This is a genomic window from Vibrio sp. 10N.286.51.E5, from assembly GCF_041469125.1.
In the GTDB taxonomy this organism is placed as follows: domain Bacteria; phylum Pseudomonadota; class Gammaproteobacteria; order Enterobacterales; family Vibrionaceae; genus Vibrio; species Vibrio crassostreae_C.
Map to the genome: position 1 here is coordinate 1 of NZ_JBFRJZ010000015.1, position 57,671 is coordinate 57,671.

The following is a 57,671-nucleotide window of genomic DNA, read 5'->3' on the forward strand; positions in this document are numbered from 1 at the left end:
CAAAGATCAACACGCCCTAAAACCTTAGTTTGCAAAAATTGTTATAAGAGTTAGAAGCAGGATCGAATGTTCCAATAAATTTGGTTGCGTTGGCGATTTTTTGCCTGATTCCTTGATATTTACGTTGTCAATGAAAGCGAATTCAAGAAATGCCTAAGCTATGCGTATTTATTTCTTGTAGGACAGTCTCGAATTGGTTAAAACAATTATCACCTAGATTTACGCATAGGCTCATTCGTTGAGTCCAATAATTGCAATTTTGAGATAACAAGGAAGTACAATGATTAAAGAAAACACATACTTTGAAGGTGGCGTTAAGTCGTTAGCGTTTAACCAAGCAGGCGCTGATGTGAGTGTTGGTGTGATGGCAGCTGGCGAATACACATTCGGTACTGCGGCTCCAGAAAAGATGACCGTTGTTAAAGGTGCTTTAATTGTAAAGCGTGTTGGCGATGATGACTGGACGACATACCAATCTGGTGAGTCTTTTGACGTTGCGGGTGATTCTTCATTCGACCTACAGGTAAAAGAAGCGACAGCTTACCTGTGTGAATATCTGTAACTCGCTCTAAATTCGTTTAATTAGGGCACCGTTGGTCTCTGATTTAATAGAAAAAAACCACGCTCTAGGAGCGTGGTTAAATAAGTGATAGTAACCGGCAGTGGATAGTGTCACTTGTTTTTGCAGTCATCAAATGGATGACCAAATCGTTGTTCGTTGCAAAATCTTTTCAATCTTCAATCTTCAATCTTCAATCTTCAATCTTCAATCTTCAATTCAAAGCTCAAAGACAGACATTGGTAAATCAGTAAGTCTCAAATACGCCGTTGTTGTAATCCTGAATCGTCTGTTCAATCTCTTCCATTGAATTCATGACGAACGGACCATAGTGCACAACAGGTTCATTAATCGGTTCACCAGAAAAAACCAGTACACCTGAATCTTCTAAGCTGTCTAAAGAAATCCATTCAGCTTTGGTGAGCAGGGCAAGCTGACCTTGCTTGATCACTTTGTCGCCAATCTTAATGCTGCCTCGGTACACATAAGTCATGGCATTGTGATTAACATTAGTCCCTAACGTCACTTTTTGCCCAGAATGAGAGCGCCAATCCGCAACGCTTAATGGCACACCTGTTTTCTGTAATGGACCCTGCGCTCGTAAAGCCTCTGAATCCTTGTCAGTTTGGTTGTGCAGTTCAAACCCTCCGGCAATCACTCTTAACAAACCACTTTGTTCACTTTGATGCTCCGCGATGCTTTCACTTTGGAAATCGTGATACTGAGCTGGCTGCATTTTGTGTGTCGCAGGTTGGTTTATCCAAATCTGAAAACCATGCAGCGCACCTTCTTCCATCATTGGCATTTCGCTGTGAATGACACCACGGCCTGCGGCCATCCATTGAGCGCCACCGCTGCGTAGCTCTCCAACATTCCCCATATGGTCTTTGTGTTGGAAGTGACCTTGGAGCATGTAAGTGAGCGTTTCTATCCCACGGTGAGGATGTGGAGGAAAGCCGCCAACATAGTCTTTGCTTTCATCCGACTTCAGTTCATCAATCATTAAAAATGGAGAGAAACGTGCGTTATTAAAACCTGCGAGTCGTTGGATTTTGACGCCATCACCATCTGAGGTGGCATGTGCTGTAATCACATGATCTACTGCTCTTACATTCGTCATTTTGAAACCCTCATAAACTTGAATAGCTGTAGTTTATGTAATTTGATTTAAAAAGAAGATGGCACAGCGTTGAGTGACTTATTCGAAAATCTTGAACAGGTAACAATATGAAATTATGTCTATACTCAATAGAGAGTATATCGCCAAGGAGGCCGCTATGGCAGTTCAGCAAAAACATGGCGAAAGGCATGGTCGGATAGGTTTTGATAACGACTTTACAACGGAGCAAAGCCAGCGCTTTACAGAGGTTGCAAACAGCGCGGTTAAACGCCGCGTGAAAAAACGTGAGATAGAAGCGCCGTTTATTCAGTCAGCTAAGCAAGCCGCTTTTAAAACCGTGGTGAGGCGACCTAAAGGGAATAACCCAAACCGAACACGTCAAGTCATATGGATTATTATGATCGGGTTAGTGAGTCTTTGGCTTATGTACCTTGCAGGTTAGCAGCGCCGCTCCGTTATAGGAATGGCTAGCGTTGGCGCGTTTTTAATAGCGTAACATTGTTCCCTTCGATCTTCGCTTCAAAGCAATCTTCAAGTTCAGATGAATCCGGTGCTGAGCTAACAAGGCTCGTTGGTAGTTCTTCTATCAGGGTCGATACTGGGTTGTCGTGATAATAAGCATATCGGTTTTTTCCTGAATGCTTGGCAACATACATCGCTTTATCAGCACATCTCGTCAGCTCATGTAATTCTTGGGCATCTTGCGGATACAAAGCAACCCCAACACTTAACGTCAATTCCTTGATTCTCTCGTTTGTTTGGCAGCCGCTTTCGAACAGCCCGCAGATCCTATCTAGAATGCCGTCTAGATCTTTACGAGTTGGCACATCGTAGAGCATCAGAACAAACTCGTCTCCAGCAAAGCGCGCGATGGAATAATCGTATTCATGGCTTTTTCTGTCTCTGGTTCGAATGTTGTTGCTCAAGCGATTGGCAAAATGCTGTAAGACACTGTCTCCCACATCGTGCCCGTAGCTGTCGTTAATGCCTTTAAAGTCATCTATATCCAAAAAGACCAATGCCGTAAGTGATCGCTCACTATCCACGGTGGCTAGTTTTTCTGTCGCCCAGCGTTCAAAGCTCCAACGGTTTGCCAAGCCGGTTAACTGATCTCTGTAAGCGAGATCTTCAATGCCTTCTTTATACAGGCGTTGAATATAACTGACGGCTTTTGTGTAGTAATAGGCGGATGTGTGGCACACCAAGCTCATGGTAAATAAGCTAAGGAAAAATCTGTGTGTGCTGTTAAATGGTAAAGAAAAATTGTTGGGCATTGCTGTAATCAAGGTGCTGATGAACAGGCAAAACGAGGTGCTGAAGATTATGCCAATTCTGAAATCATTAATGAAAATGACCGCGGCCAGAATTGGGTAGAGCCAGAGGATGCGATCTGGGATGGCGTGACTGTACAAGAATAGGATGACGCCCTGAACTAGAAGAACACCACTCAGAATCAATTCGGAATACTCAGGATTGATGACTTTTCTTACATATAAAGCGTTAGAAATGGCAATGATGGCGAAGCACAATTCGAATATTGACAGCGTGTAATGTTGGCCTTCGAAGTAAGCCCAAGTATAGAAAATGAATAACGCAGCGGCAGTCAGTGAAAAGGAGTGGACAATTTTTTGCTTGCGGGTGGATCGTATGTCCGCCATTTCTTCTAGGTGCCTGCCGACGAGCCTTTTCATGTGATCTGTGCCAAAGTTTTTGATAATGGTGTTAATAGTAGATTAAATAACAAGCTATGCAGAGGCTTAGATGTCTATTTAGTGTGACTACTATCAATGTTTCATATGAAAGGCTGTTCAATCAATTCCAAATAGTGATGTATATCACCGATGGTGCTGGTCATCTCTAGAAGATTAGATTTAAGCATCAAACTTGTAACCGTTGTTTGATGTTTATCTACTTGCTTTCCAGAGAGTTACTCCACATAGTTTGTAAACGACCAAAATTAAGAAAGGCTCATTATGTTAATTACCTTTAGTTGTAAAGCTCATGCTAGTGTCACGATGTTTGGTGAAGTCGGCCTCCAGTTCATCAAGGTGCTTGGGCATAGCGGCTCCATCCCAGGTGCTATGGATGCTTCAGAGGTTCCTCAAGCTCTGGATAATCTACGTGCTGCTATTGCAGCAGAGCAGAGCAAGTCCGTAGAGCATGAAAATACTGATGACGACAATGAAGAAGAGGTGGTTGAAGCGCCTGTTAATATCGGTAGTCGAGCGTTCCCACTGGTTGAATTATTAAAAGCTGCCATCAAAGATGAATGTGAAGTAATGTGGGAAGACGGTAGCGGCAAGCGACTGTAGTACGATTCACGCGAAACGTAACAAGCCTATTGAATCTATTTTAATCAGAATGAATGCTGAACCAGTATCGGACACACCATGACCATGGAGTTTTATGGTGATGAACCGATACTGGTGTTTTTTTAGTGAAGTAATCCACTCGTTTCTGTTTATTTACAAGGTTCGTCAGCCCTGAAATGAGTGACTTTTGTTATCGTAATATCAATCCATAACAGACCGTAAACAAAGTGATGCTGTTCACGCTTTCTTGACTCCCAATTCTGAACTAAGAATTTTTCCTAGTTATTCTAAGACCCTCTCTCATGCGGTCGATTTTTAGACTCCTTATTATTTCACGGTCAACTAACAAACAATGTATGGCCGCAATTATGCCGTGCAGACCTCACAAAAAATAAGAGAGTTCACAATGTTAAAGTTCCTAGATCAGGTTCGAAAACCGACGCTGGATCTTCCGGTCGAAACTAGAAGAAAAATGTGGTTTAAACCATTCCTACAATCTTACCTCGTCGTGTTCATTGGCTATCTAACCATGTATTTGATCCGTAAGAACTTCAATGTCGCGCAAAACGACATGATTTCTACTTATGGATTATCGATGACGGATCTAGGTCTTATCGGTCTGGGTTTCTCTATCACTTACGGTATCGGTAAAACCGTCGTTTCCTATTATGCCGATGGTAAAAACACCAAGCAGTTCCTGCCATTCATGCTTGTCCTTTCTGGTATCGCTATGTTGGGCTTCAGCTTCAGTATGGGCGGTGGCAGTGCTAGCTTATTCTTGATGGTTGCCTTCTATGCGTTGAGTGGTTTCTTCCAAAGTACCGGCGGTCCTTCAAGCTACTCGACCATCACTAAATGGACGCCTCGTAACAAGCGTGGTTCTTATTTAGGCCTTTGGAATATGTCGCACAACGTGGGTGGCGCAGGTGCCGCTGGTGTTGCTCTGTTCGGTGCTAACTACCTTTTTGATGGCAACGTGATCGGTATGTTTGTGTTCCCATCAATCATTGCGATTGTGGTTGGCTTTATTGGTATGCGCTTTGGTAATGACTCTCCAGAAGCCTATGGTCTAGGTACGGTTGAAGAGTTGTTTGATGAAGAAGTCAGCGAAGAAGATACGGCTGCTGAAGAAAATCAAATGACTAAGAAAGAGATCTTTGTTGAATACATCCTGAAAAACAAAGTGATCTGGTTGCTCTGCTTCGCGAATATCTTCTTATACATTGTTCGTATCGGTATCGATCAATGGTCTACCGTTTATGCGTATCAAGAGCTAGGTCTATCAAAAGAAACCGCGATTTCAGGCTTCACTCTGTTTGAGGTTGGTGCACTGGTCGGTACGTTAATGTGGGGTTATCTGTCAGACCTTGCGAACGGACGCCGTGCTTTGGTTGCTTGTGTATCGCTTGGCCTGATTATCGTTTCGCTAGAGTTCTACCAGCATGCAACCAGTGAGTTCATGTACCTAGCATCACTGTTTGTGCTTGGTTTCCTAGTATTTGGTCCTCAGTTGCTGATTGGTGTTGCTGCAGTAGGTTTCGTGCCTAAGAAAGCAATCAGCGTTGCGGATGGCGTGAAAGGTACATTTGCTTACTTAATTGGTGACAGCTTTGCCAAACTTGGCCTAGGTATGATTGCAGACGGCACACCTATTTTTGGCTTAACGGGTTGGAAAGGCACGTTCGCAGCGCTTGATACGTCAGCTGCCATTTGTATCGTGTTACTGCTATTCGTTGCGGTTGCGGAAGAGAAGAAGATTCGCCACGCTAAGAAAATACACTTAGCGTCTCAAAACGCGTAGCGAGTCTCACGTGCTTTATTGGTTTAAAGCACGTGAGATCATACCAATCGTTAGTTCGATTCAGTATCATCTCTATTAATAAACTTAATTTTAGATAGCTCCTGTTGGGGCTATTTTTCTTTCTTACTCTTAATTTTGGTTAATATCATGATTAATGTTGCGCTTGTTGATGACCACGTCATTGTTCGATCTGGCTTTGCTCAATTACTCAGTCTTGAAGCTGATATTACGGTCTTGGGTGAATTCAACTCTGCGGCGGAAGCGCGCCTAGGATTGCCAAGCTGTCACCCTGATGTCGTGATCTTGGATATCTCAATGCAGGACGAAAGTGGCCTGAGCTTATTGGAAGAGATTCCATCTGGCATTGCCAGCATCATGTTGAGCGTTCATGACTCTCCGGCGATGGTTGAGAAGTCATTAGAGTTAGGAGCCAAAGGTTATCTCAGCAAGCGCTGTAGCCCTGATGAGTTAATCCAAGCCGTACACACGAGCGCAAATGGTGGCTGTTATCTCACGCCTGATATCGCCATAAAGCTTGCGACACCCATGAAGAATAAAGCCTCTTTAAATCAGCTCACCCGCAGAGAAAGCGAAGTGTGCCAGTTATTGGCAACAGGGCTCGATGTAAAATCTATCGCCGTAGAGCTAGGGGTTAGCCATAAAACGGTGCATGTACACCGTGCCAATGCGATGGACAAACTCAATGTTAAGAATAACGTCGAGTTAGCGAAACTGTTTACACAAGACCAGTACTAATGCGTTCTTACCTAGCCACCTCCCTGTGTGGGTTTTTTATGGCTGGTTGTGCATGGTTCTGTTTATGGGTTATTGCCTTCTATTTCATTAATGACCCTGAGTTAGCGATTCTGCTTTTCCCGTTTTCACTTCGACTGGGAATGACGCTGCACACTCGCACCCACTATTGGCCTGCCATCTATATTGCAGAGTGGGGGCTCGCGATTGCTTTAGCTCTACTGCTTGATGAACCTCAATGGCTGACGATACTCATCGCCAGTGGATTGAGTATTCCTGCTACGCTAATTGCCAAGCGTTATTATTCTGGTGACCAGAATCGTCACTTGTTAGTGATGGCGAGCTTAATCATGGTCACAGCATTCATTAACGTTGCCGTGGTGAGTTCTCATGTTCCGGCTGTTTACATGGTGTGGTTGGTAAGTATCACTGGCGGATTGATGCTGGTACCGATGTGTTATCTAGTCTGGAACTACCTATTCCAAAACAAGTGGGCGCCACTGAGCTCTTACTTAATCAATAATGTCGTTGAGTTCAAAATCCGTCACATCGCTTTATATAGTGTCTTGTTGGTCGCCAGTATTTTGATACAAACCAGTTTGCCTGATGAACTAAGGCGCTTCGCCCCGTTCTGTATGGCGATCCCTATTATCTTGCTCGCGGTTCGTTACGGGTGGCAAGGCGCTCTGCTTGCAACAATGTTAAATAGTGTCGCGTTGATTGCAGCCCACAGCGGAACATCCAAACTCGAAATTACCGACTTGCTCTTGTCTCTGTCTGCTCAAACCATCACCGGTATATTACTTGGTTTAGCGGTTCAAAAGCAGAAAGATCTCAACTCCAAATTGCGAAGTGAACTCTCCAGAAATCAAAACCTTTCACGTCAGTTAGTTACCGCTGAAGAGTCGGTTCGTCGTGATATTGCGCGTGAACTGCATGATGAAATCGGCCAAAACATCACGGCAATTCGTACTCAGGCAAGCATTATTAAACGTGTCGACGCGGCTGAGATGAGCGTTCGCTGTGCGGGTACCATTGAATCATTATCTTTGAATGTTTATGACACCACCAAACGTCTACTTACAAAATTAAGACCTAAGATGCTGGACGATCTGGACCTAAAAGATTCCGTGGAACAGCTTATTCGAGAGATGGAGTTTTCGGATCACGGCGTTGATATTCAGTTAAATTGGCAAGGTGATTACTCGTGTTTGAGTGACACGCTTAAGGTCACTATCTTCAGGCTGTGCCAAGAATCTCTAAACAATGCCTCTAAATACGCCAACGCGAGCGAAATCAGAATTGAACTGCTTTTAGGTGACCAGGCTTATCTTCAGATATCAGATAATGGCATTGGTTTTACAGCGCAAGATCTTCTCAAAGGAATGGGTGTTCGTGGTATGCAAGAGCGTGTTCAGGCGCTCGGCGGCAAGATGACAATCAACGCTAATGGCTCATCTTCGGGTACCAATATCAGCGTTACATTACCTAAAGTGTGAGAACGAATATGTTTGGATTTCTGCGCTCAACAACGTCAGAGAGTGATGCTCTAACTGATGATGAGGTCAATCAGAGTTATCGCTATTGGCGCCTTCACATCATGATAGGAATGTATGTCGGCTATGCGGGTTTTTACTTCACTCGTAAAACCTTTAATTACGCCGCGCCTGCAATGATCACCGATCTAGGTTTGGACAAAGGCGATATCGGCTTAATTGGCACGCTCTTTTATCTTTCTTATGGCTTATCGAAATTTATCTCAGGCACGATATCGGATCGGTCGAACCCTCGTTACTTCATGGGGCTTGGCCTAATCGCGACTGGTCTGATAAACATCGCGTTTGGCTTTTCGAGTTCGTTAGCGGCTTTTATCTCGCTATGGGTACTGAATGCATGGTTCCAAGGTTGGGGCTGGCCATCGTGTTCCAAGTTATTGACGACTTGGTATTCTCGCTCCGAAAGAGGCTTTCGCTGGGCAATCTGGAATACAGCGCACAACGTTGGTGGAGCGCTTATCCCTATTCTTGTGGGTTATCTAACGCTGCAGTTCAGTTGGCGAGCTGGGTTTATCTGGCCGGGTGTGATTGGTGTTTTTATCGGTCTTATTGTCTGCTGGCGCTTACGTGACAAGCCCACCACCATGGGACTTCCGACGGTAGGGAAGTGGCGCAGTGATCACCTGGAATTAGCGCAAGAGAGCCATGGGCAAGGGTTAAGCTATCGAGAGATCCTGAAAACCTATGTGTTCAGCAATAAGTACATTTGGTTGCTCGCCTTTAGTTATGTGTTGGTTTACATCGTAAGAACGGCAGTTAACGACTGGGGCAATTTATACCTCACCGAAGAACACGATTACAGTTTGATCAACGCCAACGCTGCCTTGTCTCTGTTCGAGATAGGAGGTTTTGTTGGTTCACTTGTTGCTGGGTGGGGATCGGATAGGTTGTTTGGTGGCAACCGCGGTCCAATGAACATCTTGTTTGCGATTGGCATCTTCCTTTCGGTTTCGGCTTTATGGCTTATGCCTTTAACCAACTTTGTGTTTCAAGCGGCTGGGCTATTCTGCGTTGGCTTTTTTGTTTTTGGCCCTCAAATGCTTATTGGCATGGCGGCGGCGGAATGTTCACATAAAGACTCTGCCGGGGCGGCGACAGGTTTTGTTGGCTTGTTTGCTTACATGGGTGCAGCACTCTCGGGTTATCCATTAGCGCTCGTTCTAGAAACTTATGGCTGGAGTGGATTCTTCATTACCATCTCTACTTGTGCTGCGGTCATCGGTTTACTGCTACTCCCTTTTCTACAAGCTCAATCACCTCAGAAAAGTGCAGAGGTTCGCTCTGGCTTTTAAGGAGCCTTCTCGATAACAAGATAGTCGCTGGTGTTTGTATTGTTGCTTGTATTGCTGCTGTAACCAGTGCGATACAAGCAGCTATCTGATCCAGCGCTTTCTACTCGTGATATTCAAATGTGACTCTTTTCACGCTTTTCATCGATCTCACCTGTTTCTAAGAATTTTTCCTATTGCGTCTAAGACCTCATCTCATGTGGGTTCTAGCCGAGCTCTGTAGTCTTTCTAATTATTTACGTTATTAGAAATCAGCTCTCTGAATTGTGTTCAAAGGGCTCACTACGGAAAACGCCATGTCACTCAGCCACTTCTCAGAACCCTCATTTTTCCCAATGGAAAACACCATCCAAAATTATGCATGGGGGAGCATTTCTTCGATACGTGAACTGTTTGGCTTTAAGAATGAGTCACAAGAACCACAAGCGGAAGTTTGGATGGGAGCGCATCCGAAAGGTTGCTCAATGGTCAAGCTGGACCAACATTTAGTGCCTCTATCTGAGCTGATTAACAAGAATAAATCGGCCTACCTATCAACCGATATTGCGCAGGCGTTTGGTGAGCTACCATTCTTATTTAAGATCTTAGCGGCAGAAAAGGCGCTGTCGGTTCAGGTGCACCCAAACAAGCGACAAGCTGAAATTGGCTTTGCGAGAGAAGAGCAAGCAAGAATCCCTCTAACCGCAGGGCATCGTAACTATAAAGACTCAAACCACAAGCCTGAATTGGTTTACGCGGTCACTGAATACCAAGCGATGAATGGCTTTCGAGAGTTCGATGAAATATTAGGTCTGTTCAGAAAGTTAGATTCGAGCGAGCTGGCTAGTTTGGTTGAACAGTTTGGCAATAACCTTGATTCTCTAGGTTTAGAGACGTTTTTCCGCGATCTATTAACGTTGAATGAACAACGTAAACATCAAGCATTAGAGCAACTTCTGACTTACGCGGCTGCTCATCAAGACCAAGCGGAGTTTGCTTTGGTTATTGAGCTTAGTCATCAGTATCCAAACGATATTGGTCTATTTTGTGTTCTGCTTCTTAACTTGATCACATTGAACCCGGGTGAAGCGATGTATTTGAATGCGAATACTCCGCATGCTTACATTAAGGGAACTGGGCTCGAGATCATGGCAAATTCAGACAACGTTTTGCGAGCAGGTTTAACGCCAAAGCACATTGATGTCGCCGAGTTGGTTGCCTGTACAGAGTTCAAACCGATCCCGTTTGAACGCTTGTTGTTAGCGCCCTCAAAACTGGGTCAATGTGATAGTTATGATATTCCTGTCAGTGATTTTGATTTCAATATCTTTCATCGCCCTCAGCAAGAAGAAGTGATCACAAGCGGTGCTGAAATTTTGATGGCAATAGATGATGATTTAACGTTAATGAGTCAGAAAGGTGAACACCTAACACTCACCAAAGGGCAATCGGTATTTATCCCAGCTTATATTGGTCATTATGTACTGAGCAGTAATGGGCGAGTGGCTAGGGCGTTTAATTAGAGATGGTGTTTGTGGTATAGATTGAGATCCATCCCCACAAAATCATCATCTCCTTCATCAACAACGTGATAGCCAAGCGATTGATAAAAGTTAATAGCACGAGCATTACTTTTAAAACTCGATAGAGTGACTTGACTAAGTTGCTCTGCCATAGCTTTTTTATGTATGAGAGTCATGACTTGCTTGCCAAGCGAACGACCTTGGTACTGGGGGAAAATGATCAGCAAATGAATATGGTATGCGTTGTCATAAGGTTTAAAGCAGGCGAGCCCCACTCTTTTATTTTCGCGATATACCCAATGAAACCAAGATGGATGGTATTCGTTTAAAAGTCGTTGACGTTGAAAGTCGTCATCCCAGCCGAAAACGCTATCTACGTGTATGAAGATACCTTGTTTAACACACGCAAACAGTTCATCGAATTCAGAATTTGAAGCGAGTTGGAGTTGTATGTTCTCTTCTTTCATTGCCACTTTTACCGCTTCCTTATCAAACGCCTTTGAATAAGCAAACAGTAACATAATTGAAGAAGCCGAATTAGCTTAGATTTGCGAAGTGATGAAACCAAAAAGCCATGCGTGATGCATGGCTAAGAATAAAGTCTTGGATTGATTTTTCTATACGATCTTAAGCGCGTGATGGCGCGTGAGCTGTTTGTGTAGCGAGTCTTTGAGCTCCATGCGTTCTACTTTGAGGTTGTGCATGCTGTCGTCATCGATAGGGCTGCCAGAGATTTCTAGCTGACGGATGTCGTAGTCGAGTTGGTGGTATTTCTGCATGTCTGCTTTGAATTTTTCGTCGTCGTGGTTGAGCTGAACAATGTCTAATTTAAGATCTGGGAAATCTAAGATAAAGGCATGGTTTTCATTGAGCATTGGCACTTCCTCTCTAGTCGAATTATTAACAGTATAGAAGTAATTTTTCGAAAGAAATGTGGTTCAAAACACAAAGCCGTAAAGCGATCAAAAAAGGGCGTAAACTCGTAGAATTATCCTCGAACTTGCGCCCTTTTGTATGTATATAGCTAACTATTTATAGTTATATGTTTAGAAATATAAGAGTTTAAAGCAGAAAGTTTACTTTGCTTTCTTACCAGAGCGTTGCTGCTCTTTGTGTGCAAGCTTCTCTTTTTTGCGTTGCTCGATAAGGTGAGCAGCTTCGCCGCCTACGTGGGTTTCGCCACGAGCATTCGACAGTTGAACTTGCTTTTCACGTTCACGGAAACGGGCTTTCTGCTCGTCGCTGTGCTTATCAATACACTTAGGGCAGCTTACGCCTTTCTCGAAGTGTTTAGAGGCTTTGTCTTCGTCAGTGATTGGCAGGCGACACGCGTTACACACATCGTAACCGCTCTTTTCTAGCTGGTGGTTTACTGCAACTCGACCATCAAATACGTAGCAGTCGCCTTCCCACATACTCTCTTCTTCAGGTACCTCTTCTAGGTACTTAAGAATGCCGCCTTCAAGGTGATAAACCTCATCAAAGCCTTGCTCTTTCATGTAGGCTGTTGATTTTTCGCAACGAATACCGCCAGTACAGAACATCGCAACTTTCTTGTGCTTCTTAGGATCAAGGTTGTCTTCAACGTACTGAGGGAACTCACGGAAGGTTTCTGTGTTTGGGTTTACGGCATTTTTGAAGGTGCCGATGTCCACTTCGTAGTCGTTACGAGTATCAACCAGAATCACATCAGGATCAGAGATCAATGCGTTCCACTCGTTTGGTTTCACGTAAGTGCCAACAACATGGCGTGGGTCGATGCCCTCAACGCCCATGGTTACGATCTCTTTCTTAAGCTTAACCTTGGTGCGATTGAATGGTTGTTCTTCGTTGAACGACTCTTTGTAAACAACATCAGCCAAGCGAGAATCTTGTTTGAACCATTGAAGAAGGGCGTCGATAGATTCGCGCTTACCTGCAACGGTACCGTTGATGCCTTCACTCGCAAGTAACAAAGTACCGCGGATTTGGTTGGCTTCTAACACGTCGGTTAGTGGCTGGCGAATTTCTTGGTAATCATCAAGTGCTACGAATTTATACAGAGCACATACAACATATTGAGACATGGTTTTTCCTTTCTGCGAGCTGGAACGTAAATCCAGAGCGGTTGCCTATTCAGATCAAAACTTAGTATTTCAACTCAGCTCAGTCTGTTGGCTTATTAAAATCAGCCGCAGTATAACCAAGGCGGTACGGGACAAAAACCAACCAAAGGTAGGGCTATTTAACGCCTTTTTTATTGTGGATTTATGGTTTGAGGAACGAAAAAGCCCTGCTGTACAAATACAGCAGGGCTTGGTGTTGAATCTGTCTTACTTAATCAGCGATTACGCTTGGTTAAGTACTTCCGCTAAGCGTTTCACCGCTTCAGTCAGCTCTTCTGGTTTAGCGTTAGTGAAGTTTAAGCGCAGTGCAGCTTTTGCTTCATCAGCCTTTGGATAAAATACTGGGCTTGGTACAACCGCCACACCATTCGATAATAGAGTTTTAGCCAATTCGAAGGTGTCGCACTCTGGGATCTCAACCCAAATGAACATCCCGCCATCGACGGCTTTTAACACGCAATCTGCAGGCAGTTGTTTCTCTAGCTCTGAGAACAGCACTTCATAACGAGACTTGTACAGGGTGCGAATGTTCTCCATGTGTACGCCAAAGTCTTCATGTTTTAGAAGACCAACAAGCAGTGCTTGCATGGGTACACTTGAGTGTAAGTCAGCGCCTTGCTTCACTTTGATCAGTGGTTCAAGGTAGCTGCGTTTACCTGTTACCGCGCCAATACGTAGACCTGGCGATGCAATCTTAGAGAATGAACGAAGAACGATAGAGTTATCAGGGCAGAACGAAGAAACCAACGGCAGCTCTGTGCCTGTGAAACGTAGCTCACGGTATGGCGCATCTTCAATGAATGCCACGTTGTATTTGATACACAGCTCAGCCACTTTTTGACGAGTTTCTGTTGCCCAGCACACACCGGTTGGGTTGTGAAAATCAGGCACCGCGTAGAACATTTTTGGCGCTTGCTGTGCAAAGCATGTTTCCAATTCATCTAGATTCGGCCCAAATTCGGTTTGAGACACGGTCGCAATGTTTGCTTGAACTATGCCAAACACCTGCATCGCACCTAAGTAGCTTGGTGCTTCCATCACAACCACATCACCTGGATCGACATACGCACGCGCAATCAAATCCAAACCTTGCTGAGAGCCAGTACAAATCATTACCGTGTGTGACTCTGGCAATTGGTAGCTTTGTGTTAGGTGGTCAAGCAACGGGCCGTAACCGGCAGTAGAGCCGTATTGGAAAACTTCAGGCATGTTCGCTAGGTTTTCTAGCGTTGGCTTCATTAAATCGATTGGGAATGTTTTCTCGTCCGGTAAACCGCCGGCCAATGAGATGACATTTGGATCACTTGCGGCTGCGAGGATCTCTCGAATGTATGAAGATTGAATCTGTTGTAATGACTGTGCGATTTCCATGTGTTGTGTCTCGTCGTTTATCGTTTTTATTCTATCGCTTGATATTACACGGCAATTGTAAAAACTAGCGTGTCCGTTTATGCTCTTAAACATGTCCATTTATGCTATTTAAACGATGTCACGTCAACACATATCGCGAATCAATGATGTCCTTTTCCATATTCACCAAGACATCAGTCAGCCTTTGTCTGCCAAAGAGTTATCTGAGATAGCGGCCTATTCAGAACAGCACTTTCATCGCACCTTTAAAAGCGTGGTCGGGGAGTCGTTGCATCAATATATCCGACGCACTCGAATGGAGTATGCAGCCAACCAATTGATGTTTGATACCAGCTCGTCAGTGGTCGAGATCGCCCATAAATGTGGCTTTAGCTCGGTGTCTTCGTTTAGTCGAGCATTTAAAGCGACCTTTAATATGTCTCCGGGCGAGTGGCGTAAACACGATTTACAAGTAGCAGAAAAACCCTATTTGAAAGATCCCGAAGTGGCGGCGGGCTATTTGAATGTGGCGCAGCGAGTATTGCCCGAACCCAAGATCGTTGAAGTGCCTGAACGCATGGCGGCCTATGTTCGACATACGGGTTATAACCGCTCTATTCGCAATGCGTGGTTGATATTGAAAGCGTGGGCGAATTCCGAACAGCGTGATTTTTCGAGCCAATTTGGTTTGCATCACTCAAACCCTGCTTGGGTTGAAATGGATCAGTGTCGTTATGTCGCGTGTATCGCGATTGATGAGCCGATTAAGTATCGTAGCGTAGTTAATCAGATGGTGATTCCGGGCGGCTTACACGCTGTGTTTCGACTAAATGGCCGCTATGGAGAACTGCTACCACAGATCAGTATGGTGTTAGAAAAGTGGCTACCCACATCTGGTTTCAAACAGCGCTCGACTCCCGCGTATGTGCATTATCATCAGAATCACTTCCTTAATAGTGATGAAATATTCGAGCTCGATTTCTACCTTCCCGTGAGCTTTTACTGAGCCTTTACTAGGTTAACCATTGAGTTGGCTCAGTAATTGGTTTTGTTGTGTTTTGTCGAGCGTGATTTTACTCATTTGTTGTGGCTAATTTGCTCGCTCAATGACAGAAAGGCCTCTTATGTTGATGGTGCGATAGGAGAGAAGCTTGTTGATAAACGACTCTAAGTAAATGATGACAACGTACGGATTAAACGATAGCATCCCGCTCTAATTGCAAATAGTTCTTAATATCACCCGATAGAATATGACCATTACCCACAAAGATTATCTGAAAATTGCCTTCCCTTTCATCATCTCAACGGTGACACAGCCTCTACTAGGTGCTGTGGATACCGCTGTTATCGGCCAACTTGGTATTGCTGAACTGATTGGCGGCGTGGCGATCGGCACCATCATTATGAACACCATGTATTGGTTGTTTGGTTTTTTCCGTGTCAGTACCACGGGCCAAAGTGCGATGGCACTGGGTAAGGGAAACCGCACTGATTTGGCGGGTAGCTTGATGCGTCCGTTTGTGCTGTCTGGTTTAGTGGGTTTGATCTTTATCTTGATACAACCACTCATCTGGCAAGGCGCAATGTGGGTGATAGAGCCTGAAGCCAATGTAGCCGAGCACGCGCATATCTACTTCAGTATTTTGATTTATGGCGCGCCTTTCGTGTTGCTTAACTACACCATTATTGGTTGGTTAATGGGACAGGCGAAAGCCAAAGACGTTCTTTATACACAAGTGTTTGGTAATGTGTTGAACATTGTCTTGGATGCGGTGTTTGTACTTTATTTCGATTTGGGTGTCGCAGGTGTGGCTTACGCAAGTTTGATTGCACAAGTTACCACCTTTGCGATTGGTGTGACCTTGGTGATGAAGACCAGCAATATTTCGATCTCTGAGTTCTTGCAAGGCTCGAAGATGACCAAGAAAGACCTATCGACAATCATCTCTTCGAATACCGATCTATTGCTTCGCACTATTTGTATCTTGGTGTTCTTCAACATGATGGCGCGTACTGGCTCTAAACTGGGTACCGATGTTCTAGCGGCTAACGCGATCTTGATGCAGGTGACCTTCATTGTCAGCTATATGTTTGATGGTATTGCCAACGCATCGAGTGTGTTTGCAGGTAAGGCGGTAGGACAGAAGAACCCTTCAATGCTTGATCGTGTTTTAAGGCTTAACTTCCAATGGACGGCAGGTTTCATTGCTGCGTTGACGCTTTTAACCCTGATATTCAAAGACATGATTGTTTTCTTGTTTACCGATATTCCAGCGCTGGTCACGCTGTACCAAGAGATGGCCCCGTGGCTGATTGTGTTCCCGCTAGTGGCTGGCTTTGGCTTAACGGTTTACGGCATCTTTACCGGAACGGGAACCACGCGTCCGGTTAGAGACTCAAGCATCGTGACTTTGTTGGTATTCTTAGCGGTACAGGCATTCACCGTCGATATTTGGGGTAATCATGGTTTGTGGTTGGCGTTTACTCTGTTCTATCTTGGGCGTATTGCGTTCCTGTATCCGTTCATCGCACAAGTTAAGCAGAAGTGTTACCCAGTCGAAGATACCGCTCATGGTGCCATTAACTAAGTAACCTAATCACCACCTGTAATATTTTATGAAAGCGCTTTACTATTTTTACACGATAAATTTAGTGAGTGCTTTTTTGTATCGGTAAAAATCACCTCGAAGGGTCAACACGCCCTAATGAAAATTGGTCAATCAAACAGCAAATAAAGTGCGATGCAGTTCAATGTTCTCTTTTCATCATGTCGGCTAAATGATAGAGTTGTTATGTTATAACATCTATATGTGAGTATCTGCGTGAACACCCCACTTTTGTCTGTTGACCACCTAACGATCAAAACCTCTTCGAGAACCCTTTTCCAAGATATCCACTTCGATGTTTATCGAGGTGAGCTGTTGGCGATCATGGGACCGTCAGGCATTGGTAAGTCGATGCTTTCACGTGCGATTGCGGGTTTTCTGCCAGAAACGGTCGAGGTTGAAGGTCATATTTCTCTGTCTGGTGAAGCGGTATGTGGTTTGCCTATGTTGCAAAGAACTGCCACACAGCGCCCCGCAGTTATCTTCCAAGATGCGCTTCAAGCTTTGAACCCTCTGGTTTCAATAGAAGGTCAACTCTGCCTTTCCTTGACGGGAACTCGCACTAAGCTTAAATCAAAAGAAAAAATTCAAATTACCGAGTTGCTGAATCAACTTGGTTTTCCTAATCCAGAAACCATCTTGCCGTTGTACCCGAGCCAAATTTCGGGTGGGCAACGCCAACGTGTGTGTATTGCGATTGGCTTGCTGAGTAACGCCGATATTATCATCGCCGATGAACCAACCAGTGCGTTAGATCCGGTGACAGAGCAAGAGATACTTAAGCTGATTCGACACAATGTTAAACAGCGTCAAATTGGTGGTTTACTCATCACCCATGACCTGCATAGCGCGTTGGCGTGTGACAAGCTGTTAGTCATCGATGATGGTGGTGTGGTGGCTTACGGTGCACCGAAACATGCACTTGAGTCGAGCTCTCACGCTTTCTGCTGTTCATTGAGAGACTTAATCGAATGAGCTCGACCTTATCACTAAACTCAGAAGCCTCGCCATTAATGCCAGAGACTGATTCAGAAACACAAACACCGATAGAGATTAAGTTCGACAATGTGAGTGTTCACTACTACTCCGTACCAAGTTGGTTGGGTGGTAAAGCGTTCAAAGCGCTACAGAACATAGACCTTAATGTTGAAGACAAAAGCCTAGCAATTGTTGGGCGTTCTGGTGCCGGTAAATCAACGTTAATTGAACTGCTATTTGGCCTTAAAGCGCCAACCGTTGGTCAAATAAACTTGTTCGGTTATTCGCTCCCAATTCGCGATAGCAAAGCGCAAGCAACGGTGTGTCGCTTGATTCAATTGGTGCCTCAAGAGCCCCACACTAGCCTCAACCCTTACTATACCGTTCGACAGATCTTAGCCGAACCTCTAAGTAACTTAGATGTTTCGGGTAATCATGAAGCCATCATTGAAGAGGCGCTTTCAGACGTTGGATTGCCTGCCAGCTTGCTCTTACTGAAACCTAATCAGCTTTCTACAGGTCAAGCTCAACGTGTGGCTATTGCTCGGGCTCTTGTCGTTAGACCCGCAGTGCTGGTGGCCGATGAACCTACTGCCAGCCTTGACCCAGTGAATCGCCAAAGGTTGTTGGACTTGGTTAATTCATTAAAAAAGAAGCGCGATATGCGCCTTATTTTGGTTACTCACGATTTAGGTGCCGCAAAAGCCCTTTGTGAAGAAATACTGGTACTCGACCATGGTGAAATGGTGGAGCACGGACCGACTGATCAAGTGATGAGTAAACCTGCTCATCCTGCGACTCAGATGCTGATCGAGTCTCAGCCTCTTTCGAAATCTACTTGTTAAACACAACCTTATTTATTAAAAAAATACAGCTACAGAGAAAAAATAATTATGCGTTTTAATTCAATCAAACTGGCTTGCACGCTTGCGTTGGCTCTGCCTTTGACGGGCTGTTTTGACTCTCAACCAGGGTCTAGCGATGCCGTAGTAAAATCTGAAATTCGAGTTGCGATGATGCAACCACCAAGAACGGGTTTATCGCCACTTTCTGATGACGCTTTTAAGTTATCTCGTTGGAGCACAGCAGAAACTCTGGTTAACCTGAGCCCAACCTCAGAAGCAGAACCTATGCTAGCAACGGATTGGAAACATCTTGATCCTCTGACTTGGCAGTTCACGATTCGCCAAGGCGTTAAATTCCATGATGGTTCGACATTAACGGCAAACTCTGTAGTGAACTCTCTACAAAAAGCGCTTGAAGCAGCACCTAAGCCGCGCATCCTAGATGGCGTAGAGCTAGAAGTGAAAGCAATGGACAACTACCGCGTAGAGATCAAAACCAGCTTTGATGACCCTCTTCTACCAAGCCGTTTATCAAGCCCTCAATTAGCGATCCTAGCAGCAAGTGCTTATCAAGAAGATGGTCGTGTTAGTCCAATTGGCGCAGGTACTGGCCCGTTTGAGCTGACTGAAATCAACGGCACAACCAGCGCGAAACTGAAACGTTTTGACGGCTACTGGGGTCAAAAAGCGCAAGTAGAATCTGTAATTGCAGAATACGTTCCTAATGGTTTTGCTCGTGCTGCAGCACTGAGAACCGGCACGGCTGACGTCGTTGAAGCAGTGCCCGTTTCACAAATCGCGACCATTGATCCGAACCTACTTTATGAAGTGGCGATGCCTCGTACCAATACGCTTTACCTAAACAACAAGTCAGGCGTATTCAGCGATATTAACTTGCGTAAGGTTGCGGCGGCTGCGGTGGACCGAGAGCAAATCGTGAATACCGTTTATGAGAACCACGCGGATATTGCACAAGGTCTATTAGGTCCTGCACTTGCTTGGGCTGAACCAATTCGACCTGAAGGTCAGGCAGTTGACAAAACGCTAAAAGCGAACGGCGAAAGCATTGTTATCGGTACCTTTACCGACCGTGCAGAGCTTCCAGAAGTGGCAGCGCTACTGAAGCAACAACTTGAAGCGGCTGGTTTCAAGGTTGAGCTGGATATTCGTGAATACGCTCAGATCGAGAACGATGCGCTATCTGGTAAGTTCGACGCGTTTATCCTTTCTCGTGCAACGGTTCTAGATTCGGGTGACCCAGTGGCTTACATGATGAGCGACTTTGGTTGTAAGGGTTCATTCAACCTTGGCCAGTTCTGTTCTCAAGAGGTAGATAAAGCACTGAATCACGCTGACCTACAACCGCTAGGTGCGCTGCGTCAGCAAGCGATCATCGAAGCTGAACAAAAAATCCTTAACGATTTCGCGGCTATCCCGCTGCTTCACGAACGTGTGATTCAAGGTGAAAGTGAGCGTGTAAGCAATGTCGTTCGTGACCCAAGTGAACGTCGCTTGGTTGATCAAACGACACAAGTTAACCCGGCAACACAGGCTAACTAAATAAATGTTATCTGCTGAGACTCTGCGTCGAACTCTATTTATCTTGACGCCTTGGCTATCAAGAATCGCCTCACTGATTGTGGTGGTGATTCTTGTTGGTTTGATGCCTGACATTGCAGGCATCGATCCAAGCCAATCTATTCTGCGGGCTAGGGCGGGGCAACAACACCTGCTTACGCCTGAAGCTTTAGCGGCGGTACGCGCTGATCTTCAGCTTGACCGTTCAGCTATTGAGCGCCTGCTCGACTGGGTAGGAAGTGCTTTTTCAGGTGATCTAGGTGAATCATGGATTGATGGTTCTTCGGTTGCACTAGGTATTCAAAAAACAGCGTCTACATCTCTGTTTTTGATGTCTAGCGCACTGGTGATGACTTTCGTGCTGTGCGGTGCAGGCTTACTTGCCACCTTGCGTAGCTGGAAGAAGGGCAAGCTGGGGCAGAGTTACAGCAGTTTAAGCACCGTATTAATATCCTTGCCAGAGTACGTGGTGGCCTCGGTATTAATACTGGTGTTCTCTATCTGGTTAGGTTGGCTGCCGCCGTATGGTTGGCAAAGTTGGCAAGACATATGGCTACCGAGTTTAGCGCTCGCACTGCCTGCTAGTGGCCTATTTAGCCGCCTACTCAGAGACAGTTTACAACGCGTTTTAAATGAACCTTGGGTGATCACTTGGCTCAGTGCCAACGTTCACTCCAACCAAATTATTCGTTTTGCGCTGAAAAGAGCGCTGAGCAGCCTGATCCCACAAATAGCGATGATCGTGATTGGTTTGACTGGTGGCGCGGTCGCGGTTGAGCTTATCTTCTCGATTCCGGGTATCGGGCGCATGATTCTAGGCGCAGCTAAGGCGCAAGACTTGCCAACGCTGCAAGGCGGCTTATTGGTGTTGCTGCTATTTTCAATTGCCGTGAGCAGCATGAGCTTGTTTGTTCAGCAATTGATTCTTGGCCACAGCCTGAAAAGCGGTAAGCTCATCAGTAGCCACTCTTCGTTTCGTTTTACCCAGAACCGCGCAAAGCGTGTCACTGCTTTTGCGATCTTCTCGTTCCTAATTACTATCGTAGTTTGGGCAGCATTTCGTGACCCATATACCAGTCAATTTGCTCGCTTAGCGGATCCAAGTTGGCAAGCTCCATTGGGCGCAGATGGCATTGGTCGAGACCTACTGGCGAGAATTGGTTCTGGTATGATTGCGACCTTCCAAGCCGGCATATTGGCAACGTTCTTGAGCTTGGTGACGGGCATCATCATGGGTTTCAACACCCGCTTTAGCCAAGGCCTTATCGAGATCACTAAGGGTATCCCATACATCATTGCAGGCTTGCTTGTTGCAGGCTTAACGGGGATGAATCCGAACAGCGCATTAATCGCGATTGTATTGGTGTCGTGGGCGCCGCTAGCTGCACACTGCTCAAGCTTGATCGTAGAAGCCAAGGCTCAACCTTATACACACCTCGCGCCACTATGGGGCACCAGTAAGCTTAGAATCTTCCGTTTCTACTTGCTTCCGTATGTGTTGCCACCGTTGTTAAGACACGCGATGTTGAGGCTACCGGTTATCACTCTAAGTCTGACCTCGCTGAGCTTCATCGGATTAGGGGCAAAGCCACCAACACCTGAATGGGGTTTGATGATCGCAGAGAACCTTCCATACATTGAGCGCGCGCCATTAGCAGTCATGGGGCCAATTGTTGGGCTGATCTTGTTGGGTGCAGCCATTAACTTGATGTTTGATGACTAACGTAAAGATCCGGTCGCTGAGGTTTCTAAATTGACGATCCGATTGGGTATTCGATTTAGCATTTATGTTGTAACCTTAGCCCTGCTTTTTAGAGACGCTTTTTGATCGGCTCGAAAGTTAAACAGGCCCTAGTTAAGTGTAAAGGATTCAACATGTATCTCGTTTTGTATTGCCACAATATTGGTATGACCGACTTTTCTTTCTTTGAGACGGAAGATTTCGATAAGGAAGATGGCTATATCGTGCGAGGCAAATGGCCGAACGAGAAAGCGTTCCGTGATTACTTAACCAAAGAGTTTGGTGACATGAACGAGTTCCAAGTGATCGACTTAATCGCCAAAGGCGCAGAAGCAGAACACTACTCGCCAGAAGAGTTGGTGCGCTTAGCTCAGTAGCCGCTAGCTCAGCAATATCTAGCTCGGTAATACGTTTAAATCGAATAAACAAATGGCAGCCTGATTGGGCTGCCATTTTTCGTTTTAAGCTAGAGCACGTTGCTCGCAGTATGAGTGGATCTACTGCGCCACTTCGTCCACCAAGTACAAGATTGATTGATACGGAATGCCACTGTGGTGTGATAAACCGATCTCACAGGTTCGGCTGTTACTAAAGCCACGAGTGCAGTTGCTCGGCACTTGTTCCTTGAGTGGGTGTACCGCCGCCTCATTCAGCTCTGGTGTAGTGAAGCCTTTGTCACCTGCCCAACCACAACATTGAATATGCTCTGGAACAATCACCTCTTCGGTACACGCTTTAGCAAGGTTTAACATCGCGCCTTCTAAGCCCATTCGACGAGAGCTACACGTGACATGCAGCATCACGGTTTCTTGTAGCGGCTCAAGCGTCAGATGTTCAAGCAAATATTGATTCACAAACCTTGTTGGCTCTAACACCTCTAATGGCTTGGTGAACTGTTCAATACTGCGTTTAGCACATGGGCTGGTATCCATCAATATTGGGTATTCACCCTGACGACTGGCTTGCCATAGCACTTCTTCCAACTGCTGAGCCTTCGACTGTGCTAAGTCGGTCATTCCTTTGCTGTCGTAAGGCATACCACAGCATTGGTCATCTAGCTTCTTCGGAAGAATCACCTCAAATCCCGCTTTGTTGAGCAAAGACATGGTCACTTCAGTTAGAGGACGTTGGTCGCCCGCATCGCTTTGTTGCCCCATGGTTCGACTTGCACAGGAAGGGAGGTAAACCACCTTCTTATGATTGCTTGAAGATTCTGCCGTCACGGGTGATGAGGCAAGCGAGTGACTATTGGATTGCGGCATCTCTGGCATCCAAACTGGTGTCGCGCCTTTGGTTATTGAGCGCAAGCCATTGGTGAGCTTACCAACTGTATTTGCGCCTAGAACCTTATTCGCAACTTGATTAGTTTTGAGGCCAGCCTTGGTCAGCTTGGTGGTGGTTGAGAAGTGCTCCGCTGTCCACTTAGCAATTGGTGTGAACTTCTCATATTTGGCGATACGAAGCTTCTTCACTAAATCGCCAGTGTTGATGCCCACGGGGCAACGCTCCGCACATAGGCCTGTTGCAGCGCAAGTATCAATGCCTTGGTATTCAAAAGTCTTCTCTAGCTCGCTGGCTTCTATCTCTTCGCCTGCTGCTCGGCGGCGTTGTAGCTCGCGATATAAAACAATACGTTGGCGAGGTGATAAAGTCAGCGTGCGAGAAGGGCAAACAGGTTCACAGAAGCCACACTCAATACAGCGGTCGACTAGATCATCGGCAGCAGGCATCGGCTTCAGGTCTGTGATGTGGGAGTTTGGATTGTCGTTGATGATAACGCCAGGGTTGAGCAGTCTTTCTGGGTCAAACAGTGCTTTGATCTGTTGCATTAAGGCGTAGCCATCTTTGCCCCATTCCAATTCCACATAAGGCGCCATGTTGCGGCCAGTACCATGCTCTGCTTTCAGAGAACCTTGGTATTTCACTGCAACCAGTTCGGCAACGTCATCCATGAAACCGCCGTAGCGATCGATTTCTGTTTGGCTGTCGAAGCCTTGAGTAAATACAAAGTGCAGGTTGCCTTCGAGGGCGTGGCCGAAAATGATCGCTTCGCTGTAGTCGTATTTATCGAACAACTCTTGCAGCTCTCGAATACCGTTAGCCAGGTTTTCAACAGGGAAAGCCACGTCTTCGATGATAACGGTTGTGCCAACTTCACGAACGGCCCCAACTGCTGGGAACATGCCTTTTCGAATGCCCCACAGGGTTGCAACAGTCTTTGGATCGGACGTAAAAGGGACCGATTCAACAATCGTGTAATCAGCCAATGCATCCAAAATTGATTTACATTGTAAATCTAAGTCCTGCTGGGAGCTGGCGTGTGATTCCACCAAAATAGCCGCCGCTTCTAAATCTAGGTTTGGCATAAACGCAGGCATACCCGGTTTATCCGCGACAGAACGTAGCGCCCTGCCGTCCATCAACTCAACGGCTGCAACCGGAGTTTTGGATAATGTAGTTACGGCTTTACTTGCTTGCTCGATGTCGGCAAACACCAATAGCGCTGAAGCTTTGTTCGGGTGTTCAATCACCGTGTTGTAAGTGATCTCGGCTATGAAGCCTAGTGTGCCTTCTGAGCCAATCATCAGGTGTTTTATGATCTCAATTGGATCGTGGTAATCGACCAATGCATTGAGCGCGTAGCCGGTGGTGTTTTTAAGACGGTACTTGTGGCGGATTCTGTCTGCCAGTTCTTGATTTGAAGCTGTTTGTTTATGTAACTCAACAATGCCTTCAAACAGTTCTTTATGTGATTGCTTGAATGCCTCAACGCTTGCGTTATCAGCCGTATCAAGCAGGGAGCCATCACTCAATACGATTTTCATGCTCTCAACGGTGCGGTATGAGTTTTGCGCGGTACCACAACACATACCACTGGCATTATTCGCTGCAATACCACCGATTTTACAGGTATTGATAGAGGCTGGATCTGGGCCGATTTTACGTTGGAAAGGGGCAAGGTATTTGTTGGCATCAGCACCAATCACACCCGGTTGAAGGATGATCTGATTGCCGTTGTCGACGATTTCGTGGCCACGCCAGTCATCAGTCAATGTGATGAGCACCGAGTCTGAAACCGCTTGCCCTGAAAGGCTGGTGCCCGCGGCGCGAAAGGTAAAATGAATCCCCAGTTCGCGACAGCTTTGAATAGTGAATATCACTTCATCTAAGTTTTTCAGCCTTAGAACCATTTTCGGTACCAAGCGATAGAAACTCGCATCGGTGCCGTAAGCCAAGCGCTTTGCCTCTTGTGTGACAATGCGTTCTGTTTCTATTCTTTGAGCCAGTATCGCTTCAAGCTGCTTATAAGCTTGTGGATCTACTACTCGCTCATGGGATGTGTTTGTCTCCATCTTTGCTTCCTTGTGCTTCTTATTTGGCACTGATTTGCTTTTTTTTTTTTATTTTATTTTCCAGTGCTTAAACGGTGTCACAACGGCAGTGGAATTGCTGTGACACCGATTGAACTTCAGTCTAAGTAGACCAAAGCATTAGTCTGAACCTAAATCAGAATCGTGGCCGCTTAATCTAGCCCCACCAAAGATTCACGAGTTAAGTCTTTGATTGTCTTGGCGCCTGTTAATGTCATGGCAACGCGCATCTCTTTGTCGTAAAGGTCGAGTAGCTTCTCAACGCCGGCTTGTCCTTGCGCTGCTAATGCGTAAACGAAAGAACGGCCAAGCAAGGTGCAGTCTGCGCCCAATGCCATCATTCGAACCACATCCAAGCCAGTACGAATGCCAGAGTCGACCAGAATTTTGGTGTCGCCTTTAACTGCATCAGCAATCGAAGGCAGCGCTTTGGCACTTGATAGAACGCCGTCAAGCTGGCGGCCGCCGTGGTTTGAAACCACAATGCCGTCTGCGCCAAATCTCACCGCATCCTTTGCATCTTCTTCATCAAGAATGCCCTTGATGACCATTGGACCGTCCCAGAAATCACGAATCCACTCTAGATCTTTCCATGAAATCGACGGGTCGAAGTTATCACCTAACCAACCGATGTAGTCTTCCAGCTTGGTAGGAGAGCCACGATAAGTAGAGATGTTGCCTAGGTCGTGTGGTTTACCCAGTAAGCCGACATCAACTGCCCAGCTAGGATGACGCATAGATTGGAATACGCGGCGTACTGCTGCATTTGGACCACTCATTCCTGAGTGCATGTCACGGTAGCGAGCGCCGGGTACGGGCATATCCACGGTGAAGACCAATGTTGTGACGCCAGCGGCTTTAGCGCGTTCAAGAACGTTCTTCATGAAGCCACGGTCTTTTAACACGTAAAGTTGGAACCACATTGGGCGTTCAATCTTAGGTGCAACTTCTTCAATCGGACATACCGACACGGTCGACATGGTAAAAGGGATGCCTTTGTTGTCGGCGGCTTTTGCTGCTTGTACTTCACCGCGTCTTGCGTACATACCCGTTAAACCAACAGGCGCCAGTGCGATTGGCATCGCTAGCTTCTCGCCAAATAGTTCGGTTTCCAAATTTAGGTCCGACATGTCGTTGAGTACGCGTTGTTTTAGCGCAATCTCAGCTAGGTCAGCCGTGTTGCGACGTAGGGTATGTTCTCCGTAAGAGCCACCATCAATGTAGTGGAAAAGAAACGGTGGTAATTTCGCTTTTGCTGCGGCGCGGTAATCAGTCGATGCGGATATGATCATAATTTCAGTCCTAAATTCTTGGGATGTTGCTCTTCTTTGAGAGCTTGGTTTGGGCTGCTTTAATTCGGGAAAATGGCGTTAATACCCATGGGTGTTGATGTGCTCTAGTATCCATCCCGGAACTCATCAACTGTCTTATTAGACGGTGTCGCTGTCGGGGAATTGAGTATTAACGCCAAGTGCTTTTGAACGACTTATGGTTTACATAAGTGCGTCGGTCATTTTGAATCCGTAGATAACCACTAGGCCGATGATGCCTGTCATCACCAAGTAGTAGAACGTTGGAATGATTGTCTTACGTAGGGTTGCACCTTCGCGTCCTAGCAAACCAACAGTTGCTGATGCCGCTACCACGTTGTGAATCGCAATCATGTTACCTGCTGCTGCACCAACGGCTTGTAGAGCAACAACCACCGCACTAGAGATAGTCAGAGTCTGCGCTACTTCGAATTGGAACTGGCTGAACATCATGTTTGAAACTGTGTTCGAACCTGCAATGAAGGCACCTAATGCACCAACCGTTGCACTCAATGCTGGGAATGCGCTACCAACGAGGTCAGCTGCGAAGTTTGCCGTGGTTACGGGCATACTTGCTAAATCTGCGCCGTTCACACCAGAGTTAATGAAGATACGAACCATTGGGATGGTGAACACCAACACAAAGCCTGCGCCAATCAGAGTCTTGCTCGATTCACCGAAGGCTTTAGCCAGTGGCGTTGCGCTGCGAGATTGCATGAGAACAGCAACCAGCGCGACGAAGACCAAGATACCGCCCGGTAGATACAGAGGCTGAATCGCAGTGCTCACACCGGTTTCACCAAGGATGTTGCTGAACGATAGGCTAACGCTCTTCAGTAGGCCTTTGAATTCAGGGCTCACGCGGCTCGCAACCAAGGTCACCGCTAGCAGCACGTATGGTGCCCATGCCATCGCCATGCTCATCTTCTTATGGCCTTGATTGTTGTCGTCAAGGTCGATTTTCAGAGAACCTAGCCATTCTGCAGGCCACTTGTCTTCGCTCTCAAAATCCCATTTTGATTTTGGTACGAGGAAGCCACGTTTTGCTGCAGTAACCACAATCGCAAGGCCAACCAAACCACCAATCAGTGATGGGAATTCAGCGCCTAGGAAAACACCTGTTAGTGCGTAAGGAATAGTGAAAGCAGCACCTGCGAACAGTGCGAACGGCAGGATATCTAAACCTTCAGTCCAGCTTTTGTTCTTACCGAAGAAGCGAGTCAGCATCATTGCCATCAATACAGGCATCATCACACCAACAGAAGCATGAATTAGCGCAACGCTTGACGTGATTTGTTGTAGATAAGCATCCCATGTTGAGCCATGAGCAATCAGGCTTTCACCGATGTTGTGCGTGTCCAATCCTTTGTTCACACCAACGATGATAGGTGTACCAACCGCGCCGAATGACACTGGCGTAGATTGGATCATCATGCCCATCAGTACCGCAGCCAGCGCAGGGAAGCCGATAGCAACCAGCAGTGGTGCAGCGATGGCAGCTGGTGTGCCGAAGCCAGATGCGCCCTCAATGAATGAACCGAAACACCAAGCAATGATGATTGCTTGAACACGACGGTCAGCGGATATATCAGTGAATCCGTTGCGGATGGTGGTGATAGCTCCGGTGTGTTTCAAAGTGTTTAATAAGAAGATGGCGCCGAACACAATCCAGAGAACCGACACTGTAATGCCGAAGCCTTGGAATACAGAAGCCAGCACGCGAGTGCCAGACATGTCCCAAGCAAGTAGGGCGATAGCAACGGTTAAGGCAAATGCCACAGGCATCGCTTTTTTTGCAGGCCAGTTAAGGCCAACCAGCAGAATCGCTGCAACAACTATTGGTGAAAATGCCAATAGGGCTAGTAGAGTTTCACTCATGGGTACTTCCTCGTACTGTTTTCAAACGTTCATGTTTGAAGTAAAGATCACGTTATGGTTTGTCATTATTTGAATCGCTTTGGCCTCTAAACGGGAACCTTCTTTAGGCGAATCTTGTAATTGGAATGACTGTTTTTGTAATTGTTTTGTTAATTTGGCGTGAATTTACCCCTTTATTTTTTATTGATATAGGGAAATAATGAAAATAATTAATTCCAAAATTGGCATAATCAGATGCGAGCAGACGATTTGATCCTGTTTTCACAGGTGGTAGAACTAGGCAGCTTCAGTAAGGTGGCAGAGCAAAATAACCTTACAAATTCGGTAGTTAGTAAGAGAATTGCGCGTTTAGAGGAAGAGATTGGCGTGCAATTATTATATCGAACCACGCGTAAATTGACCTTGACTGAGGCGGGCAAGGCAATGTTACACGGGGCCAAAAATGTGAAGCAGGCAGCTCAAGAGGCTATGGACGCAGTTTCAGGCTTTGGTGAAAATGTCAGTGGTCATATCAAAATGTCAGTGCCTACTATCTCCGGAGATTTGATTCTCGCAGACGCTGTGGCCGAGTTTTGTAATATGCACCCAGGTTTAACGGTCGATATGTCTCTGAATAATCGCTTTGTCGACTTGGTTGAGGATGGTCTCGATTTGGTGATTCGAACCGGCTACTTGGAAGATTCAAGCCTCATTGCTCGTCATATATTGGATTCACAATGGGTGGTGTGCGCTTCGCCGTCTTATATCGCTAAGAACGGTAAGCCGATGCTACCTAAAGACTTAGTGCAACATAACTGTCTGCAATACGCGTATCAAACAACGGGTGCCAGTGAATGGCAGTTCCTGCATAGTAAAGACGGATGTACTGACAACGACAAATACATAGTGCGTGTCTCGGGTTCATTTTCTACCGATAACGCCACGGCACTTCGTAAAGCTGCGTTGGGCGGCCATGGTGTGGCGTACGTGCCACGTTGTCTGGTGTATCATGATATTCGCAACGGCCAGCTGGTGGACATCTTCCCTGATTTAGTCGGTAAAAAGCTGGGTATTTATGCGGTGTACCCCTTTACGCGCCAGCCACCGAACAAGATTAAGTTATTGATTGAACACATCAGAACCCGTTACCTGACGATTTCACATTATTTTTAATAAGGATCACGATGAGCTATCTAAAAGAGTATCCAGTCACCAACAAACAGATCGTCAGCGATGACTATTTTGGCCAGATAATCGAAGACCCGTATCGTTGGTTAGAAGATGATAGAAGTGACGAGACCGCGCAGTGGGTAGCGAGTCAAAATGAGGTCACGTTTGATTACCTTGCTCAAATTCCGTATCGCGCTGAACTGCGAGAGCGATTGGCGAAAGCGCAAGACTACAAAAAGAGCTCGCAGCCGTTTGTGCGAGGTGATTACACCTATTTCTATAAGAACGATGGCCTGCAGAATCACAGTATTCTCTATCGTCAGAAAGAGGGGCAGCAGGTTGAAGTCTTCTTAGACCCGAATACCTTCTCGGAAGACGGCACCACATCTCTAGGCTCGGTGTCGTTTTCTAAAGACTACAGCTTAGTGGCGTACAGCATTTCTGAAGGTGGTAGCGACTGGCGCAAGATCTTCGTTATTGATACCGAGACTAAACAGCAGCTTGAAGCCGAAATCACTGACGCTAAATTTACTGGTATTTCTTGGTTGGGTAATCGCGGCTTTTATTACTCTAGCTATGACAAGCCAGACGGCAGTGAACTCTCTGCTCGTACTGAGCAACACAAGCTGTACTTCCATGAGTTGGGTACAGAGCAAGCTAGTGACAAGGTAATCTTTGGTGAGAGCAACGCTGAACAACACCGTTATGTGTCGGGCTACACCACGGAAGACGATCGTTACCTAATTATTCTTGGGAAAGAATCGACATCAGGTAACAGACTGTTCTATATCGATTTAGATTCAGAGGCGCAATCGTTGAACACGCTGATTGACCATGTTGATAGCGACACTTACCTCATCGATAACCAAGACCAAGTCTTCATCTTATACACCAACTTAGAAGCACCCAATGGCAAGGTGGTGAGCTTTGATACTCGCGATGGAAAGTGGCTTGATATCATCCCTGAGAAGCCACAGCCACTGGACATCAGCACTGGTGGTGGTTACTTGTTTGCGCACTACATGGTGGATGTGGTGTCTAAAATCGATCAGCTGGATTACCAAGGTAACTTAGTTCGAGAACTTCACATGCCTGGGCTGGGAACGGCCAGTGGCTTAGGTGGTAAAAAAGAGCAAACCCAGCTTTATTACACCTTTACCAACTATGTCACGCCACCAACGATTTTCTCATTCGATGTCGAAACTGGCAGTTCAGAAATCTATCAGCGCTCTGAGTCTCCGTTTGAATCGGACAAGTTCGAGTCTAAACAGGTCTTCTATACCTCAAAAGATGGTACACAGGTTCCGATGCTTATCTCTTACAAAAAGGGATTAAAACTAGACGGTAGTAACCCAACCATGTTGTACGCCTATGGCGGTTTTAATGTCAGTCTGACGCCTTCTTTCTCAGGTACGGTAGGCAGCTGGCTAGAACTTGGTGGTGTGTATGCAGTGCCTAACTTGCGTGGCGGCGGTGAATACGGTAAGGCGTGGCACAAAGCTGGGACTCAGCAGCAAAAGCAGAATGTGTTTGACGACTTCATTGCTGCTGCGGAGTTCTTAATCGCAGAAAACTACACCAGTAGCGACAAGCTAGCGATTCGTGGTGGGTCTAATGGTGGCTTGCTGGTGGGGGCATGCATGACACAAAGGCCTGAGCTGTTCCAAGTGGCTTTGCCTGCGGTTGGTGTGTTGGACATGTTGCGTTACCACACATTCACGTCTGGTGAAGGCTGGGCGTACGACTACGGCACATCAGCACAAAACAAAGAGATGTTTGAATACTTACTTGGCTATTCTCCCGTTCACAATGTGGTGCGTGGCGTTGATTATCCGGCGACTCTTGTTACGACCGCTGATCACGATGACCGTGTGGTACCTGCCCACTCTTATAAGTTCATTGCAGAGCTGCAAGACAAGCATGAAGGTGGTGCGCCTGTGATGGTTCGTATTGATGTTAATGCAGGGCATGGCGCCGGAATGCCGCTCAGCAAAGCGATCGATCTCACAGCCGATATCTACGCATTTACTCTGTTCAATATGGGGATTGAGTCTCTAGATTCACTTTAGCGAATGCTTGATTCTAGATAACGGGCTATTTTACTCAGACCAAAAAGCCTCAAATCTGCCTTAGATTGAGGCTTTTCATATATATGAAAACCAATCAAAACTGCACCATATTTCCTTCACTTTCACACACTGTTTTCCGTGATAGCCGCCACCATTACTGATGAAATGAAAGCGATTTCAAGCTGATATTTCACGCAATGTTAATCCTAACCTGTTGATCTTAAATTAGTAGTTTTCGTCATGGATATTCTAAAAGTTTCATGGCATTTAGGCTGATTTATCAGTGTGAACAGCGACCAACTTTTCAACGCTTTCATTGCTTAATATTTCCCTGTTCGATGAAAACTCAAAAAAATAATAGGGAATTACAATGCAAAAATTTAAGCTTTTGCCAATAACAGTCGCAGTGGCGGCGTCGCTTGCTTCACTCTCTTCTTTTGCTGCTGATACTGATATCGAAGCATTAGAAAAACGAATTCAAGAGTTAGAATCTAAAGTTGTGGATATTGATTATGTTAACGATCAACAGCCCGCTGTCCTAACTGCAGAAACTAAGGTGCCAGAAGGCATCGTCTTCTCTGGTTATGCTCGTTACGGCGCTCACTACAAGAGCGGTGATGAGCGTTACGTAGACATCGGTTCAACTGGTCGCTCTGTTGGTCGCTTGGGTAACGAAGCCAACGGTGGTGAGGTTCAGTTAGCTAAGCTTTTCCAAGCTGACAACGGCGCTATCTGGGACATCGTATTCATGGCTGACCACTGGGAAGCAGACGCTTGGGCTGATGACGGCGGCCTGAGCATGAAAAAAATGTACGCAGGTGTAACCAATGTATTTGAAAGCCAGCCTGAGCTGTACATGTGGGCTGGTCGTGACTTCCATCAACGTCCGCAACAAGGTTTGAACGATTACTTCTGGATGACACATGATGGTCAAGGCGCTGGTTTTAACAACCTAGATTTCGGCGGTGCCAAGCTAGACATGGGCTTTGTTGGCCAAGTGAAAGGCGGCCTCGTAAATGACAATGGTAAATACGCAATTACTTCTAAGTTGCACTCTATTAATGCGGGTATCGGCCAACTAGACCTATATGCGAACTATGGCTTTGCTTCAGATGAAGCAGATGTAGTAGGTGAGCCAAAGGTCAGTGATGAAACAGCATACCTAGTAGGTGCAACTTTAGGGCTGGGTGAGTCTAACAAGTTGATTGTTAAGTATGGTGACGGTGCGGATGACTCTGTGTTTGACCTCGCTGGCGACAAGACTGTCTTTTACGCGAGTGTTGAAGGTAATTATGCTGTCAGTGAGCAGTTCATCATAGATTACCTTGTTTCTTACAAAGACATTTCAGGTGATGACTACGAAGATGCAGACACCGGTAGAAATTTAGACAAAAGTGAATACGCGGGTATCGTTCGTCCACAATACCAATGGGATGATGTTCACTCTACATGGTTAGAAGCTGGCTACGGTATGGTTGATTACGATGACGGCGGTGAAGAGAACGCGTGGAAAGTCACTCTGTCTCAGAACGTTTCTCTAGGTGGCTTACCTTGGAGTCGTCCAATGCTTCGCTTCTACACAACTGTGGGTGATGTAGAGACAAAAGGCGCTCCAAAAGACAATGGTAATGTAGATACATTGTCATTCGGTGCGATGTTTGAAGCTTGGTGGTAATCACAAGCTAGCAACAGCAGCTCTTTGAATTAGGCATATTTTCAAAGAGCCTGTGTTTAAAAGTAGTAAAGACTGTCCATTTTAGCCCTAAAGGCAGATTAATTAGGGCACGTTTCAATTAACTCCATTCTTGGGCACATTCTTTGTGCCCTTTTTTTCGTCTTGAATATCTGTTGTATCATTTTGGATTGCCTCTCCCTCTGCTCTCCATGACATCTTCAATACCTCGTTTCATATTATTTTAATCTATCTCGCGTACCCTGCTTTATCCCTAGTAATTGTAATGGCTAACTCACGTCGTAGCCTTTGCATATCAATAGCCTAGATGGTGGAAAATACTCGATACCCATCGTATTTGATACGCCAATAGGTGTGTTGAAACCCCTTCACGGAACTAAGGCTTTTAACAAAACTGACTCACGATGGATTCATGATTTCATGAAACAGTTTCATGGTGTGAAGGTAATCTGTAAGCGCTTTCATGATTTCCACAACTGGCCTTTTTACCTCCAACTTTAGTGTGATGACACTCACTTCAACCAAGACGCCTTTCTTTAATAATCGTTTTGTAAGCGGTTACAAGCTAATGAAGTATCGAGGTTCGAGTGGCGACAATTAAACACGTATCAGAACATGCAGGTGTGTCTCAGGCGACAGTGTCTAGGGTTATTAATGGCACTAGCAGAGTCAGTCATGACAAGAAATTAAAGGTTGAAAAAGCGATCAAGGAGCTGGGTTATCGCCCGAACTCTATCGCTCAAGCCTTAGCTTCAAGTCGTACTGGTAGTGTGGGCGTTGTTGTTCCAGAACTGGGCGGCTCTTTCTATTCAGGCATTTTGCATTGTATAGAAGAGAACCTACGCCGCTTTGGTTACCACGCTGTGGTTACAGCGGGTTCGAATACTGAGCAAGGACAACGTGAGTCTGTGGAGTTTCTGTTGGGGCGTCGTGTTGATGCTTTGATTCTTCATACTCAACTGCTCAGTGATGATTATTTAATTGAATTGGAAGAACAGGGGACCCCTGTGGTTTTAATTAACCGCTTCATCCCAGAAATGGCGATGAGTTGCATTGATATTGATAACGAAGTCGGGGGGCTACTCGCTACTCAATATCTTTTGCAAAAGGGACATACAGATATCGCGTGTATTACCGGGCCTTTAGATAAAGCAGATGCTAGGGGGCGTTTGCAGGGGTATCGAAAGGCCTTGGAAGAAGCGGGTGTGCCATACGATGAAGCCTTAGTCTCGGAAGCGGGTTTTACTGAAGAGACGGGCATCAGCGCTATGAAAAAGCTGATGAATCGTAAGTGTCATTTCACAGCAGTATTTGCTTCGAATGATCACATGGCATTCGGCGCCTTTGAGGTGCTGCATCAAGAGGGACTGTCAGTTCCGAAAGATGTATCACTGGTGGGCTTCGATAACACCATCTTCGCGCGTTATCTGACCCCTAGTTTGACCACCATTAATTTCCCTATTGAAGAGATGAGCGTTGAAGCAGTACAGCTCACTCTACAGAAGCTAAAAAAAATCAAACATGACGTGAACTTTAAATTGCTGCCGACGTTGGTCACTAGAAACTCGGTATCGGATTTACCAGTTACCCTATAAAAATATTAAGGATAGAACATGAAATTTAAGACCTTGGCGCTTTCATGCGCGGTTGCTTTAGGATTAGGTACAACAGCTGTGAATGCCGCTGACAAAGAGATTCGTTTCGACGGCTTCCCTGATTTCGATAGCAGCTTGAAGGTGTTACTGCCTGATTTCGAAAAGAAGACAGGGATTAAAGTTGATTACCTTATGAACAACCATGGTGACCACCACACGAAACTGACAACGAACCTTGCAACGGGTTCTGGTGCAGGTGATGTGATTGTTGTCGACGTTGAGAAAATTGGTCCATTCGTTGGCTCTGGTGGTCTAGTTAACCTGTCTGAAAACTACGGTGCAGATAAATACGAAGAACGATTCGCACCTTACGCATGGGCACAAGGCAAAGGCGCTGATGGCGATATGTACGGCATTCCTGTCGACCTAGGTCCAGGTGTTATGTACTACCGTACCGACGTATTCGAAAAAGCGGGCATTGATGTAGAAGAAGCAATCAAAGATTGGGATTCATACATTGCTGCTGGTGAAAAACTGAAAGAGCAAAACGTACAACTTATTGCTTCAGCAGCCGACGTAGCACAAGCAATTATCTTCACGACGGTTCCTGAAGGTGAAGGTCTGTACTTCGATAAAGATGGCAACCCTGTTGTGACATCAGAGCGTTTTGTTCACGCTTTTGAAGTAGCAAAAGAGATTCGCGACAAAGGTTTAGACGGCCGTATCCTAGCTTGGTCTAACGAATGGTACGAAGGCTTTCGCAACGGCACATTTGCAACTCAACTTTCTGGCGCTTGGCTTCTTGGTCACCTATACAACTGGATTGCACCGGAAACTAAAGGTAAGTGGGCAGTAGAAAACCTACCTGATGGTATCTACGGCAGCTGGGGTGGTTCATTCCTTTCAATTCCAACTCAATCAGACAACCCAGATGAAGCTTGGGCGCTTATTGAATACATGACGACTGACCGTGAAGTACAGCTTAAGCACTTCGAAACGATTGCTGCTTTCCCAGCGAATACAACAACGTATGACGATGAGCTTTTCCAAGAAGAGATGGAGTTCCTAGGCGGACAAAAAGCCCGTCTTATTTTTGCTGAAGTTGCGCAAAACATCAAACCAGTATCTCCAGCACAAGGCGACCACGTTGCACGTTCTATCATCTTAGAGAACGCATTGATGGAAGTACTTGATGAAGGTAAAGACATCGAGACAGCGCTTAAAGAGGCTGAGCGTCTAATCAAGCGTCGCACGCGTAATCTTTAATTTGTTATTACTTTGAGTAAGTGAGGAGGCGCGGATAGCGCGCTTCCTTTTTTAAGAGGTCGTTACTATGAATCATACAGCGAGCACAACGATAGAACCTTCGGAGCAAAGCTTTTTTTCTCGTCTGAATTTGAAAGCGCTTACACCGTATGGATTCCTTCTACCGTTTCTGATCATTTTTTCTGTATTTGGGATCTTCCCGCTGTTGTTCTCTGTTTATCTTTCGTTCCATGAATGGAACCCTGTGAAGGGCATGGATGCGATGGAGTTTGTGGGTTTTGAGAACTATCACATTGCTTTAACTGACCCATGGTTATGGCGCTCATTAAAGAACACATTGTGGCTAGCAATCACGTCAGGTGTGGCTCAGCATTTAGTTGCTATTCCAGTGGCTTACATGTTGGTTTCGATGGGTGACCGTATGCGTCACTGGCTAACATCGGCGTACTTTCTACCGTTCATCACATCAACGGTCGCAGCGTCACTGATTTTCTTCAACATGTACTCTCCTAACTCAGGAATTATTAACCAAACGCTGATGGCTCTGGCTGATAGCACGCTGTTTGGTTGGGCATTTGCTTGGGTTAACGATTTTCAACCAATCCGCTGGTTAGACGATGCCACTATGGTGAAGCCGTCTATCGCGATCATGGTTTTCTGGAAATACACCGGTTTTAACATCGTCCTTTACACCACGGGTTTAATGACGATTCCTAAAGACATTTTAGAAGCTGCTCGTATGGATGGTGCCAATGCCTTCCGCCGCTTCTGGAACATCTCACTACCAATGATTCGTCCATTTATCTTCTTTGCAATTACGATGACCATCATCGGTAACCTGCAAATGTTTGAAGAACCGTTCGTACTAACGCGTGGCACAGGTGGTACAGGCCAATCTGGTTTAACTATCTCTATGTACCTCTACAAAGTGGGTTGGGAATGGCTAGAAATGGGCACGGCCTCAGCGATTTCATGGCTTCTGTTTGCACTCATCGCAACGTGTACCTTGGTTCAATTTTTATTCTTCGGTAAGAAAGGCTTAGGGGAACATTAAGATGTCGACATCAATTAAGACAAATACTTCACCACTAAGTGGCCTAATGCCAAGCGAACGCACCATGTACATCATGACTAAGATCTTGATGGTGATGCTCGGCATATTACTGGTTGTTTCTGCAATCATTACGGTGTTCCCATTTGTGTGGTCAGCACTGCTTTCAACACGTGACCGTTCGGAGATCTTCGGCTCGGGCATCAGCTTTGCGATTGGCGATAGCCTAATGGTGAACTACGCAAAACTGCTGGAAATCATGCCGTTTTGGAAAGCGATGTTTAACTCGATTTACGTGGCTTTCTTGGGCACAACCATCTCGCTGCTGTTTTGTAGCATGGGTGGTTACGCGTTTGCTGTGTTTAAGTTTCGCGGTAAGAACGTGTTGTTTGGCATGTTGGTTGGCTCAATGGCGATTCCGCCAGTGCTTAGCCTGATCCCTTACTTCATGATCGTGAAATTCTTAGGCTTGTTGGATAACCACATGGCGGTATGGCTACCATTCACAACCACGCCGTTTGGTATCTTCTTGATGCGTCAGCACGTGATTGCATCGATTCCTAAAGAGCTATTAGAAGCAGCGAAACTGGATGGCGCAGGTGAATTTAGAACGTACTGGAGTGTGGTTCTGCCACTGATGAAACCAGCACTAGCAACACTTGCTATCGTGCAGTTCGTCTTCTTCTGGAACATGTTTATGCAGCCTCTTGTGGTGCTGAACAATCCTGACAATTACGTCATCACACAAGCACTACGAAGTGTTCAAGGTATTCCGAATACGCCATGGGGCGCGGTAATGCTAGGTACCACAATTTCTATTTTACCACTTGTGATTACATACCTGTTCGCATCGAAACAGATGATCAGTGGTTTAACGTCCGGCGCAGTTAAAGGTTAGGTTTAAGGGTTATAACAATGAATAAATTTCAACTTCCAAGTGATTCAAAGTTACGCAGTAAGGAATTTGTATTCGGTGTCGCGACATCTTCATACCAAATTGAAGGCGGCGTTGAAGAGGGCGGTCGTACACCGTCTATCTGGGACACGTTTTGTAAGACGCCAGGTAAGGTAGATAACGGCGACAGTGGTGATGTGGCGTGCGACCACTACCACTTGTGGCAACAAGATATCGAGATGATTCAAGTCTTAGGCGTTGATGCTTACCGCCTGTCAATTGCATGGCCACGTATCTTGCCGCAAGACGGTGTCGTGAATCAGCAAGGCCTAGAGTTTTACGAGCAGATCATCGATGAATGTCATGCCCGTGGAATGAAGGTGTTCGTGACACTTTATCACTGGGATCTACCGCAATACCTTGAAGACAAAGGCGGCTGGTTAAACCGTGAAACGTCTTACAAGTTTGCAGAATATGCAGAAGTGGTGAGTAACTACTTTGGCGACAAAATTGATGTTTACACCACATTGAACGAACCGTTTGTATCTGCGTTCCTAGGCTACCGTTGGGGCGAGCATGCTCCGGGTATTAAGGGTGAAAAAGAAGGCTTCTTGGCTTCTCATCACTTAATGCTAGGTCATGGTTTGGCGATGCCGATTCTTCGCAAGAATGCACCTCACGCTAAGCATGGTGTGGTATTCAACGCGACGCCAGCTTACCCGCTGACGCCACAAGACCAAGCGGCAGCAGATTACTGCGAAGCCGAGAATTACCACTGGTTCATCGACCCTGTACTGAAAGGTGAATACCCACTGCCAGTCGTCGACCGCCAAGCGATGAACATGCCGATGATTTTAGAAGGCGACCTAGACATCATAAGCGCCCCGGTTGATTACATCGGTATCAATTACTACACACGCAATGTCGCTCGCTTCAACGAGAATGGTGATATTGAATCAGTAAAACAGACTGATGCTGAACACACTTACATCGGCTGGGAGATCAACCCACAAGGCCTAACCGATTTATTGGTAAGGCTGGATGCTCGCTACGAAAATATGCCGCCTATCTACATCACAGAGAATGGTGCAGCAGGTAACGACGAGTGTGTTAACGGACAAGTGATGGATGAACAACGTGTTCGTTACTTCCAAGGCCACATCGAAGCAGTTCACAACGCAGTTGAAGCGGGTGTGAAAGTCGATGGTTACTTCGCTTGGAGTCTGATGGATAACTTTGAGTGGGCATTCGGCTACTGCCAACGCTTTGGCATCGTCCATGTTGATTACACCACTCAAGAAAGAACACTGAAACAGAGCGCAATTGCGTACCGAAATATGCTTCAAGAGCGCGCTGAGGAGAACAGATAATGGCTAAAGTAGAATTTAAGAACATCAAAAAATCATTCGGCGATGTTGAAGTTGTAAAAGAGTTTGATTTTACGGTTGAAGACGGCGAGTTCGTGGTTTTCCTTGGCCCATCTGGCTGTGGTAAGTCGACAACACTACGCATGCTTGCAGGCCTAGAGAGCATCAGCTCTGGTGACATCGTCGTTGGTGGCAAAGTGATGAACAAGGTCGATGCTAAAGATCGTGACTTAGCGATGGTATTCCAAAGCTACGCGCTGTACCCGCACATGACAGTGTACGAGAACATCGCATTTGCTCTGAAGCTGAAGGGCATGCCAAAAGCAGAAATCGACGTAGAAGTGCTAAAAGCGGCGAAAATGCTAGAGCTTGATCCACTACTGAACCGTAAGCCGAAAGAGCTTTCTGGTGGTCAGCGTCAGCGTGTGGCAATGGGCCGTGCGATGGTTCGTACGCCTAAGGTTTTCTTGTTTGATGAGCCGCTGTCTAACCTAGATGCAAAACTTCGTGGCGTGATGCGTGAAGAGATCAAACATCTACACCGTGAACTAAAAACCACCACGATCTACGTAACCCACGATCAGATCGAGGCGATGACATTGGCGGATCGCATCGTGATCCTGAAAGACGGATATGTTGCTCAAGTTGGTACACCAACCGAGGTGTTCCAGCGTCCGGCAAACAAGTTTGTCGCGCAATTCATTGGTAACCCATCAATGAACATGTTGGAAGCAAAACTGATTGAAAAAGAAGGCGAGTACTTCGTTGAAATCGGCGATGTTCATATCCCACTGCCTGAGCGCTTTAAGTCTCTGGCATCTAAGAACCTAGCTCTGCATTTTGGTGTTCGTCCAACAGATATTCACCTACGTGCCGAGCAAGTTGACCACGACCGTGTGCTGCCATTCCCTGTGAAAATCAAAGACAAGGAACTGCTGGGTGCGAGCATTCTTCTGAAAACAGAAATCGGCGGCCAACCGCTGATGGTTGAGACCCAAGCTGCTGAAGTGGATGTGAAAGAACTGACACTTTACTTAGATTTGGATGCTTTCCACCTGTTTGACGCACTGAGCGAGAACTCGCTAGCGAGCTAGTCAATTACGAGCTAGCCAATCAATTTAAATCAGTCATTGAGCTGACACCAACCAACTTACGACAAATTGTTTTGGCTCCTCCTGATTTGGGAGGGGCTAGGGATACTGATGATGAAATTCGGATATTTTGACGATAAAAACAAAGAATACGTAGCAACCACGCCGTGTACGCCGATCAAATGGTGTAACTATGTCGGCACATTAGATTTCGGTGGCATTGTTGATAGCAACGGTGGCGTGTTGTTGTGTAAGGGCGATCCTGCACTCAACCGCATCACTAAGTACATTGCACAACTGCCAAATTCAGATTTTAAAGGCTCGACAATGTACCTCAAGGTGCGTGATGAAGCCGGCAATGTAGAAGTATTCTCACCGTTCTACACACCCACTCTGAAGCCGCTCGATAAGTTTGAAAATCACACGGGTTTGTCATACACCACCATCATTGCAGAAGCCTTTGGTGTGCGTTGTGAAGCGACCTTCTTTGTACCGAAAGCTGACCAAGTACTGCTGCAAGACATTAAAGTGACCAACATTTCAGACAAAGCACTGCACGTTGATGTGGTGCCTGTGTATGAATTCACACACTTCGATGCGCTTAAACAGCTACTCAATGCGGACTGGGTGCCACAAACCATGACGCTAAAAGCACACCAGCAAGAGTCGGGTCATACCGTGCTTGAGCAGTATGCTTTCATGAAGCGTGACTACGCGGTGAACCTGATGACAGCGGATCGCCCTGCGACGTCTTTTGATGGTGATCGCCAATCGTTCCTAGGTAATTTGGGCTACGGCACATGGGCAGCGCCAGAAGCACTGAACAATGATGAATTAGGCAACACCGAGTGTTTGCGTGGCGACAACATTGGCGCACTGAACCTGCGTCTAGGTTGGTTATCTCCAGAGCAGACCGAACGTACGATTGTACAAATCGCGCAAGAACAGAGCCTAGAAGCAGCATTGCCTCTGCTGGCTAAATATCGTGACCATCAAGTGGTCGATTCTGCTTTCGCTGAACTGGCTGAACATTGGGATGGTTACCTACAAGCAGTTCAGGTTGAAACGCCAGATCCTGCAATGAACTCAATGCTTAATGTACATAACCCACGTCAGTGTCACACCACTAAAAACTGGTCTCGTTACCTGTCTCTGTACCAGCTTGGCTATGGCGCACGTGGCATTGGTTTCCGTGATTCTTCGCAAGATACGTTAGGCGTAATTACTCACATGCCAGAAGAAGCGCGTGAGTTCATTGAGCGTCTGTTATCTGTGCAAAACACCAACGGTTCTGCGATGCACCAGTTCTTCCCATCAACGATGGAAGCGAACGCGGGTGACTCACGTGAAGAGGAAGATCGCCCTGATTATTACGGCGATGATCATCTGTGGATCATCTACGCAGTCACTCAATATGTGAAAGAGACAGGCAATGCTGATTTCTTGAACAAAGTGATTCCGTTCTATCAAAAAGACAAAGCGGGCAACCCTGTGGAAACAGGCACCGTTTGGGATCACTTGTGTCGCGCGATCGAGTTTACCTACACCAATACGGGTGAGCACGGCCTACCGTTATTAGGTTTTGCAGACTGGAATGACACGGTGAACCTGCCAACGGGTGCTGAGTCGATGATGGTCGCTAACATGTACGGTAAAGCCCTGCTTGATATGCTCGACCTCTGTGAGTTACGCGGTGAGGAACAGCTGACCGCTCAGTTCAAAGAGCAATACCAACAAATGCAGAGCACAGTGAATGAGTGCGGTTGGGATGGCGAATGGTTTGTGCGTTACTTTGATGAGCAAGGCCTGCCAATTGGTTCTCACAAGAATGAACAAGGGCAGATCTACACTAACGGTCAAAGCTGGCCTGTGATTTCTGGTTTCGCGACACAAGAACGTGCCACACAAGCGCTAGATTCGGTTTACAACAAGCTGAACACGACCAATGGTATCAAGCTTTCAACTCCAGGCTACAACGGCTTTGATCCACAACTTGGTGGCGTTTCGACATATCCACCGGGTGCGAAAGAGAACGGCGGTATCTTCCTGCATTCAAACCCATGGGTGATGATCGCGGAAGCGAAAATGGGCAACGGCGAGCGTGCTTATGAGTACTACCGTCAAATTAATCCGGCTTCTAAGAACGACGATATTGATACCTTTGAATCGGAGCCATACTGCTACCCGCAAAACATCTTGGGCGACGAACATAAACAGTTCGGCCTAGGTCGTAATGCATGGCTGTCGGGTACTTCATCTTGGACATACGTGGCAGGTACGCAGTGGATTCTAGGTGTTCGACCTGAAATTGATGGCTTGCTGGTGGATCCCTGTATTCCGGCAGAGTGGCCAGAGTTCAAAGTCCGTCGTCAGTTCCGTGGCGCAACATATAACATCCATGTCTCGAACCCGAACAATGTGTGTAAAGGTGTGGTTGAAATGAAGGTCAATGGTGACCTGATTTCAGGCAACAAAGCACCGGTATTTACATCGGGTGAGCACATGGTAGAAGTGGTATTAGGCTAACAAAGAGAAGGGCGCTTTATGCGCCCTTTATTGCTTTTTGGTTTCTCTTTAGTGTTGTTTTATTTTGGTTGATAGCTGGCCTGGCATTGCCAATTGAAGGTTTGAGACTGGTTCGGGCTAAGCGTCAGTAAGCCAATTTGGTTATTGAATGCATCGGCAGGGCAAGTCATGGGCTCTATTGCAATACTTTGCTCGCTAGCCGGCGTGTAGAGCTGAACAAATGGGTAGCTCGCGTCTTGTTGATAATGAATTGCAGCTGATGAATCTGAACGTGTCAAAGTCAGTTGGTTGGTTGTCTTCGAATCAAATTCAAAGCAGTGGTTTAGGCTTTGACTGGTCAGGGAGTCACCCAAAGACAAACGGTCAAAAGCCTGTTTTTCACCATTGGGTAGGTCGTTCTCATGTACGACCTCAGCGCAAGGCGACATAGTCAATTCACACTGTTCTAGGTCATTGCCGAGCGAGAAATAAGGGTGCCAAGCATCACCGAATGGGAAGGCGAAATCACCACAATTAGAGACAGTTGTTGAGCAAGAGAGCTTACCCGTTGTGTCGATAGTGAAGGTGACTTCAAGGTTAAAAGCGAACGGGAAAGCAGGGTGCAAAGATGATGTCTGATATTGCAGCGTCACACTGGCTGATTTTTCATTGGCTGCGCTGTTTTTGATTGAAAAAGGTTGGTTGTAGAGCAAGCCATGTACGGCGTGATCAGACCAAGGGAAGTTAGCTGGGAGTTGATGGTTTTGGTTGTCGAAACTGTAGCGACCTAAGTTTAAACGGTTTGGAAAAGGAAATAATTTAGCACTGCGGGAAAAGAACGGATGTTGGTTGATCAGTTCATCATAATTCTGATAGCCACAAATAAAAGAGAATGGACTGTTATTTACAATGTATTTATTTATAACAGCACCAAACCCATTGATTATTTGAAGTTCTATACCATGCTGCTGATTTATTAATGTGACAGAGTCAATATTTCCAAATTTTTCATTTATAATTTTAAACATGTTGATGTCTCCATTTTTGAAAGATATTAACAAGAAGAAAAAAATATTCAATGGCGGTTTTAACATGAATAATAAAATTCCATATTCAAGCTATTCAGGAAATTCAGAACACTTGTGTAAAAAGGGCGACGCAGTTGAATTTATTCAACCTTGGTACACGCCAATTTCTACGACACCAGAAAATACAGGTATGGCGATCGGTGGTATCGGTAATACTTTTACATTGACGCCAAATGGTAACACGCCAAACTTCAGCTTTATTCCAGGAATATTTGTCGACTGTTCAGAGCAAGTTATTAATTTTAATGATTTTTATGCGTCAGTGATGGATGTGCCGACCATTGAAGCGCTTCAGGTTGTTAACGAGCAAGAGCTTAGTGTTCATCTGAATTTTTACCCAGCGCTATTCGATGGAAAGAAGATAGATAAAGAAAACATTTCTAATGCAATTAACCTCATTCGTGCTGCATTAGAAAATGGTAATTTTTATAAAGAAAATAAAGATAATTTTATAAAGTGGAATGTCGAATTTTCTAATAAGACTCAATTATTAATAGAATCCGATTCATCTTCAACTATTTGTCAATTATATGTAGCCTTAGATTTCTTTAATGGTTTATTAATAAATGATACAACGAGATTATTATCACTCACTGCGGGTAATAATAATGATATGGATAGTATCAATGGCAGTGATATAGATAGTGTTAATGGCAGGGATATAGAATACCAAGCTTTATATCCACTGGCTGAATATAAATACAGTAGCTTCGAAGATATTAATATAAAGCGTAAGGTAGTCTCTCCGATCGTTAAAAAGAACAAACGCCTGTGTTCTTTACCGATGCACTGGAATCACTTCGAATTAACCAATAATTCATCGCAACCACGCGTGATTACGCTTGCTCAGCCGCTTCAAAACTTGATTGGCTCAACTTATCGCAAAGGTCGCGATGGCATTCAAGATTCGGCGTGTACCTTGTCTCAAAATCCAATCGCCCAGCAGCATCAAGCGGTTAGCGTAAACGGCGAAAACCACGGTTTTACGGGTGTCCAGCTCACTAGTCAGTCCCCGTATCAAAGTGATATTGAAGGTGAAGTGGTGTTTGGTGTTCAAGCGAATAACCACCTGACCGAATCTGGCAAGATATCGGTGTCTGTGAAGCCAACACTTTATACCTCTAAGGCAGCGGAGCAAACAGAGTTCGCACTGAGAACAGGCCGCACAAACGCTGAATTCCAAACAGGTATCTACACTGGGCGTGAAGCTCTGAGTGCATTGATTGTGGTTCAGGTTGAGTTGGAGCCGGGGGAGTCTGTTGATCTGCGTTTTACACAGGTGATGGCACACAGCAAAGTCATGCTTAATGGTTGGCGTTCAGAGAAGGCCTACACGCAATTCTATCCGCAAGCGAAACCTGCTCTGCCGATGTTAGAAGAGGTATTGCCAGAGCTAGAAGCGATTGAGCAACGAATTGTCGAACAACAAACGGCCTTCCTACAGCAAGCTCAACGCAAAATTTCACAGCCTGAATCGGCACTTCGATATGCGACGATGGCGATGAATTCACTATCATTCCTAGCCGAATCAACGGTATGGGATAAAGAAGACAAGTTCCTGGTGAAGGAGTGTGTTGATTACCCGTTCTTTAACTCTCTGGATGTGTATTTTTACGGCTCATTTTCGCTTCTTTATTTGTTGCCGGAGCTTGATGGCTGCGTGATGAAAGAGTTTTCGAAAGCCATTTTGGCCGAAGACTTTACTCAGCGCCGATACTGGGAATATGAAGCAACACCGAATGCTGAATTGATCGATGAGAAGTACCAAGGCGTGCGTGCTATTCGAGGTGCGGTTATTCATGACTTGGGTAGCCCGTTCGACATCCAGCCTGACGCGTACAGCTGGCACAACGTGAAAGAGTGGAAGGACTTAGCACCGAAATACATTCTGATGGTGTACCGTCACTATCAAAACACGCAAGATATTTCTGTAGTTAAAGAGTGCTGGCAAGCGGTAACTGAAAGCATCGATTTCTTATCGAATTTGATCGCTGAGGGTGACGATTTACCACTAACCCGAGGCACAGACGATACCTTTGATAACCTAGCTTCTCACGGCATCTCTATTTATTGTGCGAGCCTGTGGGTTGCTGGCCTGCAAGCCGCGAGCGAACTTGCACAATTGATGGGTGAAAGCGAGCGAGCTAGCGGTTACTTAACGCGTTCTAAAAAGGCGTTAGCCACGGTTGAGCAAAGCTTGTGGGATGACAAAGAGGGTTACTACCACTTCTTCGTGACGCCAGTTCAAGCCAAGCATCTAACGGGTGAAGGCTACCAAGCTCTGGAAACCTTAGGCCTAACTTTGACGGGCGATGCGATTGCCGATAAGAACACGCTCAATGCCTATTTAAATGAAACGGATACCTCCATCAACATCAGTAAGGTATCTCAAAGAGTCTCTAAGAAACGCTTGCTGAGTGAGACCGCGCCTCAAGCTTTTACACAAGAATACTTAGATTTAGTGCCAGATTCCGACAACAGCTTTGGCGATGCCTTGTTGGCTGACAGCTATCTAAAGCTCATCGGTTTAGAAGGTATTTTTCCGCAAGAGAATATCCAACGCGCATTGGACTATGTTTATAAGCATAACTTCGAAATTAACAGTCCGGAGTTGGGTGTTGCGAATATGACGTTAGCCGATGGCTCTCCACATGAAGCATTTCAGGCACAAGATGTGTGGATTGGTGTTCAGTTTAGTGTGGCAACAGCGTTGAATTTAGCGGGTAAATCGCAGCAAGCAGAAACATTGATGGATACCGTGTATACCGCACTCTATGACTATTCGAAAATTCCATTTGCAGCGCCAGAGGGGTTCAATTGCTCTGTGTCTGTCAATGAGAAAGATCTTATAGAAGCATTTAAATTGGCACAAAATGATGCGAAAAACTGGCTAAGTGTACTTAAATGTCAAAACTGTGTACTGTCTGACGGTCGTATCAACCCAACATTGACGAAAGATACTGATAATTTTGTTAAAATGTTGAGCGGCGAAATCCCGCTAGAAAAGCTGGCTGGCTTGCACAAATGGTTACTGAGTACTGGCTTGAAATACACGGCTGGTCGCTACTTTAGACCGGGGATGATCTTCGCCTACTTGTATTAACTTAATGACACGATTTTCAACGAAAGCAGTGGTATGCAGGTTGAAACTGATGGGGAGCTTAAAGCTCCCCAAATGTCACTTGATTAGGGTATCGAGATGCGCACTAAAACAAAAAAAACAACAGTATACGATGTAGCAAGACTGGCTGGTGTTTCTCCCAGCACCGTGTCTCGCTTCCTTAATCGAACCACTTATGTGTCGGATGATAAAAGCCAAAACATTGAGCAAGCTATTAAAGACACGGGCTACAAACCTAACTTCCAAATGCAAGAAAACACCAACCGACGCTCGCTCACTATTGGTGTCTTGGTGCAACACCCTGATAGCCCCTACACCAGTCGTATCCTTAACGACATGGAAAAAACGCTGATTGCTCAAGGCTATTCATTAGTGATCGCAACAGGGCATTGGCAGAAAAAGTTAGAAATGCACGCGTTGGAGTATCTCGCAAAAAGTAACGTGGATGGAATGATCATCGTGACAGGAAGCATTACTCAGGAAGAGATTGCTAAGTATGCACAAGACATCCCTATCGTGATGGTTGGCTACGATTTCGTTGAGAATAATGTCCGCTCGATCAATATCGACAACGTGCTGGGTGGCTATATGGCAACCCTACATTTACTGCAACAAGGACATGTGAATATTGCTCATATTAAAGGGCTTTCAAGCCAGCCAGACGCAGGTAATCGGTTTGAAGGCTATAAGAAAGCGCTTCAAGAAGCGGGCATTAAGGTGATGCCAAAGCTCGTCAAGCAAGGGGATTTCAGTAGTGAAACTGGCTATGAGAAAACCGTGGAATTAATTGAATCTAAGATTCATTTTTCTGGCCTGTTTGCCGCCAATGATCAAACGGCTTACGGCGCGATTAAGGCGCTCCATGATCACGGCTACAAAGTGCCAGAAGATGTGTCAGTGATTGGGTTTGATGACTTGCCAACGTCTAAGTATTTCACACCTGCGTTAACAACATTAAGGCAGCCAATTGAAGAGATTGGAGAGGTGTGTGCTCAGTCGATTTTGAACTTACTTTCAGGTGAGAGGCATGAAGCACGACTACCACCGATAGATTTAATCGTCAGAGAGTCGACCAAGTCTCTGTATCGTTAGTTGTGAAATGATTGAATCATAGGGAGTTACAGTCAAAGACACATTATTTCCCTTCAGAAACGAAAAATGTCGCATCCATGCGACATTTCTCTTTTGGCGGCCAAACCAGTTTTGCTATATCCATTCTAGATTTCAATCCATTAGGAGATTATTCAGAATGTAATTATAAGACGCTGTTAATGTTGATTAGTTCCCTTTATGCGGCATTTTTTTTCGATTTATCTTCTAAGTCGAATGACGCAGCGATTAATTTCTTGGTGTAGTTGTTTTTCGGCGCATTGAAAATCTTTTCTGCAGACCCTTCTTCCATTACTTCGCCCTTCTGCATCACCAGTACGCGATCCGACAGTGCTTTCACTACCGAGAGATCGTGGCTGATGAACAGGAAGCCGATATTGTGCTTGGCTTGAATGTCTTTCAGCAGGTCAATCACGGTCAGTTGTACAGAGCGATCGAGTGCTGAAGTCGGTTCATCCAGCAAAATGAAAGAGGGCTCTAGAATCAGTGCGCGAGCAATCGCGATACGTTGTCTTTGTCCGCCAGAGAACTCATGTGGATAACGGTTTATTGAATTCGGCTCTAAGCGAACTTCAATCAATGCTTTGCGCGCTCTTTCTAAACGTTCTTGCTTGGATAGATGAGGTTGATGCACCGTTAAGCCTTCGGTGATGATTTCCCCAACTGTCATGCGTGGTGATAAAGAACCATAAGGATCTTGGAACACCATTTGGACATCTTTCTTGAGCTTGTGACGCTCTTTATCATTTAATAAGCTAACGTCTTGGCCTTTGTAAACAATACGTCCGGTACTCGGCAGCAAGCCGATTAATGCACGTCCAAGGGTTGATTTACCTGAACCAGATTCACCAACAATGCCTAGCGTTTCGCCTTGCTTAAGATTCAACGAAATGCCTTTTACGGCTTCGAAGTACTGGCTTTTACTCTTGATAAAGTGTGATTTCACCAAGAACTGAACTCGGATGTCGTCAGCACACAATAGTTCTGGGGCTGTCGCCTCAACAGGAACCTTAGCGCCTTTCGGAATCGAGTTAATGAGCATTCTTGTGCAATCATGTTTAGGACTATCGAACAAAGATTGAGTCATCCCTTCTTCTACGAGCTCACCTTTACACATCACTAGCACGCGGTCTGCAAAGTGTTTCACCACACCTAAGTCATGGGTGATGAACAAAATTGCCATTCCCATCTTGCCTTGGATCTCTTTGATAAGAGCAAGCACTTCAGCTTGAACCGTTACATCTAATGCAGTTGTAGGCTCGTCAGCAATCAGGATATCCGGTTCATTAATCAGCGCCATTGCGATCATGATGCGTTGCAACTGACCGCCTGAAAACTCATGCGGATACTTGTTGTAAGCCTGTTCTGGCATTGGCAAGTGCACAAGATTAAACAGCTCAATCACTCGCTGTTTGGCTTGAGACTTTGACACTTTACGATGACACATAATAGCTTCTGCCACTTGAATGCCGACGCGCAGGTATGGGTTCAAAGATGTCATCGGCTCTTGAAAGATCATGCCGATTCTGTCGCCACGAATCGACTGCATTTCACGCTCTGATTTTTCGAGAACAGACTCGCCTTCAAACTCAATTTGAGACTGCGGATCAATAATGGCGTTGTCTGGAAGTAGACGCATCAGTGCGTTGGAAGAGACAGATTTACCAGAACCTGATTCACCAACAATGGCCAAGGTTTCGCTGGATTTAAGGGTAAAGTTAACCTTTTTCACCGCATCAACGATTCCATCGTTGGTTTTGAAGCTAACGGAGAGGTTATTGACTTTAAGAAGAGCCCGGTCCGACATGATATATCCTTATCAATTTAAGACATTAGGTGAAGATTGAACTTCTGACGTTGTTTTAAGTTGCCCAAAATGGTGATGAGCACGTTGAATTTGTTCTAGTTCGAGCATCCAATGCGAACTGCGCTGAGCGCTGCAAAAAGCGATCAGGTGATTGAGCAAACCTTCGCTCTGCTTTTCCAATAATCCAAAGGTACGTTGAATCAGCTCAGTGTTCTCCAGAGAGATAAATTGCATCAGAGCGTAAGATTGATTCAAGGTATCGAAGGCTTGTTGATGCTGACCTAATCGGTTGAGTATCTCTGATTGAGCGACACTTGCGTCTCTCAACCCGGCAAGCAGGCAGGCAAATTGGCAAGGCTTAATATCGCTTTGGTATGCTGCATCTTGGATGTGATGAGGAAGTGAGGTTAGAACATCACCATACAGGCGCTGTGCTTCAGGCCAGTGACCTTGTTCCATTAACTGTTCAGCTTTTAGGTAGTGCATCCAGCATCGTTCAATTTCCATATCCACATCCTCAATTTATAATATCAGAAAATGTTAATGATATTCATTATCAATTGCAAATTAAAATCATTCACATGTTAAGTTGGTGAATTAAATGACGAGCTATTCCTAAAAATGGCTTAAATTGTGTGTTATTTGTTCAGTTGAACAGCTGTGTAGCGTAAGTCACTAAATTTGTAGGAAATTACATCTACACTGATTTTATCTACACCCAAGTAATGAAGGACTAAGGAGGCGGCGATGGCGATGCAAAGACTCAATACAGAACAGCTGTATCAGGTAGCGGATTTAGACAAGCTACCATGTAAGTCGACCAAAGAACTGGCTCCAATTGACGAAATCGTCGGGCAGGAACGGGCACAAAAAGCCGTTGAGTTCGCGATGTCAATCAAGGAAAAGGGTTACAACATTTATGCGATAGGGCGAAATGGTCTGGGTAAACGCACCATGATCTTGCGCTATCTGAACCGTCACCCTCAAGAAGTGCAGGAGCTTTTTGATTGGTGTTATATCGCGAACTTTGAAGATATTCGTACACCTAAGGTACTGAAATTGCCGCGTGGCGTTGGCAGCAGCTTAAAGCAAGATATTGAAAAATTGATGCGTAAACTGCTGAAAGGTATGCCTCTAGCGTTTGATAACGAGATGTACTTTAGCCGTGCTGACAGGCTTAAAAACCAATTAGCAGCTAAGCAACAAGCCGCGTTAGAAAGCATTAGCCAAGAAGCGAAAGACAAGGGCATTAACCTGACGATCACCACTCAGGGTGATTACCAGTTTGTGGCAATGAATGGCGATGATCTTCATACCGAAGAGAGCTTTGATCTGCTTTCGCCGGAAGAGCAAGATCAATTCGATAAAACCATTGATGGATTGGAAGTCGGCCTACGAACCATCTCTCGTGAACTGACGGAACTTGAAGAGACGTACACTGAGAAAATTCAAAAGCTGAATGATGATACGGCGCGAGATGTGATCACGCACTTCATCAAGCAATTGAAGAAGGATTACAGCCAATATCCAGACATCAAAAAGTACCTAACGGCACTGCGTAAAGACATTGTCGACAACGCTGACATCTTCTTAGAAGAGAGCACGGAGCAAGCAGAAGTTGCAACGGCCTCTTTGGATAAGAAAATGCCGCGTCGCTACAAGGTTAATGTGATTGTGAGCCAAAAGGAGGAGACTCTGCCGATCGTGGTGGAAGAGAATCCAAATTATCACTCTCTGTTTGGCTATGTAGAAACGGCGACGTTCAAGGGTACTGTCTTTACTGACTTCTCATTGATTCGCGCAGGTAGCTTACACAGAGCCAACGGTGGCGTATTACTGATGGATGCGGTGAAGGTACTTGAGCAGCCGTACGTTTGGGAAGGCTTGAAACGAGCACTGCGTTCACGTCAATTGAGCTTCACTTCATTAGAAAAAGAGGTGACCTTAACGGGGGCGGTATCGCTTGATCCAGAACCGATTCCATTGGATGTTAAGATCATCCTGTTTGGCGATTACCGAACTTACCAACTGCTGCAACACTACGATGCAGAGTTTGGTGAACTGTTCCGTGTAACGGCCGATTTTGAAGATGAGATGAAGCGTACTCCCGATTCTGAAATGCATTACGCGCGCTTTATTTCGAGCATCGTGCACGACAACAACATGCTGCATTGTGACCGTAAAGCGATCGCTCGCATCATTGAGCACAGCTCTCGTCAGGCGGGTGACCAAGGTAAATTGTCTCTGCACTCTGCTCACATTGCTAATCTGCTTCGTGAATCAAACTACGTGGCGAGAGGCTCAAAATCGAACCTGATTCGTGCAACGCACGTTGACCAAGCGTTATCTAACCAACAGATGCGTGTCGGACGACTGCAAGACAGCGTGATGGAAACCTTCACTAACGGCACAACGCTAATCCATGTTGATGGTCAAGCGGTTGGGCAAGTGAATGCGCTGTCTGTACTCAGCACGACGGATCATATGTTTGGTGCGCCGAACCGAATCACGGCAACCACCGCTTACGGTGATGGTGAAGTGATTGATATTGAAAGAAACGTAGACCTAGGTGGCAGTATTCACTCAAAAGGCGTGATGATCTTGTCGGCTTACCTTTCTTCCGTATTTGGTAAGACAGCCAAAGTCCCGCTCACCACTAACATCACCTTCGAGCAATCGTATGGTGGCGTCGATGGTGACAGTGCGAGTATGGCCGAGTTCTGTGCGGTTGTATCAGCGTTCTCTAAGCAACCAAACCGTCAAGATATCGCAATTACAGGCTCGATGAACCAGTTTGGTGAGTCTCAGCCAATTGGTGGTGTGAACGAGAAAATTGAAGGTTTCTTTGATGTGTGTGAAATCAAAGGGCGTTCAAACGAACAAGGGGTGATCATCCCGCGTTCAAATGTTCACAACCTGATGCTGCGTAGCGATATTGTGAAAGCGGTTGAAAAGGGCGAGTTTAATATCTGGGCGATTGACCATGTAACAGAAGCGATTGAACTGTTCACAGGCAAAGCCGCAGGTGAGGCGAGTGATGAGGGTAGTTATCCAATTGATACTATATTTGGTATCGCCCAAGCTAAACTGAACGCACTGCGCAAATAGTTTGAATATCTAGATACACAGTTTAATAGCTAAGCTAAATAGATAGATAAACAAACAGATAAACAGCTAAAACGCAAAAGCCATCGATTCTAGAGTCGATGGCTTTTTTGTTGGTTACGATTTGGTTTACCAGTGAGCTATTTGTATTTGGTCAGCTTGCTGTATTCGGTGAAAGTTGCGTGTTAAAAGGCGTTACCCATTTCGTAAGCAAAGCTTGGTGCCATCGAACTTCAGTTTTGCCAACAAGTGTTTGGCGTTAGCTCGGCCAATATCATCAAATTCGACACCGTATCGAGCGTAGTGTGTCGATTTCTGTAGATTGCAGACGATGCCTCGCAATGGCGGAATCAGTGGTCCGTTGTAGTTCTCAGGGGTTATCTCAATAGACACGCGATCGGCAATCTGAATCGCACGAGAGGTTGGTGAGGTAACGAAACGACAACCACTTTTCGATAAGTCTCTTATCTCACAGTTTGCTCGCTGGTCGTTGAAGATGATTCTTGAAGCCAGATTCACTTCATAGCGTGTTTCTTTACGCAGCTGAGTCACTTGCATCGTGCTTGGTGTAGACAGCACAAGAATAGGGAAGGGTTCACCAATCTTATGGTGAATTTGGCTTCTAAAGTGGATAAGCGCGCCTTCACCTCGTAGAGAATACGCACGAGCAGTCATCCAAAAACCTTCTTGAAAGAAAAAGTTCAGGTCTTCATTGGATACCTCGGGAACCTCAACCACAATACAGTTATCACTGTGCGTACCGATAAACTTGGTAGTGGCGAGAAACTTTGTGCCAACGGGAGTCGTGACATTTAATGTCAGTTCACTGCCGTGTTCAATCATGGCCAGCGCATCAGTGCTATTGATGGTGGAAACGGTGCGATTACGAGGGTCTTGAAGTGCCTGATTATGCTCCAAAGGCTTCTTCAGGGGTGCGTTCATTATATGTTCTCCATGCGCCAACATGCGTCTGTTAGTTATATTGGTAACTTGCTAACAAGGGGTTGTTACGTGCTAGATTTAGTAGGTGTACTAACGCAATTTATAGAGTGCTTTTAATTGGTTTGAATTTTATTTATAACCACACGCTATAATAATATTTTCTTTGATTGTAAGTACTTAGTTTTATTTATATGCACTTGCGTTAGTCTATTACAAGGAATTCATACTTCAAACTTTAATTGTTTGTCGTATCCATTATTTGCAGGAGTTGAGAATGCAGGCAGTTAAATGGGATCAAGATGTGAACCAGATCACGGTTGAGTTAGAACCAGATCAGTTTGCGGTAGTTAAGTATAAAAAGGATGGCGATGTACTGCATATCACCTCAACTCGAATCCCTGATGAACTGCAAGGCAAGGGCTTTGGTAAGGCGATGATGGAGTCGGTATTGCCTGAAATTGAACAAGCGGGCTTCAAAATTGTGCCGGTTTGTAGCTATGTGGTTCACTACATGAATAGGCAGCCACAGTGGTCACACCTTCTATCCGATAAAGCATAACAACGAGTAATATGTCTCAATCAATATCGTCGAATAATCGAGCTCAACCTGAAGCGGGTTCAAGTCAAAATCAGCCAGAGCTTTATCAACAAGAGCTTTATCAAAATGAGCTTTATCAAAAAATAGCGACCTCGCTGGGTTGTCATGAAGGGTTTGATGTCCAAGTGATTCAACGCCTATGGGGTGGATATGGCGAGTTAGTTCGCTTAGTCTTTTCTCAAGAAAGCAGTGCGGAACTCAAGAGTGTGATTGTTAAACATGTCGCGTTGCCAGATAAAGCTGAACACCCAAAGGGTTGGAATACCAAACTCTCTCACCAACGAAAGGTACACTCTTACCAAGTGGAAACAGCTTGGTATCAGTCATTCACCCAACAATGGGACGAGCGCTGCCCTGTACCTGTTGGGCTGCAATGTGAACTAGAAGAGAATGAGTGGCTGATAGTGATGCAAGACTTAGCGGATATAGGTTTTCCGTTAACCTCTCATTTTGATGTTCTTGCTGCTTCTGACTATCAGGCACCTAGTTACACACGAGAAGAGCAAAAACAACGCGATGCTTGCCTTAAATGGCTCGCTAACTTTCACGCAAAGCATATCAATATCAATCAAGAGCAGTTGTCATCATTGTGGCAAGTCGGTACTTATTGGCATCTAGATACACGTCCTGATGAGCTCAATGCCTTGGCTGATTTACCATTGAAGAATCAAGCCAAGCACATCGACCGTTTACTCAAAGAGTGTCCATATCAAACCTTAGTCCATGGCGATGCCAAGCTCGCCAATTTTTGTTTTGATTCTGAAAGCGAGCGAGCAGCTGCGGTCGATTTCCAATATGTGGGTTACGGCTGTGCGATGAAAGACGTCGCCTTGTTCATGAGCAGCGCGATTAGGCCACAAGATTGCGCAGAGCTTGAATCAGAAGTACTAGATGCTTACTTCCACTACTTGAAAGAGGCATTGGCGTACTATCAGCCACACCTTTCATTTGATGAGGTAGAAGCAGCATGGCGACCAATGTTTTACGTGGCGTGGGCCGATTTCCAACGTTTCGTAAAAGGCTGGAGCCCAGAGCATTGGAAGATTAACCCTTATACTGAGCAGTTGACCTTACGAGTGCTCACTCAATTAGACGAACAGGAGTCCGTCAATGTTCGATAGAACCGCGAGCAGGAAAACGCCGCAAAACTTCTTATTACTGATTTCGATTGTTGTCCCTATCGCGTTTTCGAGCTGGATGGCTCTGCTTAATAACTTCGTGATTGAGAAAGCGAACTTTGATGGCGCCGATATTGGTTTGTTGCAAAGTGTTCGTGAGATCCCAGGCTTCTTAGCGTTTACCGTGGTGTTTGTTTTAGCCTTCATTCGAGAGCAACGCTTTATGTTGATATCGCTGGCGATGCTGACCGTGGGCACGGCGATAACCGGTTTATTCCCTTCACTCACAGGCTTGTTGCTGACTACGGTTTTGATGTCGACGGGTTTTCACTATTTTGAAACGCTGAAGCAGTCTTTGTCACTGCAATGGTTGAGTAAAGAAGAAGCGCCCGAGATGCTGGGTAAAATGATCTCCGTTGGCGCGTTGGCCTCATTAATCACTTATGGCTCTATTTGGGTGATGTTAGAGCAACTCAAACTCGACTTTGCTTGGGTGTATGGCATCACTGGCGGAATTGGTTTTGTTTTAGTTTTGGTGATGACCTTTGGCTTCCCTGAGTTTCAAACCAAGACGCCACAGAATAAGAAGTTGGTACTGCGGAAGCGTTACTGGCTCTACTACGCGCTAACGTTTATGAGCGGTGCGAGAAGACAAATCTTCACTGTGTTTGCAGGCTTCTTGATGGTAGAGAAGTTTGGTTACTCGGCTGCCGACGTCACATTGTTGTTCTTGGTTAATTACCTATTTAACTTCTTGTTTGCGAAGCGCATTGGTCGATTTATCGGTGTGGTTGGCGAGCGTAAAGCGTTGATCTTCGAGTATGTTGGCTTGATTGGTGTGTTTGTCGGTTATGGTTTGGTGCAAAGCGCGGAGTGGGCGGCGGCACTTTACGTGATCGATCACCTGTTCTTTGCATTGGCGCTGGCGATCAAAACTTACTTCCAGAAAATCGCAGACCCGGCAGACATGGCATCAACCGCTGGTGTCTCTTTCACCATCAACCATATTGCCGCAGTCGTTATTCCGGTCGTGTTTGGTGTGATTTGGTTGTCTTCTCCTGCAACGGTTTTCTATATTGGTGCAGTGATGGCCGTGGTTTCTCTAGCGCTATCTTTAAACATTCCGAAGAAACCTGAAGAGGGCAACGAAGTGCGAATGTTTAGCTGGCGCTAATGTTGGTCTCGATATTATGAAATAAGCAAAAAGCTCCAATAGTGATATTGGAGCTTTTTGTTTATGTGGGATATGTATATCTAATCCGCAAAATAGGTTTCACGCGGATCAGTTTCTTACGGTTTTTAATTCGGTACGCAGCTTGAAAATTCCCTTTGGTGCCTTGGTGAGTAAAATGCCGCAAAGTAGGGGGATCATCATAAACAATGATTGTTCAGACAGAACTTCACCGTTGACGTAACAAGATATTAGCAGCGCTACTACCGGGAAAAT

45 protein-coding genes (1 of these 45 running past the window's edge) are annotated in these 57,671 nt (G+C 45.6%); 31 read left to right on the forward strand and 14 right to left on the reverse strand.

Annotated features, from left to right (window positions below; translation table 11 throughout):
* Positions 1-280 precede the first annotated feature (280 nt).
* Positions 281-562, forward strand: coding sequence for a pyrimidine/purine nucleoside phosphorylase (locus AB4161_RS04955; protein ID WP_017089998.1), 282 nt, complete (start codon positions 281-283; stop codon positions 560-562).
* 244 nt (positions 563-806) lie between these two features.
* On the opposite strand, the gene AB4161_RS04960 is transcribed toward AB4161_RS04955, so the two are convergent.
* Entirely contained in the window at positions 807-1,679 is an 873-nt protein-coding gene (locus tag AB4161_RS04960) for a pirin family protein (RefSeq protein ID WP_372082913.1), read from the reverse strand.
* Between the two features lie 157 nt (positions 1,680-1,836).
* Here AB4161_RS04960 and AB4161_RS04965 point away from each other — a divergent pair, with 157 nt between their 5' ends.
* Positions 1,837-2,121 carry a hypothetical protein gene (locus AB4161_RS04965; protein WP_017061541.1) on the forward strand — a complete coding sequence of 95 codons (285 nt, stop codon included), beginning with the start codon at positions 1,837-1,839 and terminating at the stop codon, positions 2,119-2,121.
* Positions 2,122-2,146: 25 nt separating this feature from the next.
* Here the strand turns inward: AB4161_RS04965 and AB4161_RS04970 are convergent, their stop codons facing one another.
* Positions 2,147-3,337: a GGDEF domain-containing protein gene (locus AB4161_RS04970; protein WP_372082976.1), complete on the reverse strand. Its 1,191-nt coding sequence runs from the start codon at positions 3,335-3,337 to the stop codon at positions 2,147-2,149.
* A 315-nt stretch (positions 3,338-3,652) separates the two neighbouring features.
* On the opposite strand from AB4161_RS04970, the gene AB4161_RS04975 reads away from it, so the two are divergent.
* From AB4161_RS04975 to manA, 6 genes are all read left to right on the forward strand, one after another.
* Positions 3,653-3,991 (forward strand): DUF1840 domain-containing protein, encoded by a 339-nt coding sequence (locus AB4161_RS04975; protein ID WP_372082914.1) that lies wholly within the window; start codon positions 3,653-3,655, stop codon positions 3,989-3,991.
* A 406-nt stretch (positions 3,992-4,397) separates the two neighbouring features.
* Positions 4,398-5,792: a hexose-6-phosphate:phosphate antiporter gene (uhpT, locus tag AB4161_RS04980; RefSeq protein WP_017061544.1), complete on the forward strand. Its 1,395-nt coding sequence runs from the start codon at positions 4,398-4,400 to the stop codon at positions 5,790-5,792.
* Between the two features lie 147 nt (positions 5,793-5,939).
* Positions 5,940-6,548, forward strand: coding sequence for a transcriptional regulator UhpA (gene uhpA / locus AB4161_RS04985; protein WP_372082915.1), 609 nt, complete (start codon positions 5,940-5,942; stop codon positions 6,546-6,548).
* Complete coding sequence (gene uhpB / locus AB4161_RS04990) at positions 6,548-8,044, forward strand: signal transduction histidine-protein kinase/phosphatase UhpB (protein ID WP_372082916.1); 1,497 nt, start codon at positions 6,548-6,550, stop codon at positions 8,042-8,044. The genes uhpA and uhpB overlap by 1 nt, the downstream gene beginning before the upstream one ends.
* Positions 8,045-8,052: 8 nt before the next feature.
* Positions 8,053-9,393: an MFS transporter gene (locus AB4161_RS04995; protein WP_136977837.1), complete on the forward strand. Its 1,341-nt coding sequence runs from the start codon at positions 8,053-8,055 to the stop codon at positions 9,391-9,393.
* A gap of 293 nt (positions 9,394-9,686) precedes the next feature.
* Entirely contained in the window at positions 9,687-10,892 is a 1,206-nt protein-coding gene (gene manA / locus AB4161_RS05000) for a mannose-6-phosphate isomerase, class I (protein WP_372082917.1), read from the forward strand.
* On the opposite strand, the gene AB4161_RS05005 is transcribed toward manA, so the two are convergent.
* The 4 genes from AB4161_RS05005 to AB4161_RS05020 form a co-directional block, all read right to left on the reverse strand.
* Positions 10,889-11,413: a GNAT family N-acetyltransferase gene (locus AB4161_RS05005; protein ID WP_372082918.1), complete on the reverse strand. Its 525-nt coding sequence runs from the start codon at positions 11,411-11,413 to the stop codon at positions 10,889-10,891. The two genes, manA and AB4161_RS05005, sit on opposite strands and share 4 nt — an antisense overlap.
* A 96-nt stretch (positions 11,414-11,509) precedes the next feature.
* Positions 11,510-11,767 carry a YdcH family protein gene (locus AB4161_RS05010; protein ID WP_009846137.1) on the reverse strand — a complete coding sequence of 86 codons (258 nt, stop codon included), beginning with the start codon at positions 11,765-11,767 and terminating at the stop codon, positions 11,510-11,512.
* Between the two features lie 201 nt (positions 11,768-11,968).
* On the reverse strand, positions 11,969-12,958 hold the full coding sequence (locus AB4161_RS05015; protein WP_017065056.1) for a rhodanese-related sulfurtransferase: 990 nt from the start codon (positions 12,956-12,958) through the stop codon (positions 11,969-11,971).
* A gap of 261 nt (positions 12,959-13,219) precedes the next feature.
* Positions 13,220-14,368: a PLP-dependent aminotransferase family protein gene (locus tag AB4161_RS05020; protein ID WP_372082919.1), complete on the reverse strand. Its 1,149-nt coding sequence runs from the start codon at positions 14,366-14,368 to the stop codon at positions 13,220-13,222.
* A gap of 115 nt (positions 14,369-14,483) precedes the next feature.
* Here AB4161_RS05020 and AB4161_RS05025 point away from each other — a divergent pair, with 115 nt between their 5' ends.
* The 7 genes from AB4161_RS05025 to AB4161_RS05055 all read left to right on the forward strand — a co-directional run bounded on the left by AB4161_RS05025 (position 14,484) and on the right by AB4161_RS05055 (position 22,472).
* On the forward strand, positions 14,484-15,353 hold the full coding sequence (locus AB4161_RS05025) for a GyrI-like domain-containing protein (RefSeq protein ID WP_050620166.1): 870 nt from the start codon (positions 14,484-14,486) through the stop codon (positions 15,351-15,353).
* Between the two features lie 244 nt (positions 15,354-15,597).
* Complete coding sequence (locus AB4161_RS05030) at positions 15,598-16,935, forward strand: MATE family efflux transporter (protein WP_372082920.1); 1,338 nt, start codon at positions 15,598-15,600, stop codon at positions 16,933-16,935.
* Between the two features lie 234 nt (positions 16,936-17,169).
* On the forward strand, positions 17,170-17,928 hold the full coding sequence (locus tag AB4161_RS05035) for an ATP-binding cassette domain-containing protein (protein WP_372082921.1): 759 nt from the start codon (positions 17,170-17,172) through the stop codon (positions 17,926-17,928).
* Positions 17,925-18,776, forward strand: coding sequence for an ABC transporter ATP-binding protein (locus AB4161_RS05040; protein WP_372082922.1), 852 nt, complete (start codon positions 17,925-17,927; stop codon positions 18,774-18,776). Before AB4161_RS05035 ends, AB4161_RS05040 begins: the two co-directional genes overlap by 4 nt.
* Positions 18,777-18,824: 48 nt before the next feature.
* Positions 18,825-20,336 carry an ABC transporter substrate-binding protein gene (locus AB4161_RS05045; protein ID WP_372082923.1) on the forward strand — a complete coding sequence of 504 codons (1,512 nt, stop codon included), beginning with the start codon at positions 18,825-18,827 and terminating at the stop codon, positions 20,334-20,336.
* 4 nt (positions 20,337-20,340) lie between these two features.
* Positions 20,341-22,077 (forward strand): ABC transporter permease subunit, encoded by a 1,737-nt coding sequence (locus tag AB4161_RS05050; protein ID WP_372082924.1) that lies wholly within the window; start codon positions 20,341-20,343, stop codon positions 22,075-22,077.
* Between the two features lie 152 nt (positions 22,078-22,229).
* A complete protein-coding gene (locus AB4161_RS05055; RefSeq protein ID WP_017061558.1) occupies positions 22,230-22,472 on the forward strand; it encodes a hypothetical protein in 243 nt (80 codons plus the stop codon).
* A gap of 120 nt (positions 22,473-22,592) precedes the next feature.
* On the opposite strand, the gene AB4161_RS05060 is transcribed toward AB4161_RS05055, so the two are convergent.
* The 3 genes from AB4161_RS05060 to AB4161_RS05070 form a co-directional block, all read right to left on the reverse strand.
* On the reverse strand, positions 22,593-25,448 hold the full coding sequence (locus AB4161_RS05060) for an FAD-binding and (Fe-S)-binding domain-containing protein (RefSeq protein WP_372082925.1): 2,856 nt from the start codon (positions 25,446-25,448) through the stop codon (positions 22,593-22,595).
* A 170-nt stretch (positions 25,449-25,618) separates the two neighbouring features.
* Positions 25,619-26,758 carry an FMN-dependent L-lactate dehydrogenase LldD gene (gene lldD, locus AB4161_RS05065; RefSeq protein WP_372082926.1) on the reverse strand — a complete coding sequence of 380 codons (1,140 nt, stop codon included), beginning with the start codon at positions 26,756-26,758 and terminating at the stop codon, positions 25,619-25,621.
* Positions 26,759-26,959: 201 nt separating this feature from the next.
* Positions 26,960-28,654 carry an L-lactate permease gene (locus tag AB4161_RS05070; protein WP_017061561.1) on the reverse strand — a complete coding sequence of 565 codons (1,695 nt, stop codon included), beginning with the start codon at positions 28,652-28,654 and terminating at the stop codon, positions 26,960-26,962.
* Positions 28,655-28,888: 234 nt separating this feature from the next.
* Between AB4161_RS05070 and AB4161_RS05075 the strand changes: the two genes are divergently transcribed.
* The 10 genes from AB4161_RS05075 to AB4161_RS05120 all read left to right on the forward strand — a co-directional run bounded on the left by AB4161_RS05075 (position 28,889) and on the right by AB4161_RS05120 (position 43,356).
* Entirely contained in the window at positions 28,889-29,806 is a 918-nt protein-coding gene (locus AB4161_RS05075) for a LysR family transcriptional regulator (RefSeq protein ID WP_048611944.1), read from the forward strand.
* A gap of 11 nt (positions 29,807-29,817) precedes the next feature.
* Complete coding sequence (locus tag AB4161_RS05080; protein WP_372082927.1) at positions 29,818-31,872, forward strand: prolyl oligopeptidase family protein; 2,055 nt, start codon at positions 29,818-29,820, stop codon at positions 31,870-31,872.
* 370 nt (positions 31,873-32,242) lie between these two features.
* Positions 32,243-33,547, forward strand: coding sequence for a carbohydrate porin (locus tag AB4161_RS05085; protein ID WP_372082928.1), 1,305 nt, complete (start codon positions 32,243-32,245; stop codon positions 33,545-33,547).
* 605 nt (positions 33,548-34,152) lie between these two features.
* Positions 34,153-35,160: a LacI family DNA-binding transcriptional regulator gene (locus AB4161_RS05090; RefSeq protein WP_017097774.1), complete on the forward strand. Its 1,008-nt coding sequence runs from the start codon at positions 34,153-34,155 to the stop codon at positions 35,158-35,160.
* 18 nt (positions 35,161-35,178) lie between these two features.
* Complete coding sequence (locus tag AB4161_RS05095) at positions 35,179-36,426, forward strand: ABC transporter substrate-binding protein (protein WP_372082929.1); 1,248 nt, start codon at positions 35,179-35,181, stop codon at positions 36,424-36,426.
* 67 nt (positions 36,427-36,493) lie between these two features.
* Positions 36,494-37,480, forward strand: coding sequence for a carbohydrate ABC transporter permease (locus AB4161_RS05100; protein WP_048614012.1), 987 nt, complete (start codon positions 36,494-36,496; stop codon positions 37,478-37,480).
* A gap of 46 nt (positions 37,481-37,526) precedes the next feature.
* Positions 37,527-38,375 carry a carbohydrate ABC transporter permease gene (locus tag AB4161_RS05105; RefSeq protein WP_179946899.1) on the forward strand — a complete coding sequence of 283 codons (849 nt, stop codon included), beginning with the start codon at positions 37,527-37,529 and terminating at the stop codon, positions 38,373-38,375.
* Positions 38,376-38,392: 17 nt separating this feature from the next.
* Complete coding sequence (locus AB4161_RS05110) at positions 38,393-39,742, forward strand: GH1 family beta-glucosidase (protein ID WP_372082930.1); 1,350 nt, start codon at positions 38,393-38,395, stop codon at positions 39,740-39,742.
* Complete coding sequence (locus AB4161_RS05115; RefSeq protein ID WP_210455022.1) at positions 39,742-40,833, forward strand: ABC transporter ATP-binding protein; 1,092 nt, start codon at positions 39,742-39,744, stop codon at positions 40,831-40,833. Before AB4161_RS05110 ends, AB4161_RS05115 begins: the two co-directional genes overlap by 1 nt.
* A gap of 108 nt (positions 40,834-40,941) precedes the next feature.
* Entirely contained in the window at positions 40,942-43,356 is a 2,415-nt protein-coding gene (locus AB4161_RS05120) for a GH36-type glycosyl hydrolase domain-containing protein (RefSeq protein WP_372082931.1), read from the forward strand.
* 59 nt (positions 43,357-43,415) lie between these two features.
* On the opposite strand, the gene AB4161_RS05125 is transcribed toward AB4161_RS05120, so the two are convergent.
* Positions 43,416-44,363: an aldose 1-epimerase gene (locus AB4161_RS05125; protein WP_372082932.1), complete on the reverse strand. Its 948-nt coding sequence runs from the start codon at positions 44,361-44,363 to the stop codon at positions 43,416-43,418.
* 64 nt (positions 44,364-44,427) lie between these two features.
* Here AB4161_RS05125 and AB4161_RS05130 point away from each other — a divergent pair, with 64 nt between their 5' ends.
* Together AB4161_RS05130 and AB4161_RS05135 are read left to right on the forward strand one after the other, a co-directional pair.
* Complete coding sequence (locus tag AB4161_RS05130; protein WP_372082933.1) at positions 44,428-47,526, forward strand: GH116 family glycosyl hydrolase; 3,099 nt, start codon at positions 44,428-44,430, stop codon at positions 47,524-47,526.
* A 96-nt stretch (positions 47,527-47,622) separates the two neighbouring features.
* Positions 47,623-48,636, forward strand: a complete 1,014-nt coding sequence (locus tag AB4161_RS05135) for a LacI family DNA-binding transcriptional regulator (protein ID WP_372082934.1) — start codon at positions 47,623-47,625, stop codon at positions 48,634-48,636.
* Positions 48,637-48,832: 196 nt separating this feature from the next.
* On the opposite strand, the gene AB4161_RS05140 is transcribed toward AB4161_RS05135, so the two are convergent.
* Positions 48,833-50,461 carry an ABC transporter ATP-binding protein gene (locus AB4161_RS05140; RefSeq protein ID WP_372082935.1) on the reverse strand — a complete coding sequence of 543 codons (1,629 nt, stop codon included), beginning with the start codon at positions 50,459-50,461 and terminating at the stop codon, positions 48,833-48,835.
* Positions 50,462-50,473: 12 nt separating this feature from the next.
* On the reverse strand, positions 50,474-50,968 hold the full coding sequence (locus AB4161_RS05145; protein ID WP_017068585.1) for a hypothetical protein: 495 nt from the start codon (positions 50,966-50,968) through the stop codon (positions 50,474-50,476).
* A 240-nt stretch (positions 50,969-51,208) separates the two neighbouring features.
* Between AB4161_RS05145 and AB4161_RS05150 the strand changes: the two genes are divergently transcribed.
* The gene (locus AB4161_RS05150) at positions 51,209-53,569 is read left to right on the forward strand and encodes a Lon protease family protein (protein WP_017061577.1); all 2,361 of its coding nucleotides are present in this window, start codon (positions 51,209-51,211) and stop codon (positions 53,567-53,569) included.
* A gap of 192 nt (positions 53,570-53,761) precedes the next feature.
* Here the strand turns inward: AB4161_RS05150 and AB4161_RS05155 are convergent, their stop codons facing one another.
* Positions 53,762-54,508 carry a flagellar brake protein gene (locus tag AB4161_RS05155; RefSeq protein WP_372082936.1) on the reverse strand — a complete coding sequence of 249 codons (747 nt, stop codon included), beginning with the start codon at positions 54,506-54,508 and terminating at the stop codon, positions 53,762-53,764.
* Between the two features lie 274 nt (positions 54,509-54,782).
* Between AB4161_RS05155 and AB4161_RS05160 the strand changes: the two genes are divergently transcribed.
* From AB4161_RS05160 to AB4161_RS05170, 3 genes are read left to right on the forward strand one after another with little or no spacing between them, the layout of a single operon-like run.
* Positions 54,783-55,067, forward strand: a complete 285-nt coding sequence (locus tag AB4161_RS05160) for a GNAT family N-acetyltransferase (protein WP_017065024.1) — start codon at positions 54,783-54,785, stop codon at positions 55,065-55,067.
* An 11-nt stretch (positions 55,068-55,078) separates the two neighbouring features.
* On the forward strand, positions 55,079-56,227 hold the full coding sequence (locus tag AB4161_RS05165) for a phosphotransferase (RefSeq protein ID WP_372082937.1): 1,149 nt from the start codon (positions 55,079-55,081) through the stop codon (positions 56,225-56,227).
* Positions 56,217-57,398 (forward strand): MFS transporter, encoded by a 1,182-nt coding sequence (locus tag AB4161_RS05170; RefSeq protein WP_372082939.1) that lies wholly within the window; start codon positions 56,217-56,219, stop codon positions 57,396-57,398. The genes AB4161_RS05165 and AB4161_RS05170 overlap by 11 nt, the downstream gene beginning before the upstream one ends.
* 108 nt (positions 57,399-57,506) lie before the next feature.
* Here AB4161_RS05170 and AB4161_RS05175 read toward each other — a convergent pair whose 3' ends face one another.
* A protein-coding gene (locus AB4161_RS05175; RefSeq protein ID WP_372082940.1) for a DMT family transporter crosses the window boundary here: on the reverse strand, positions 57,507-57,671 show its end. It continues 750 nt past the right edge of the window; the window shows 165 of its 915 coding nt (coding positions 751-915); its start codon lies beyond the right edge, outside the window; its stop codon occupies positions 57,507-57,509.

What these genes read in the sequence shown, in the direction of transcription:
- AB4161_RS04960 (WP_372082913.1), bottom strand. Translation starts at nt 1,679, where the DNA reads ATGACGAATGTAAGAGCAGTAGATCATGTGATTACAGCACATGCCACC.
- AB4161_RS05100 (WP_048614012.1), top strand. Translation starts at nt 36,494, where the DNA reads ATGAATCATACAGCGAGCACAACGATAGAACCTTCGGAGCAAAGCTTT.
- AB4161_RS05140 (WP_372082935.1), bottom strand. Translation starts at nt 50,461, where the DNA reads ATGTCGGACCGGGCTCTTCTTAAAGTCAATAACCTCTCCGTTAGCTTC.
- uhpT (WP_017061544.1), top strand. Translation starts at nt 4,398, where the DNA reads ATGTTAAAGTTCCTAGATCAGGTTCGAAAACCGACGCTGGATCTTCCG.
- AB4161_RS05095 (WP_372082929.1), top strand. Translation starts at nt 35,179, where the DNA reads ATGAAATTTAAGACCTTGGCGCTTTCATGCGCGGTTGCTTTAGGATTA.
- AB4161_RS05070 (WP_017061561.1), bottom strand. Translation starts at nt 28,654, where the DNA reads ATGAGTGAAACTCTACTAGCCCTATTGGCATTTTCACCAATAGTTGTT.
- AB4161_RS05060 (WP_372082925.1), bottom strand. Translation starts at nt 25,448, where the DNA reads ATGGAGACAAACACATCCCATGAGCGAGTAGTAGATCCACAAGCTTAT.
- AB4161_RS05125 (WP_372082932.1), bottom strand. Translation starts at nt 44,363, where the DNA reads ATGTTTAAAATTATAAATGAAAAATTTGGAAATATTGACTCTGTCACA.
- AB4161_RS05055 (WP_017061558.1), top strand. Translation starts at nt 22,230, where the DNA reads ATGTATCTCGTTTTGTATTGCCACAATATTGGTATGACCGACTTTTCT.
- AB4161_RS05155 (WP_372082936.1), bottom strand. Translation starts at nt 54,508, where the DNA reads ATGAACGCACCCCTGAAGAAGCCTTTGGAGCATAATCAGGCACTTCAA.
- AB4161_RS04970 (WP_372082976.1), bottom strand. Translation starts at nt 3,337, where the DNA reads ATGGCGGACATACGATCCACCCGCAAGCAAAAAATTGTCCACTCCTTT.
- AB4161_RS05075 (WP_048611944.1), top strand. Translation starts at nt 28,889, where the DNA reads ATGCGAGCAGACGATTTGATCCTGTTTTCACAGGTGGTAGAACTAGGC.
- AB4161_RS05130 (WP_372082933.1), top strand. Translation starts at nt 44,428, where the DNA reads ATGAATAATAAAATTCCATATTCAAGCTATTCAGGAAATTCAGAACAC.
- AB4161_RS05150 (WP_017061577.1), top strand. Translation starts at nt 51,209, where the DNA reads ATGGCGATGCAAAGACTCAATACAGAACAGCTGTATCAGGTAGCGGAT.
- AB4161_RS05050 (WP_372082924.1), top strand. Translation starts at nt 20,341, where the DNA reads ATGTTATCTGCTGAGACTCTGCGTCGAACTCTATTTATCTTGACGCCT.
- AB4161_RS05020 (WP_372082919.1), bottom strand. Translation starts at nt 14,368, where the DNA reads ATGGAAATCGCACAGTCATTACAACAGATTCAATCTTCATACATTCGA.
- AB4161_RS05160 (WP_017065024.1), top strand. Translation starts at nt 54,783, where the DNA reads ATGCAGGCAGTTAAATGGGATCAAGATGTGAACCAGATCACGGTTGAG.
- AB4161_RS05170 (WP_372082939.1), top strand. Translation starts at nt 56,217, where the DNA reads ATGTTCGATAGAACCGCGAGCAGGAAAACGCCGCAAAACTTCTTATTA.
- AB4161_RS05115 (WP_210455022.1), top strand. Translation starts at nt 39,742, where the DNA reads ATGGCTAAAGTAGAATTTAAGAACATCAAAAAATCATTCGGCGATGTT.
- AB4161_RS05135 (WP_372082934.1), top strand. Translation starts at nt 47,623, where the DNA reads ATGCGCACTAAAACAAAAAAAACAACAGTATACGATGTAGCAAGACTG.
- AB4161_RS05010 (WP_009846137.1), bottom strand. Translation starts at nt 11,767, where the DNA reads ATGCTCAATGAAAACCATGCCTTTATCTTAGATTTCCCAGATCTTAAA.
- manA (WP_372082917.1), top strand. Translation starts at nt 9,687, where the DNA reads ATGTCACTCAGCCACTTCTCAGAACCCTCATTTTTCCCAATGGAAAAC.
- AB4161_RS05080 (WP_372082927.1), top strand. Translation starts at nt 29,818, where the DNA reads ATGAGCTATCTAAAAGAGTATCCAGTCACCAACAAACAGATCGTCAGC.
- AB4161_RS04995 (WP_136977837.1), top strand. Translation starts at nt 8,053, where the DNA reads ATGTTTGGATTTCTGCGCTCAACAACGTCAGAGAGTGATGCTCTAACT.
- uhpB (WP_372082916.1), top strand. Translation starts at nt 6,548, where the DNA reads ATGCGTTCTTACCTAGCCACCTCCCTGTGTGGGTTTTTTATGGCTGGT.
- AB4161_RS05145 (WP_017068585.1), bottom strand. Translation starts at nt 50,968, where the DNA reads ATGGAAATTGAACGATGCTGGATGCACTACCTAAAAGCTGAACAGTTA.
- uhpA (WP_372082915.1), top strand. Translation starts at nt 5,940, where the DNA reads ATGATTAATGTTGCGCTTGTTGATGACCACGTCATTGTTCGATCTGGC.
- AB4161_RS05120 (WP_372082931.1), top strand. Translation starts at nt 40,942, where the DNA reads ATGATGAAATTCGGATATTTTGACGATAAAAACAAAGAATACGTAGCA.
- AB4161_RS05025 (WP_050620166.1), top strand. Translation starts at nt 14,484, where the DNA reads ATGTCACGTCAACACATATCGCGAATCAATGATGTCCTTTTCCATATT.
- AB4161_RS05040 (WP_372082922.1), top strand. Translation starts at nt 17,925, where the DNA reads ATGAGCTCGACCTTATCACTAAACTCAGAAGCCTCGCCATTAATGCCA.
- AB4161_RS05105 (WP_179946899.1), top strand. Translation starts at nt 37,527, where the DNA reads ATGCCAAGCGAACGCACCATGTACATCATGACTAAGATCTTGATGGTG.
- AB4161_RS05030 (WP_372082920.1), top strand. Translation starts at nt 15,598, where the DNA reads ATGACCATTACCCACAAAGATTATCTGAAAATTGCCTTCCCTTTCATC.
- AB4161_RS05005 (WP_372082918.1), bottom strand. Translation starts at nt 11,413, where the DNA reads ATGTTACTGTTTGCTTATTCAAAGGCGTTTGATAAGGAAGCGGTAAAA.
- AB4161_RS04955 (WP_017089998.1), top strand. Translation starts at nt 281, where the DNA reads ATGATTAAAGAAAACACATACTTTGAAGGTGGCGTTAAGTCGTTAGCG.
- AB4161_RS05165 (WP_372082937.1), top strand. Translation starts at nt 55,079, where the DNA reads ATGTCTCAATCAATATCGTCGAATAATCGAGCTCAACCTGAAGCGGGT.
- AB4161_RS05015 (WP_017065056.1), bottom strand. Translation starts at nt 12,958, where the DNA reads ATGTCTCAATATGTTGTATGTGCTCTGTATAAATTCGTAGCACTTGAT.
- lldD (WP_372082926.1), bottom strand. Translation starts at nt 26,758, where the DNA reads ATGATCATATCCGCATCGACTGATTACCGCGCCGCAGCAAAAGCGAAA.
- AB4161_RS05110 (WP_372082930.1), top strand. Translation starts at nt 38,393, where the DNA reads ATGAATAAATTTCAACTTCCAAGTGATTCAAAGTTACGCAGTAAGGAA.
- AB4161_RS05045 (WP_372082923.1), top strand. Translation starts at nt 18,825, where the DNA reads ATGCGTTTTAATTCAATCAAACTGGCTTGCACGCTTGCGTTGGCTCTG.
- AB4161_RS04975 (WP_372082914.1), top strand. Translation starts at nt 3,653, where the DNA reads ATGTTAATTACCTTTAGTTGTAAAGCTCATGCTAGTGTCACGATGTTT.
- AB4161_RS04965 (WP_017061541.1), top strand. Translation starts at nt 1,837, where the DNA reads ATGGCAGTTCAGCAAAAACATGGCGAAAGGCATGGTCGGATAGGTTTT.
- AB4161_RS05085 (WP_372082928.1), top strand. Translation starts at nt 32,243, where the DNA reads ATGCAAAAATTTAAGCTTTTGCCAATAACAGTCGCAGTGGCGGCGTCG.